47 protein-coding genes and 1 tRNA gene (2 of these 48 cut by a window edge) are annotated in these 57,671 nt (G+C 71.4%); 21 read left to right on the forward strand and 27 right to left on the reverse strand.

The features are described from left to right. The 12 genes from IE295_RS10305 to IE295_RS10360 all read right to left on the reverse strand — a co-directional run. Positions 1 to 283, reverse strand: the 5' portion of a protein-coding gene (locus IE295_RS10305; RefSeq protein WP_190063255.1) for an L-threonylcarbamoyladenylate synthase. Its footprint begins 365 nt before the window's first position; only the first 283 of its 648 coding nucleotides appear in the window; the start codon lies at positions 281 to 283; its stop codon lies off the left edge, out of view. A 59-nt stretch (positions 284 to 342) separates the two neighbouring features. Further along, positions 343 to 1,188 carry a peptide chain release factor N(5)-glutamine methyltransferase gene (prmC, locus tag IE295_RS10310; RefSeq protein WP_190063256.1) on the reverse strand — a complete coding sequence of 282 codons (846 nt, stop codon included), beginning with the start codon at positions 1,186 to 1,188 and terminating at the stop codon, positions 343 to 345. Between the two features lie 84 nt (positions 1,189 to 1,272). Next, positions 1,273 to 2,352 (reverse strand): peptide chain release factor 1, encoded by a 1,080-nt coding sequence (gene prfA / locus IE295_RS10315; protein ID WP_190063257.1) that lies wholly within the window; start codon positions 2,350 to 2,352, stop codon positions 1,273 to 1,275. A gap of 121 nt (positions 2,353 to 2,473) precedes the next feature. Next, the gene (rpmE, locus tag IE295_RS10320) at positions 2,474 to 2,698 is read right to left on the reverse strand and encodes a 50S ribosomal protein L31 (protein WP_086573283.1); all 225 of its coding nucleotides are present in this window, start codon (positions 2,696 to 2,698) and stop codon (positions 2,474 to 2,476) included. 136 nt (positions 2,699 to 2,834) lie between these two features. Further along, on the reverse strand, positions 2,835 to 3,977 hold the full coding sequence (locus tag IE295_RS10325; protein ID WP_190063258.1) for an LCP family protein: 1,143 nt from the start codon (positions 3,975 to 3,977) through the stop codon (positions 2,835 to 2,837). A 343-nt stretch (positions 3,978 to 4,320) separates the two neighbouring features. Next, positions 4,321 to 6,354, reverse strand: coding sequence for a transcription termination factor Rho (gene rho, locus IE295_RS10330; protein WP_190063259.1), 2,034 nt, complete (start codon positions 6,352 to 6,354; stop codon positions 4,321 to 4,323). Positions 6,355 to 6,771: 417 nt separating this feature from the next. Beyond that, positions 6,772 to 7,686: a homoserine kinase gene (gene thrB, locus IE295_RS10335; protein WP_190063260.1), complete on the reverse strand. Its 915-nt coding sequence runs from the start codon at positions 7,684 to 7,686 to the stop codon at positions 6,772 to 6,774. Between the two features lie 326 nt (positions 7,687 to 8,012). Beyond that, positions 8,013 to 9,083 (reverse strand): threonine synthase, encoded by a 1,071-nt coding sequence (thrC, locus tag IE295_RS10340; RefSeq protein WP_190063464.1) that lies wholly within the window; start codon positions 9,081 to 9,083, stop codon positions 8,013 to 8,015. Between the two features lie 37 nt (positions 9,084 to 9,120). Next, complete coding sequence (locus IE295_RS10345; protein ID WP_190063261.1) at positions 9,121 to 10,413, reverse strand: homoserine dehydrogenase; 1,293 nt, start codon at positions 10,411 to 10,413, stop codon at positions 9,121 to 9,123. A gap of 105 nt (positions 10,414 to 10,518) precedes the next feature. Continuing rightward, on the reverse strand, positions 10,519 to 11,910 hold the full coding sequence (gene lysA, locus IE295_RS10350) for a diaminopimelate decarboxylase (RefSeq protein WP_190063262.1): 1,392 nt from the start codon (positions 11,908 to 11,910) through the stop codon (positions 10,519 to 10,521). A 15-nt stretch (positions 11,911 to 11,925) separates the two neighbouring features. Further along, positions 11,926 to 12,744, reverse strand: a complete 819-nt coding sequence (nrtL, locus tag IE295_RS10355) for an ArgS-related anticodon-binding protein NrtL (RefSeq protein ID WP_190063263.1) — start codon at positions 12,742 to 12,744, stop codon at positions 11,926 to 11,928. A 44-nt stretch (positions 12,745 to 12,788) separates the two neighbouring features. Further along, positions 12,789 to 13,310 carry a response regulator gene (locus IE295_RS10360; RefSeq protein ID WP_372478819.1) on the reverse strand — a complete coding sequence of 174 codons (522 nt, stop codon included), beginning with the start codon at positions 13,308 to 13,310 and terminating at the stop codon, positions 12,789 to 12,791. A gap of 79 nt (positions 13,311 to 13,389) precedes the next feature. On the opposite strand from IE295_RS10360, the gene IE295_RS10365 reads away from it, so the two are divergent. Beyond that, positions 13,390 to 13,461 (forward strand) — tRNA-Arg (locus tag IE295_RS10365). A 105-nt stretch (positions 13,462 to 13,566) separates the two neighbouring features. Here the strand turns inward: IE295_RS10365 and IE295_RS10370 are convergent. Next, positions 13,567 to 14,169 carry a polysaccharide deacetylase family protein gene (locus IE295_RS10370; protein ID WP_372478812.1) on the reverse strand — a complete coding sequence of 201 codons (603 nt, stop codon included), beginning with the start codon at positions 14,167 to 14,169 and terminating at the stop codon, positions 13,567 to 13,569. Positions 14,170 to 14,540: 371 nt separating this feature from the next. Continuing rightward, positions 14,541 to 15,638, reverse strand: a complete 1,098-nt coding sequence (locus IE295_RS10375; RefSeq protein ID WP_190063265.1) for a ferritin-like domain-containing protein — start codon at positions 15,636 to 15,638, stop codon at positions 14,541 to 14,543. 101 nt (positions 15,639 to 15,739) lie between these two features. Here IE295_RS10375 and IE295_RS10380 point away from each other — a divergent pair, with 101 nt between their 5' ends. Both IE295_RS10380 and IE295_RS10385 read left to right on the forward strand, forming a co-directional pair. Further along, on the forward strand, positions 15,740 to 16,675 hold the full coding sequence (locus tag IE295_RS10380; protein ID WP_190063266.1) for an AurF N-oxygenase family protein: 936 nt from the start codon (positions 15,740 to 15,742) through the stop codon (positions 16,673 to 16,675). Positions 16,676 to 16,715: 40 nt separating this feature from the next. Next, positions 16,716 to 17,438: a TetR/AcrR family transcriptional regulator gene (locus IE295_RS10385; protein WP_190063267.1), complete on the forward strand. Its 723-nt coding sequence runs from the start codon at positions 16,716 to 16,718 to the stop codon at positions 17,436 to 17,438. Positions 17,439 to 17,482: 44 nt separating this feature from the next. Here IE295_RS10385 and IE295_RS10390 read toward each other — a convergent pair whose 3' ends face one another. Together IE295_RS10390 and IE295_RS10395 are read right to left on the reverse strand one after the other, a co-directional pair. Further along, entirely contained in the window at positions 17,483 to 18,133 is a 651-nt protein-coding gene (locus IE295_RS10390) for a hypothetical protein (protein ID WP_224323059.1), read from the reverse strand. 33 nt (positions 18,134 to 18,166) lie between these two features. Beyond that, the gene (locus IE295_RS10395; RefSeq protein ID WP_224323058.1) at positions 18,167 to 19,237 is read right to left on the reverse strand and encodes a lytic transglycosylase domain-containing protein; all 1,071 of its coding nucleotides are present in this window, start codon (positions 19,235 to 19,237) and stop codon (positions 18,167 to 18,169) included. A gap of 582 nt (positions 19,238 to 19,819) precedes the next feature. On the opposite strand from IE295_RS10395, the gene IE295_RS10400 reads away from it, so the two are divergent. The 12 genes from IE295_RS10400 to IE295_RS10455 all read left to right on the forward strand — a co-directional run bounded on the left by IE295_RS10400 (position 19,820) and on the right by IE295_RS10455 (position 32,491). Beyond that, complete coding sequence (locus IE295_RS10400) at positions 19,820 to 20,479, forward strand: hypothetical protein (RefSeq protein WP_224323057.1); 660 nt, start codon at positions 19,820 to 19,822, stop codon at positions 20,477 to 20,479. A 24-nt stretch (positions 20,480 to 20,503) separates the two neighbouring features. After that, entirely contained in the window at positions 20,504 to 20,815 is a 312-nt protein-coding gene (locus IE295_RS10405; RefSeq protein ID WP_190063269.1) for a hypothetical protein, read from the forward strand. Then, positions 20,812 to 21,585, forward strand: coding sequence for a hypothetical protein (locus IE295_RS10410; RefSeq protein ID WP_224323056.1), 774 nt, complete (start codon positions 20,812 to 20,814; stop codon positions 21,583 to 21,585). Before IE295_RS10405 ends, IE295_RS10410 begins: the two co-directional genes overlap by 4 nt. Next, positions 21,578 to 23,485: a hypothetical protein gene (locus IE295_RS10415; protein ID WP_190063270.1), complete on the forward strand. Its 1,908-nt coding sequence runs from the start codon at positions 21,578 to 21,580 to the stop codon at positions 23,483 to 23,485. The genes IE295_RS10410 and IE295_RS10415 overlap by 8 nt, the downstream gene beginning before the upstream one ends. 3 nt (positions 23,486 to 23,488) lie before the next feature. Then, positions 23,489 to 25,018, forward strand: a complete 1,530-nt coding sequence (locus IE295_RS10420; protein WP_224323055.1) for an SCO6880 family protein — start codon at positions 23,489 to 23,491, stop codon at positions 25,016 to 25,018. Further along, entirely contained in the window at positions 25,018 to 26,565 is a 1,548-nt protein-coding gene (locus IE295_RS10425; RefSeq protein WP_190063271.1) for a putative type IV secretion/conjugal transfer ATPase, read from the forward strand. The genes IE295_RS10420 and IE295_RS10425 overlap by 1 nt, the downstream gene beginning before the upstream one ends. 2 nt (positions 26,566 to 26,567) lie before the next feature. Then, positions 26,568 to 28,322 carry a type IV secretory system conjugative DNA transfer family protein gene (locus IE295_RS10430; protein WP_190063470.1) on the forward strand — a complete coding sequence of 585 codons (1,755 nt, stop codon included), beginning with the start codon at positions 26,568 to 26,570 and terminating at the stop codon, positions 28,320 to 28,322. Between the two features lie 77 nt (positions 28,323 to 28,399). After that, the gene (locus IE295_RS10435; RefSeq protein WP_190063272.1) at positions 28,400 to 28,711 is read left to right on the forward strand and encodes a DUF4913 domain-containing protein; all 312 of its coding nucleotides are present in this window, start codon (positions 28,400 to 28,402) and stop codon (positions 28,709 to 28,711) included. 69 nt (positions 28,712 to 28,780) lie between these two features. After that, positions 28,781 to 29,923: a hypothetical protein gene (locus tag IE295_RS10440; protein ID WP_190063273.1), complete on the forward strand. Its 1,143-nt coding sequence runs from the start codon at positions 28,781 to 28,783 to the stop codon at positions 29,921 to 29,923. 14 nt (positions 29,924 to 29,937) lie between these two features. Beyond that, the gene (locus tag IE295_RS10445; RefSeq protein ID WP_190063274.1) at positions 29,938 to 31,434 is read left to right on the forward strand and encodes a glycosyltransferase family 4 protein; all 1,497 of its coding nucleotides are present in this window, start codon (positions 29,938 to 29,940) and stop codon (positions 31,432 to 31,434) included. A gap of 66 nt (positions 31,435 to 31,500) precedes the next feature. Further along, positions 31,501 to 31,767, forward strand: a complete 267-nt coding sequence (locus IE295_RS10450) for a DUF8847 domain-containing protein (protein WP_190063275.1) — start codon at positions 31,501 to 31,503, stop codon at positions 31,765 to 31,767. 88 nt (positions 31,768 to 31,855) lie between these two features. Continuing rightward, positions 31,856 to 32,491 (forward strand): coiled-coil domain-containing protein, encoded by a 636-nt coding sequence (locus tag IE295_RS10455; RefSeq protein WP_190063276.1) that lies wholly within the window; start codon positions 31,856 to 31,858, stop codon positions 32,489 to 32,491. Between the two features lie 38 nt (positions 32,492 to 32,529). Here the strand turns inward: IE295_RS10455 and IE295_RS10460 are convergent, their stop codons facing one another. The 5 genes from IE295_RS10460 to IE295_RS10480 form a co-directional block, all read right to left on the reverse strand. Beyond that, the gene (locus IE295_RS10460) at positions 32,530 to 33,792 is read right to left on the reverse strand and encodes a styrene monooxygenase/indole monooxygenase family protein (protein ID WP_190063277.1); all 1,263 of its coding nucleotides are present in this window, start codon (positions 33,790 to 33,792) and stop codon (positions 32,530 to 32,532) included. 25 nt (positions 33,793 to 33,817) lie between these two features. Next, complete coding sequence (locus tag IE295_RS10465) at positions 33,818 to 34,498, reverse strand: GTP-binding protein (RefSeq protein WP_190063278.1); 681 nt, start codon at positions 34,496 to 34,498, stop codon at positions 33,818 to 33,820. Then, positions 34,479 to 34,946, reverse strand: a complete 468-nt coding sequence (locus IE295_RS10470) for a DUF742 domain-containing protein (protein WP_190063279.1) — start codon at positions 34,944 to 34,946, stop codon at positions 34,479 to 34,481. The genes IE295_RS10465 and IE295_RS10470 overlap by 20 nt, the downstream gene beginning before the upstream one ends. Then, complete coding sequence (locus IE295_RS10475) at positions 34,943 to 35,401, reverse strand: roadblock/LC7 domain-containing protein (protein ID WP_224323054.1); 459 nt, start codon at positions 35,399 to 35,401, stop codon at positions 34,943 to 34,945. Before IE295_RS10475 ends, IE295_RS10470 begins: the two co-directional genes overlap by 4 nt. Before the next feature lie 65 nt (positions 35,402 to 35,466). After that, positions 35,467 to 38,439, reverse strand: coding sequence for a nitrate- and nitrite sensing domain-containing protein (locus IE295_RS10480; RefSeq protein WP_224323053.1), 2,973 nt, complete (start codon positions 38,437 to 38,439; stop codon positions 35,467 to 35,469). 216 nt (positions 38,440 to 38,655) lie between these two features. Between IE295_RS10480 and IE295_RS10485 the strand changes: the two genes are divergently transcribed. Beyond that, positions 38,656 to 39,429 (forward strand): hypothetical protein, encoded by a 774-nt coding sequence (locus IE295_RS10485; RefSeq protein WP_190063281.1) that lies wholly within the window; start codon positions 38,656 to 38,658, stop codon positions 39,427 to 39,429. Between the two features lie 47 nt (positions 39,430 to 39,476). Here IE295_RS10485 and IE295_RS10490 read toward each other — a convergent pair whose 3' ends face one another. Beyond that, a complete protein-coding gene (locus IE295_RS10490; protein ID WP_190063282.1) occupies positions 39,477 to 39,971 on the reverse strand; it encodes a MarR family winged helix-turn-helix transcriptional regulator in 495 nt (164 codons plus the stop codon). Between the two features lie 112 nt (positions 39,972 to 40,083). Between IE295_RS10490 and IE295_RS10495 the strand changes: the two genes are divergently transcribed. Further along, positions 40,084 to 40,929 (forward strand): lysozyme, encoded by an 846-nt coding sequence (locus tag IE295_RS10495; RefSeq protein WP_190063283.1) that lies wholly within the window; start codon positions 40,084 to 40,086, stop codon positions 40,927 to 40,929. 109 nt (positions 40,930 to 41,038) lie between these two features. On the opposite strand, the gene IE295_RS10500 is transcribed toward IE295_RS10495, so the two are convergent. The 5 genes from IE295_RS10500 to IE295_RS10520 form a co-directional block, all read right to left on the reverse strand. After that, positions 41,039 to 43,885 carry a M4 family metallopeptidase gene (locus tag IE295_RS10500; RefSeq protein WP_190063284.1) on the reverse strand — a complete coding sequence of 949 codons (2,847 nt, stop codon included), beginning with the start codon at positions 43,883 to 43,885 and terminating at the stop codon, positions 41,039 to 41,041. Positions 43,886 to 44,053: 168 nt separating this feature from the next. Further along, on the reverse strand, positions 44,054 to 46,783 hold the full coding sequence (locus IE295_RS10505) for a M4 family metallopeptidase (protein ID WP_224323051.1): 2,730 nt from the start codon (positions 46,781 to 46,783) through the stop codon (positions 44,054 to 44,056). Between the two features lie 207 nt (positions 46,784 to 46,990). Continuing rightward, positions 46,991 to 47,548: a Uma2 family endonuclease gene (locus tag IE295_RS10510; protein ID WP_190063285.1), complete on the reverse strand. Its 558-nt coding sequence runs from the start codon at positions 47,546 to 47,548 to the stop codon at positions 46,991 to 46,993. Between the two features lie 114 nt (positions 47,549 to 47,662). After that, positions 47,663 to 50,062, reverse strand: coding sequence for an endopeptidase La (gene lon, locus IE295_RS10515; RefSeq protein ID WP_190063286.1), 2,400 nt, complete (start codon positions 50,060 to 50,062; stop codon positions 47,663 to 47,665). A gap of 163 nt (positions 50,063 to 50,225) precedes the next feature. Next, positions 50,226 to 51,023 (reverse strand): rhomboid-like protein, encoded by a 798-nt coding sequence (locus IE295_RS10520; protein ID WP_190063287.1) that lies wholly within the window; start codon positions 51,021 to 51,023, stop codon positions 50,226 to 50,228. A 186-nt stretch (positions 51,024 to 51,209) separates the two neighbouring features. On the opposite strand from IE295_RS10520, the gene IE295_RS10525 reads away from it, so the two are divergent. From IE295_RS10525 to IE295_RS10540, 4 genes are all read left to right on the forward strand, one after another. Next, entirely contained in the window at positions 51,210 to 51,956 is a 747-nt protein-coding gene (locus tag IE295_RS10525; RefSeq protein WP_190063288.1) for a spermidine synthase family protein, read from the forward strand. Between the two features lie 89 nt (positions 51,957 to 52,045). Continuing rightward, on the forward strand, positions 52,046 to 52,783 hold the full coding sequence (locus tag IE295_RS10530) for a response regulator transcription factor (RefSeq protein ID WP_086568410.1): 738 nt from the start codon (positions 52,046 to 52,048) through the stop codon (positions 52,781 to 52,783). After that, positions 52,780 to 53,880, forward strand: a complete 1,101-nt coding sequence (locus IE295_RS10535) for a HAMP domain-containing sensor histidine kinase (protein WP_190063289.1) — start codon at positions 52,780 to 52,782, stop codon at positions 53,878 to 53,880. The genes IE295_RS10530 and IE295_RS10535 overlap by 4 nt, the downstream gene beginning before the upstream one ends. A gap of 241 nt (positions 53,881 to 54,121) precedes the next feature. Continuing rightward, positions 54,122 to 57,671: the 5' portion of a multifunctional oxoglutarate decarboxylase/oxoglutarate dehydrogenase thiamine pyrophosphate-binding subunit/dihydrolipoyllysine-residue succinyltransferase subunit gene (locus tag IE295_RS10540; protein ID WP_190063290.1), read on the forward strand. 242 nt of this gene lie beyond the right edge of the window; 3,550 of the gene's 3,792 nt are visible here — the first part of the coding sequence; the start codon lies at positions 54,122 to 54,124; the stop codon falls past the right edge of the window.

The following is a 57,671-nucleotide window of genomic DNA, read 5'->3' on the forward strand; positions in this document are numbered from 1 at the left end:
GCCAGAAGGCGTCGACGAGCTCCCAGGCCTGCTCGGAGAAGTCCGTGACCAGCCCGTGCAGGGTGTTCGGGGAGCCGACGAGGACGGGCGAGGGCATGCCCCGCCCCCGGCCCTTGGCCTGCAGGAGGTCGCCGACGGCCTCGCGGCTGAAGGCGTCCGCGCCGATGCCGTACACGGTGTCGGTGGGCAGCACGACCAGCTCGCCGCGGCGCACCGCTGCGGCCGCCTCGCGCAGACCGGTCTTGCGGTCGGTCGCGTCGCTGCAGTCGTATCGCCGTGCCATTTAACGCGCCTCCTGGGTCGGTGTCTGGTGTCGTGCGACGGCCGGGGCTGCCGGGGCCGTCACGGCATCGCCTTGCGGGCGGTGGCGAAGCGGGGCCGGTTGTTCAGGTCGGGGTGGTCGGCCGCGTCGGCCCAACCCCGCTCCTCGGTGAAGATCCACGGCACCTGGCCGCCCTGGGTGTCGGCGTGCTCGATGACGACGACGCCGCCGGGGCGCAGCAGGCGGTGCGCGGTGCGCTCCAGGCCGCGGATGGTGTCGAGGCCGTCCTCGCCGGAGAACAGCGCGAGCTCCGGGTCGTGGTCGCGGGCCTCGGGGGCGACGTACTCCCACTCGGTGAGCGGGATGTACGGCGGGTTGGAGATGACCAGGTCGACCTGGCCGTCGAGCTCGGGCAGGGCCGCGAGCGCGTCGCCGTGGTGCAGCTGGACGCGGGAGCCCTCGACGTTCTTGCGGGCCCAGCTCAGGGCGGTCTCGTCGAGCTCGACGGCGTGCACCCGCGAGCGCGGCACCTCCTGGGCCAGGGCCAGGGCGATGGCGCCGGAGCCGGTGCACAGGTCCACGATGAGGGGCTCGACGACGTCCATGGCCCGGACGGCGTCTATGGCCCAGCCGACGACCGACTCGGTCTCCGGGCGGGGCACGAAGACGCCGGGGCCGACCTGGAGCTCGAGGTACCGGAAGAAGGCGCGGCCGGTGATGTGCTGGAGCGGCTCGCGCGCCTCGCGGCGGGCCACGGCCTCCCAGTAGCGGGCGTCGAAGTCGGCGTCCTTGACGTTGTGCAGCTCGCCGCGCTTGACGCCGTGCACGAAGGCGGCCAGCTCCTCCGCGTCGAAGCGCGGGGACGGTACGCCGGCGTCGGCCAGCCGCTGAGTGGCTTGCGCCACCTCTGCTAGCAGCAGGTTCACGTTGTTCCTCTCGCGTCGGCGCCCCGGTTGTCCGCGCTTGCCGGACGGGCTCGGTTCTTCAGCACCCGGTCGATCGCACTCGGGTCAGCCCGCGGCGGCGAGCTTGGCGGCCGAGTCGGCGTCGACGCACGCCTGGATCACGGGATCCAGCTCGCCGTCGAGCACCTGGTCCAAGTTGTACGCCTTGAACCCCACGCGGTGGTCCGAAATGCGGTTCTCGGGGAAGTTGTAGGTGCGGATCTTCTCGGAGCGGTCGACGGTGCGGACCTGGCTGCGGCGGGCGTCGGCGGCCTCGGCCTCGGCCTTCTCCTGGGCAGCGGCCAGCAGGCGCGAGCGCAGGATGCGCAGGGCCTGCTCCTTGTTCTGGAGCTGGCTCTTCTCGTTCTGGCAGGAGGCGACGACACCGGTGGGCAGGTGGGTGATGCGCACGGCCGAGTCGGTGGTGTTGACGGACTGGCCGCCGGGGCCCGAGGAGCGGTAGACGTCGATCCGCAGGTCGTTCATGTTGATCTCGACCTCGACCTCCTCCGCCTCGGGCGTGACGAGCACGCCCGCCGCGGAGGTGTGGATGCGGCCCTGGGACTCGGTGGCGGGCACGCGCTGGACGCGGTGGACGCCGCCCTCGTACTTCAGCCGGGCCCAGACGCCCTGGCCGGGCTCGGTGGCGCCGTTGCCGCCCTTGGTCTTCACCGCGACCTGGACGTCCTTGTAGCCGCCCAGCTCGGACTCGGTGGAGTCGATGATCTCGGTCTTCCAGCCGACGCGCTCGGCGTAGCGCAGGTACATGCGCAGCAGGTCGCCGGCGAACAGGGCCGACTCGTCGCCGCCCGCGCCCGCCTTGATCTCGAGGATGACGTCCTTGTCGTCGCTGGGGTCGCGCGGGACCAGCAGCAGCCGCAGCTTCTCGGTGAGCGCCTCGCGCTGCTTGTCCAGCTCCTTGACCTCGGCGGCGAAGTCGGGGTCGTCGGCGGCCAGCTCGCGCGCGGTCTCGATGTCGTCCCCGGCCTGCTTCCAGGAGCGGTACGTGCCGACGATCGGGGTCAGCTCGGCGTAGCGCTTGTTGAGCTTGCGTGCGTTGGCCTGGTCCGCGTGCACGGCGGGGTCGGCGAGCCGCTTCTCGAGGTCGGCGTGCTCACCGATCAGTTCCTCGACTGCCTCGAACATCGATTTTCCCTAGCTGCTGGAGGTGACGGGCCTGGCGGGCCTCGCGGCCTGCTGGACGACAAAGCGCCGGTCCGGTCGCCCAGCCGGGGCTGGGCGACCGAGGACCGGCGCCTGCGGGTCGCTACTTCTTGGCCGACCCGGCGGTCTTGCCGAAGCGGGCCTCGAACCGCGCCACACGGCCACCGGTGTCGAGGATCTTCTGCTTGCCCGTGTAGAACGGGTGGCACTCGGAGCACACGTCGGCACGGATGGTGCCGTCGGCGACGGTGCTACGGGTGGTGAACGAGGCGCCACAGGTGCAGCTGACCTGCGTCTCGACGTACTCCGGGTGGATGTCGCGCTTCAAGGGGTTCTCCTAGGTTCGGGAGGGCACCGGGTCGTAGAGGCGGGATTGCCTTACGTGAACCGGGGCCGACGTACCAGTCTGCCAGTACTGGCCGTATCCCCCAAAACGGGGGGCCGGGGCCGGGTATTCCCGGGGGTCACTTCACCACGCCGTCGGCTTCCGCCCCGGCCTCGCGGCTCTCCTTGAGGGCGGCCTCGGGGATCTCGTCGTCGTTCCGCAGGGCCCGCCAGACCTGGTCGGCCTGCTCGGTGACCGGCACCACGCGGTCGGCGTCGCGGGGGTCGGCGCCGACCGGGAGGGTCACCATGCTCATGTCGTCGGAGCCGATGCCCTTGAGGCCGCTGGCGAAGCCGTAGAGCTTGTTCACCGAGTTCAGGTCGCGGTCGGTGGTGAGGGCCTTGGTGGCGGTGTCGGCGATGCCGTAGAGCTTGGTGGGGCTGGTGAAGATCCCGACGGACTTCACCTGGTCCAGCAGCGCCTTGATGAAGGCCTGCTGGAGCTTGATCCGGCCGAGGTCGCTGCCGTCGCCGACGGCCTTGCGGGTGCGGACCAGGCCGAGGGACTGCTCGCCGTCGAGCTTGTGGGTGCCGGCCTCGAGATCGAGGTGGCTCGACTTGTCGTGGATCGCCTTGGTGGTGGTGACCTCGACCCCGCCCAGCTTGTCGATGAGCTTCTGGAAGCCGGCGAAGTCGACCTCCAGATAGTGGTCCATCCGGATGTCGGTCATGGCCTCGACGGTCTTGACCGTGCAGACGGCGCCGCCGATGGAGTACGCCTCGTTGAACTGCGCCCGCCGGACCGCCGGGCTGGTCTTGCCCCCGGTCGTGGTGCACTCGGGGCGGGGGACCATGGTGTCGCGCGGGATGGAGACGACGCTGGCCTTCTTGTGACCCGCGTAGACGTGGACGATCATCGCGGTGTCGGAGCGGGAGCTGCCCTCGTCCCGGCCGTACTTGCCGTTGGCGCCGGCGCGGGAGTCGGAGCCGAGGACGAGGATGTCCTGGGAGCCGTTGTCGACGTTGTCCGGGCGGTTCTTGCCCAGGGCGGCGTTGATGTCGACGCTGTGCAGGTTGCCGTTGAGCTTGAAGTAGACGAACCCGAGTCCGGCGCCGCCGGTGAGCACGACCGCGGCCGCGCTCCAGGCGGCTATTCGCCGGCCCTTGCGGCGCACGGGCGGCTTGCGGCGCCGCCCCCGGCCGCCGCCGGACCCGGCGCCTGCCCTGCCGCCGGCACGACGGCGGTGCGATCCGCCCCGCGGGCTCCTGCTGTCGTCGGCCATGCGCTCCTCAGTCCTTGTCGTCTGACGTGCCCCCTGCTGGTTGACGGGGAAGTCTGCGCCAGGGTTGCACAGCGGATTCTGAGGACGGTCTTAGGAAAGCCGCGCCCAGCCGACCGCCCATATCGCCGCGCCTACCCCCGCGACCTGCGATTTCGGCCATTGCGGGGGCATTCATTCCGGCCATTTGCGGACGGGTCGGCTGTGGCGGATGTCTCAAAAGGTCACGGAAAGATCACGATGTGGGGCGGGTGCGCGCACGATCGCGGACCGGGCCGGCGCCGAACGACGAACCCTCCCCGTCACGGGTGTGACGGGGAGGGTTCTCAGTGCCGTGGGATGCGGATCAGTCGTTGCCGTTGCCCGAGGAGGGCGTGGTCTTGGCGATCTGCATCAGGAACTCGGCGTTGGACTTCGTCTGCTTCATCTTGTCCAGAAGCAGCTCGATGGCCTGCTGCGAGTCGAGCGCGTGCAGCACCCGGCGGAGCTTCCAGACGATCGCCAGCTCGTCGGCGCCCAGGAGGATCTCCTCCTTGCGGGTGCCGGACGGGTCGACGTCCACGGCCGGGAAGATGCGCTTGTCGGCGAGCTTCCGGTCGAGCTTGAGCTCCATGTTGCCGGTGCCCTTGAACTCCTCGAAGATCACCTCGTCCATGCGCGAGCCGGTCTCGACCAGCGCGGTGGCCAGGATGGTCAGCGAGCCGCCGTCCTCGATGTTGCGCGCGGCACCGAAGAACTTCTTCGGCGGGTAGAGCGCGGTCGAGTCGACACCACCGGACAGGATGCGGCCCGAGGCAGGGGCGGCCAGGTTGTAGGCGCGGCCCAGACGGGTGATCGAGTCCAGCAGGACGACCACGTCGTGACCCAGCTCCACGAGGCGCTTGGCGCGCTCGATGGCCAGCTCGGCGACGGTGGTGTGGTCCTCGGCCGGGCGGTCGAAGGTCGAGGAGATGACCTCGCCCTTGACCGACCGCTGCATGTCGGTGACCTCTTCCGGACGCTCGTCGACCAGGACGACCATCAGGTGGCACTCGGGGTTGTTGGTGGTGATCGCGTTGGCGATCGCCTGCATGATCATGGTCTTACCGGTCTTCGGCGGGGCCACGATCAGACCGCGCTGGCCCTTGCCGATGGGGGCGACCAGATCGATGATCCGGGTCGTCAGCACGCCCGGGTCGGTCTCCAACCGCAGGCGGTCCTGCGGGTAGAGCGGGGTGAGCTTGTTGAACTCGGGGCGCCCGCGGCCGGATTCGGCCGACATGCCGTTGGCCGAGTCAAGACGGACAAGGGCGTTGAACTTCTCGCGCCGCTCGCCGTCCTTCGGCTGACGGACCGCACCGGTGACGTGGTCACCCTTGCGCAGGCCGTTCTTGCGGACCTGGGCCAGGGAGACGTAGACGTCGTTCGGGCCCGGCAGGTAGCCGGAGGTCCGGATGAAGGCGTAGTTGTCGAGGATGTCCAGGATGCCCGCGACCGGGATCAGGACGTCGTCCTCGGAGACCTGCGGCTCGCCCGCGAAGTCCTCGCGGCCACGACGGCCACGACGGTCGCGGTAGCGGCCACGACGGCCGCGACGGCCGCCCTCGAAGTCGTCCTCGTCCTGCGGGCCGCCCTGGGGGGCGCGGTCGCCGCGCTGCTGGCGGTCGCCCTTCTGCCCGGCGTCGCCGTCACGGCCGCCACGGCGGTCGCGGTCGCGGTCGCGCTGGCCGCGCTCGGCGCGCTCCCCGCGCTCCCGGCGCTCGCCCTTCTGGCCGCGCTCGGCGCGGTCCTGGCGCTCGCCGCCCTTGGCGGCCTTGCCCTCGGCGGTGTCCACGGCGGCCTCGGCCTTGGCCTCGGCGCGCTCCTCGGTGCGGACGTCGGTCCGCTCCTCGGCGCGGGCCTCGGCGGCGGCCGGCTCGGGGCTGCCCGCAGCCGCGGTGGCACGCCGGCGGCGGCGCTCGCCGGCCGGGGCCTCGTCGCTGCTCGGCTGGCCCGGGATCTCGATCTGCTGCTGGGCGGCGGCCTTCTCGGCCGGCTTCTCGGCAGCGCTCTCGCCCGTACGGGTCCTGGAGGTCGCACGGCGCTTGGGCTTGGTCTCGGCGGCCTCCGCGGCAGCCGGGGCCTCGGCCTTGGCGGGAGCGGCGCCGCCGCCGGCCTGCCTCTCCTTGATGACCTCGATCAGCTGGCCTTTACGCATCCGCGCGGTGCCCTTGATACCGAGGCCGGAAGCGAGCTGCTGGAGCTCTGCCAGGACCATGGCGTCGAGGCCCGTGCCCGAACGGCGCCGCTTGGGGGCGGTGGCAGCACCGGTGGCAGGCGCGGCGGGAGCGTCCGTGGCGGGCGCGGAGGCATTACCGGCGGCGCCGGCGTTCACGCCCATCAGATCGGTGGTGTCGCTCACGAAGGGGTCCTTCCCTGGAGCGGGCGTCGGCCTGTCTGGCTCGGCGACCGGTTGTGCTGTCCGGCTGCGGTCCTGATCTTTCGGACCGGGCCGGGGCGGTGGTCCGCCGGTTGTTGCGGCGGAGGAATCAGTGCATTGGTGCCGGCGTGAAGAATGAGGGAAGGGCACGACATAACGCTTCACTCATGTCGCCCACGCCGATTCCGGAGCGTGCTCGCAACTGCTCAGGCAGGCTGCTCAGGCAGTTGGGGAGGCTCCCGGAAGAAAAGCGGTCCCTGATCGGGACACGTAGCACCGAGCCGAAGTGGCTTCGAGTGCAGACTTGAGGTTAACACTACCGGATCCCACAAACATTCCCCCTCTCCAAGACCGGCAACCGCGTTTTTCGTGGGCCCGGGCTCCCCCGGACGCCACTGGTCAGGCGAGCGGCAGCACGCTCGTCCCCCCGGCGTCGAGAGTCAGCCGATTGGCCGCCCACCCCTCGCCCGCCAGCCGTGCGACCTTGTCGGCCGCACCGTTCTCGACCAGCGCGAGCACCGTGGGCCCCGCGCCGGAGATGACCGCGGGCACCCCGTCCGCCCGCAGTCGGTTGACCAGGGCCACGCTCTCCGGCATCGCCGGAGCGCGGTATTCCTGGTGGAGCCGGTCCTCGGTGGCCGGCAGCAGCAGCTCGGGGCGCCTGGTCAGGGCCTCGACGAGCAGCGCCGCGCGCCCCGCGTTGGCGGCCGCGTCCACATGGGGGACGCTGCGCGGCAGCAGTCCGCGCGCGGTTTCGGTCAGTACGGGTCTCGACGGCACGAAGACCACCGGAACGATGGAATCCGCAGGGTCCATCCGAATGGCCCGGGCGACCCCGGACTCCATCCAGGCGAGGGTGAATCCGCCGAGCAGGCAGGCGGCGACGTTGTCGGGGTGGCCCTCGATCTCGGTGGCCAGCTCCAGCATGGCCGCGTCGTCGAGCTTCTCGGCCCCGCCTATGGTCACCGCGCGGGCGGCGACGATGCCCGCGCAGATGGCCGCGGAGGAGGAGCCCAGGCCCCGCCCGTGCGGAATGCGGTTGGCGCAGACGACCTCGAGGCCGCGCGGCTGGCCGCCGAGCAGGTCGAAGGTGGTGCGCAGGGACCGTACGAGGAGGTGACTCTCATCGCGCGGGAGGGTGTCGGCGCCCTCCCCGGCGATGTCGATGTGCAGCCCGGATTCCGCCACCCGGACCACGACATCGTCGTATAGACCCAGGGACAGGCCGAGGGCGTCGAAGCCGGGACCGAGATTTGCGCTGGTGGCGGGGGTGCGCACTCGGACGGCGGCGGCGCGGAACGCGGGACCGGCCATCGCTCGATGACTCTCCTTGGTGTGGCCGTGGTTGATGGCGTGCAACATCCGCAAGGGCCGCGACGGCGATACCGCGTGGGGGCGGCACGGTCTGCGACGGGGCGGAGTGTGCACAGCCTATCGAAGGAAGGTTCAGTGGCGACATAGGGCGCACAGGAGGCGCACGATGCGTGTCGCACGGCTACCTGTGCATCTGTCGGGTTTGCGACGCCTTGCGGGCGGCGGCCCGCCGGGGTTGCGGGCCGGGCCGCCGCCCGGTCGTGGGCAATCGTTCCGCTGGGCGGAACGATTGCGCACAACCCCGACGACGGCCCGCACCCGGGCGGCTAGACCAGCCCCAGCTGCTGCGCAGCAACCCCGGCATCCACCGGCACGGTGAGCGGCTGCGGAGCCCCCGCCACCGCCCAGTCCGGGTCCTTGAGCCCGTTCCCGGTGACCGTGCAGACGATCCGCTGACCCGGATCCACCAGCCCGGCCTCCGCCGCCTTGAGCAGCCCGGCGACGCTCGCCGCCGACGCCGGCTCCACGAAGACGCCCTCCTGCGAGGCCAACAGCCGGTACGCGGCGAGGATCTGTCGGTCGGTCACCTCGTCGATGAGGCCGCCCGACTCGTCCCGCGCCTCCTCGGCGAACCGCCAGGAGGCGGGGTTGCCGATGCGGATGGCGGTGGCGATGGTGTGCGGGTCCTTCACGGGCTCGCCGCGCACGATCGGCGCCGAACCGGAGGCCTGGAAGCCCCACATGCGGGGGGTGCGGGCGGCGATGCCGTCCGCCGCGTATTCGCGGTAGCCCCGCCAGTAGGCGGTGATGTTGCCCGCGTTGCCCACCGGCAGGACGTGGATGTCCGGCGCGTCGCCCAGGGCGTCGACGATTTCGAAGGCGGCGGTCTTCTGCCCCTCGATACGTACCGGGTTGACCGAATTGACCAGCGCCACGGGGTAGTTCTCGGACAGCCCGCGGGCGAGCGTGAGGCAGTCGTCGAAGTTGCCGTCGACCTGGAGGATGCGCGCGCCGTGGACCAGGGCCTGGCCCATCTTGCCGAGCGCGATCTTGCCCTGCGGCACGAGAACGGCGCAGACCATTCCGGCGCGTACGGCGTAGGCCGCGGCGGAGGCGGACGTGTTGCCCGTGGAGGCGCAGATGACGGCGCGCGCTCCCTCTTCCTTCGCCCGGGTGATGGCCATGGTCATGCCGCGGTCCTTGAAGGACCCGGTGGGGTTGGCGCCCTCCACCTTGAGGTGGACCTCGCAGCCCGTGCGCTCGGAGAGCACCTGGGCGGGGACGAGCGGCGTGCCGCCCTCGCGCAGGGTGACGACCGGCGTGTCGGCGGTGACCGGAAGGCGGTCGCGGTATTCCTCGATGATGCCGCGCCACTGGTGGGTGCCGGGGCGGCTGATGTTGGCAGACATTGCTTTCGTAATCCCCTTACTCGCCTTACTCGCCCTCGACCCGCATGATGCTCGCGACGCCGCGGACCGTCTCCAGCCCGCGCAGCTTGTCGACCGTCGCCGAGAGGGCGGCGTCGGCCGCCCGGTGGGTGACCACGACGAGGGACGCCTCGCCGTCCTTGCCCGTCTGGCGGACCGTGTCGATGGAGACGCCGTGCTCGGCGAAGACCGTCGCGACCTGGGCCAGGACACCCGGCTTGTCGGCCACGTCGAGGCTGATGTGGTAGCGCGTGACCACGTCGCCCATCGGGCTCACCGGCAGCCGGGTGTAGGCGGATTCACCCGGTCCGGTCGCCTCGGCGAGCTTGTTGCGGCAGACGGCGACGAGGTCGCCGAGGACCGCGGAGGCGGTCGGCGAGCCGCCCGCCCCGGGGCCGTAGAACATCAGCTGACCCGCTGCCTCGGCCTCGATGAACACGGCGTTGTAGGCCTCGCGCACGGAAGCGAGCGGGTGGCTGAGCGGGATCATGGCCGGGTGCACGCGGGCGGTGACGGACTGCCCGTCCGCGGCACGCTCGCAGATGGCCAGCAGCTTGATGGTGCAGCCCATCTGCTTCGCGGAAGCGAAGTCCGCGGCGGTGACCTCGGTCATGCCCTCGCGATAGACGTCGTCGAGGCGTACCCGGGTGTGGAAGGCGATCCCGGCGAGGATCGCGGCCTTGGCGGCGGCGTCGAAGCCCTCGACGTCGGCGGTCGGGTCGGCCTCGGCGTAGCCGAGCGCGGTGGCCTCGTCGAGCGCCTCGGAGTAGCCGGCCCCGCTGGAGTCCATCTTGTCGAGGATGAAGTTCGTGGTGCCGTTGACGATGCCCAGCACCCGGTTGACCTTGTCGCCGGCGAGGGACTCGCGCAGCGGCCGGACCAGCGGGATGGCGCCGGCGACGGCGGCCTCGTAGTAGAGGTCCGCGCCGTGCTGCTCGGCGGCGGCGTGCAGCGCGGCGCCGTCCTGGGCGAGCAGCGCCTTGTTGGCCGAGACGACGCTGGCCCCGTGCTCGAAGGCGGTGGTGATCAGGTTGCGCGCGGGCTCGATGCCGCCGATGACCTCGATGACCACGTCGATGTCACCGCGTTTGACCAGCGCGGTGGCGTCGGTGGTGATCAGCTCGGCGGGCACGCCCTCACGCACCCGGTCGGGGCGGCGCACGGCGATCCCGGCGAGCTCGACCGGCGCTCCGACGCGCTGCGCGAGGTCATCCGCGTGCGTCGTCATGATGCGCGTCACCTCAGAGCCGACCACTCCACAGCCCAGCAGCGCCACCTTCAGCGGACGCGTACGCATCATCCGACCTCGTTTCTCATTACATCTACGGTGGTTAACAGTCTCACTCACTGGACGGGGGATTCCTCCCCCGGTCCAGCATTCGAGACTTGTTTTTTCTGTTTTCCGTCAGCCGACGTCGAGACGGAGAAGGTCTTCTTCCGTCTCCCGCCGGACGATCACTCGCGCCTCACCGTCGGTGACCGCGACCACCGGCGGGCGCAGCGCGTGGTTGTAGTTGCTCGCCATCGAGCGGCAGTACGCACCGGTGGCCGGCACGGCGAGCAGGTCGCCGGGCGCGACGTCGGCGGGCAGGAACGCGTCGCGCACGACGATGTCACCGGACTCGCAGTGCTTGCCCACGACGCGCGTGAGCATCGGCTCGGCGGTGGAGGTGCGGGAGGCCAGCGCGACGGAGTAGTCGGCGTCGTACAGCGCGGTACGGATGTTGTCGGACATGCCGCCGTCGACGCTGACGTACGTCCGCAGGCCCGGCAGTTCCTTGACCGTGCCGACCTCGTAGAGCGTGAAGGCGGTCGGGCCGACGATCGCGCGGCCCGGCTCGACGGAGATCCGCGGCACGGCCAGGCCCGAGGCCGCGCACTCGCGGGTGACGATGTCGCGCAGCGCGGCGGCGATCTCGCGCGGCTCGCGCGGGTCGTCGTCGGGGGTGTACGCGATGCCGAGGCCGCCGCCCAGGTCGATCTCGGGCAGCTCGATGCCGTGCTCGTCGCGGACCTCGGCGAGCAGTTGAACGACGCGGTGGGCCGCGACCTCGAAGCCGGACGTGTCGAAGATCTGCGAGCCGATGTGGGAGTGGATGCCGATGAGCTCCAGCCCGTCGAGCTTCAGCGCCCGGCGCACGGCCTCGGCCGCCTGCCCGCCGGCGAGCGGAAGGCCGAACTTCTGGTCCTCGTGGGCGGTGGCGATGAACTCGTGGGTGTGCGCCTCGACGCCGACCGTCACCCGGATCTGTACGCGCTGGCGCTTGCCGAGCCGCTCGGCGATGTGCGCGACGCGCACGATCTCCTGGAAGGAGTCGAGGACGATCCGCCCGACGCCCGCCTCGACGGCGCGGGTGATCTCCTCGGTGGACTTGTTGTTGCCGTGCAGGGCGATGCGCTCGGCGGGCATGCCGGCGTCGAGGGCGGTGGCCAGCTCGCCGCCCGAGCAGACGTCGAGGTTGAGGCCCTCCTCGTGCAGCCAGCGCACGATGGCGCGGGAGAGGAAGGCCTTGCCCGCGTAGAAGACGTCGGCGTCGGGCCCGAAGGCGTCGCGCCAGGCGCGGCAGCGCGCGCGGAAGTCGTCCTCGTCGAGGAAGTAGGCCGGCGTCCCGAACTCCTCGGCGAGCTGCTTGACGCCGATCCCGCCGACGGTGACGACGCCCTCGGCGTCGCGGTCGACGGTACGGGACCACACGCGCGCGTCGAGCGCGTTGAGGTCGGCGGGCGGCGCGGTGTAGTGACCTTCAGGAAGGACGTCGGCGTAACGGGGCCCGGCGGGGTGGGCGGAGCGGCTCATGGTGGCGATCCCCTTTTACAGATGTACGGGTGCGGTGATGCCGAGCTGGTTCAGGCCGTCGGCGAGCACCTTGCCCGTGGCCTCGGCGAGGGCCAGGCGGGCTCGGTGGACGACCGAGGGTTTCTCGTCCCCGCGCGGCAGCGTGGGACAGTCGGCCTGCCACCGCAGAAAGGCGTCGGCGACCCGCTCGAGATGCCGGGCGAGTCGCTCGGGGGCGCGCGTGGAGCTCACGCGGGAGTGGTCGCCGAGGGCGGCGAGCAGCGGCGCGGCGCTCGCGTCGGGAAGGTCGGCCGGTGCGGCGTCGAACCCGAGGCCGGCCGCGTTGCGTACGAGGGCGTGGGTACGGGCGTGGGCGTACCGGACCCGGAAGAGGGGGTTGGCCTCCCGCTGGACGAGCAGCAGGTCCCGGTCCAGCCCGGGCGGAGCGAGCAGGGCCCACCGCGCGGCGTCGGAGCCGAGCCGGGCGACGAGGGCGGGGCCGGGGCTGAGCGGAAGGGGCTCGCCGCGGAGTTCGCCGCCGAGCACGTCGCGGACGATCCCGGCACCCGCGTCCCCCGCGAGGGTGATGTTGAGGAAGCCGGGCCCGGCGATGTCGACGCGGGCGATGCCGGGCAGGCCGGCGAGCCGCCGCCGGAGCACCTCGGCGACCTCGCGGGCGGGCCGGCCGGTCTCCTGGGCGACGCGCAGGGCGACGTTGGTGGCGTAGTCGCCGCACCCCGGCCGCGGCGGAACCCGCACGCTGACCCGCTCCGGCACGACGGCGGGCAGCTCGTCCGCCTCGACGGCGCGGCGCACGGTGTGCAACACGGTGCGGGTGAGATCGGCGGGGGTCACAGGGCAAGCCTAGGGGAGAGGATGCCCCGGTCCGCGAACCGGTTTCACCCTGCGGGACGGACGACGGGCTCGGGATCCCCCGGAGCCCCCTCCCCCTCCGGCCGGCCCACCAGCCTCCGCACGAGCCGCACCATCTCCGCCGGCTCGAAGGGCTTCGCCAGGAACGCGTCCACGCCCGCGGACCGCCCGCTCTCCTCCTGGAACTGGGTGCAGGCACTGATGATCGCGACCGGGATGTCCCGCGTCCGCGCGTCGGCCCGCAGCCGCGCCGCCGTCCGCAGCCCGTCCAGCCGGGGCATCACCACGTCCAGGGTCACGACGTCGGGACGTACCCGGTGCACGATCTCCAGACACTCGGCACCATCGGCCGCGGTCACGACCTCGAAGCCTTCGAGCTCGAGGTTGACCCTGATCAACTGCCGGATGACCTTGTTGTCGTCCACAACAAGGACCCGGCCGGACAAGCCAGGCACACCCCGAGAGTAGGCGCGCCCCCGCCCCGCCGTCCGGCTTTTCCCCACTTCCACCCCGCCCGAGCGACCTCCCCGCCCCTCCCCGCCCCCGATTCGATCACCGTTGCCGTCCACCCGCCCGAAGCTGGTAGTGTTCTACCCGTCGCCGCGAGCGAAAGCCGCCGGACGATACGCCCCCGTAGCTCAGGGGATAGAGCAACGGCCTCCGGAGCCGTGTGCGCAGGTTCGAATCCTGCCGGGGGCACTTCGATTGAAGTGCCGGAAGACCCCGCCGCCAGCGATTTCGCTGGGAGCGGGGTCTTTTTGTTTCGCCGCGTTGTGTCGCCGTGCGCGTGTGTGCCGCGTGGGCTCAGATCTTCGGGAAGTCGAAGCCGTAGCCCTCCTCCTTCAGCCAGCCGATGCAGCGGGCCAGGGCCTCAACGCTCTGGCTGCGTTCTCCTCCGCCGTCGTGGAAGAGGATGATCGGGCCGTTGGCGATCTCGCGCTTGACCGTTTCGACGATGCGGTCGACGCCCGGGCGCTGCCAGTCGTGGGTGTCGACGCTCCAGCCCAGGGGGCGCATGCCGTTGGCGGCGGCGAGCTGACGGCTGTAGGGGGTGAAGGCGCCGCCGGGGGCGCGGTAGTAGCGGACCTTGGCGCCGGCCGCCACGTCTTCGATCATCTTCTTGGCGTCGAGGATCTGCTGCTTCTGGTAGTCCTCGGAGCGCTTGTCCATGGCGGTGTTGTGGTCGACCGAGTGGTCGCAGAGGCGGTGGCCGTCGGCCAGGACCTTCCTGACGAGGTCGGGGTGGGCCTTGGCGGACGGGCCGATCATGCAGAAGGTGGCCTTGATGCCGTTCTTCTTCAGGACTTCGAGCGTCTTCGGGGTCCACCTGGGGTCGGGGCCGTCGTCGATCGTCAGGGCCACGGACTTGCCGCCGCGCTCGGTCTCGTGGGCCATCTCCGACGACACGGGGCCGGAGGGGCCGGGGTCGGCGGGTGAGGCGGTGGGTGTGTGCCTGGTGGCGTCGGACGATGGCGGAAGCGTCAACTCCACTGAACTCGAAGCACTGGAGTCGCCGGAATCCTCTGTAGCGACGGCCACCGTTCCCGATATCACCCCCGCGAGAGCCACTACCCCTCCCGCCGCGATCGCGATGTGCCGACTTCGGGCAGTCAAGCGAGCCATGGACTTGTCCCCCCATCCCCCTCGCGCAACCTGAAAGGTTCCTGCCCGCGTAGACGGCCGTTTACCGCATTCCGTTCCGCAACACCGCATCCCTCACGGCATTCGGACACAACACGCACGGGGCCTTTGTAATGTCCTCGGCATGAACACGACCGTTACCCTTCCGCGATCGTCTCCGCGATCTCGGCGGTACGGGCCGCCTCCTCCGCCGCGAAGCGGCGGGCGTCGAGCTGTTCGGCGATCTCCTCGTCCTGGGCCATCAGCTGATCGAGGCTGGCATCGCCCATCTCGAATACCCCCATGTCGACATAGGCGCGCTGGAGCCTTTCACCCCACAGGCCGATGTCCTTCACACACGGCACGATGCGGCTGAACAGCAACTTCCGGAAGATTTGCAGGTATTCGGACCGCTCGCTGAGTTCGGCGGCGTCCGCGGCCGGGATGCCGAAATCGGCCAGCACCTCTTCGCCGCGCAGCCGGTCGCGCATCAGATAGCAGCCCTCGATCACGAACTCCTCGCGCTCGCGGAGTTCGGCGTCCGAAAGCTGCCGGTAGTAGTCCCGCAGGGCCATGCGGCCGAATGCGACATGGCGCGCCTCGTCCTGCATCACATAGGCCAGAATCTGGTGGGGCAGCGGCTTCTTGGTCACGTCGCGCAGCATGCCGAAGGCGGCGAGGGCGAGGCCCTCGATGAGGACCTGCATACCGAGGTACGGCATGTCCCAGCGGGAATCACGCAGGGTGTCGTCGAGCAGCGACTGAAGGCTGGAATTGACCGGATAGAGCATTCCGATCTTCTCGTGCAGGAACCGGCTGTAGATCTCCACGTGCCGGGCCTCGTCCATGGCCTGGGTGGCGGAGTAGAACTTCGCGTCCACGTCCGGTACGGATTCCACGATGCGGCTCGCGCACACCAGCGCGCCCTGTTCGCCGTGCAGGAACTGGCTGAACTGCCAGGAGGCGTAGTGGCGGCGCATGTCGCGCCGGTTGCGCTCGCTCATCCGGTCCCAGTAGGGGGTGCCGTAGACGGTCATGTTCTCGTCGGGCACGCCCAGCGGGTCGTACGGGTCGACCTCCAGGTCCCACTCGATGCGCTTGGCGGCGTCCCACTGCTTGTCCTTGCCCTTCCGGTAGAGGGCGAGGAGCCGTTCGCGGCCGTCGTCGTAGTCCCAGCCGAAGCGCGCGGCGCCGGTGGCCGGGATCTCCCAGACGGCGCTGCCGGGGTCGTGGACGTAGGGTTCGCGCGTCGCCATCGTCGCGCCTCCTGTCTCAGTGCGGGGCTTGACCCACCTTGCTGACACGCAGTCTCATAAGAACGTACCCCGGGTAACCCCGATCTGAGGTGGAATCGGCCATGACGACGGCGTCTGATCGGCACTCACTCCGGCCCCAGGACGCACTCGGCCCCCTCAAGGACCGTGAGCGCGTCGCCGAGCGACTGCTCGAATCCTCCGCCAGACACTCCTTCGACCCCGACACCGAACTCGACTGGGACGCCCCCCTCGAGCCCGGCAAGTGGCTCCTCCCCCCGGAGCTGATATCCCTCTACGGCACCCCGCTGTGGCGCAGAATGTCCGAGGAACAGCGCATGGAGCTCGCCCGGCACGAGCTGGCCTCGCTCGGGTCGCTGGGCATCTGGTTCGAGATCATCCTGATGCAGCTGCTGGTCCGTCACATCTACGACAAGCCGGTCACCAGCGCCCACGTGCGCTACGCCCTCACCGAGATCGCCGACGAGTGCCGGCACTCGAAGATGTTCGCCCGGATGATCCACAAGGTGGGCGGCCCCACCTACCCCGTCGGCCCCCTGCACCACAATCTCGCCCGGGTCCTCAAGACCGTCTCCACGACGCCCGGCTCCTTCACCTGCACGCTGCTCGGCGAGGAGATCCTCGACCACATGCAGCGCCTGACCTTCCCCGACGAGAGGGTCCAGCCGCTCATCCGCGGCGTCACCCGCATCCACGTCGTGGAGGAGGCCCGCCACGTCCGTTACGCGCGCGAGGAACTGCGCCGCCAGATGGTGACCGCCCCGCGCTGGGAAGCGGAGCTCACCCGCATCAGCGCGGGCGAGGCGGCCCGCGTCTTCTCCCTCGCCTTCGTCAACCCTGCCGTCTACACCAACGCCGGCCTCGACCGCCGCGAGGCCCTGGCCCAGGTCCGCGCCAGCGGCCACCGGCGCGAGGTGATGCAGGCGGGCGCCAAGCGGCTGACCGACTTCCTCGACGACATCGGCCTGATGAGGGGCGTCGGACGACGGCTGTGGAAGAGCTCTGGCCTGCTGGCCTGAGCCTGCCGCCCCTCTCCCCCGGCCGGTTACCCTGCCAGGCATGACCGGCAGCGGAACCACCTCGTACCGCAGGCTCAGCGTCACCGAGCGTCGCACCCAGCTGATCGGCGCCGCGCTCGGCCTGTTCGCCCACCGGGCCCCGGAGGACGTCTCGCTGGACGACGTCGCGGCCGCAGCCGAGGTCTCCCGGCCGCTGGTCTACCGGTACTTCCCCGGCGGCAAGCCACAGTTGTACGAGGCCGCCCTGCGCAGCGCCGCCGACGACCTCGAGCTGTGCTTCGCCGAGCCCCAGACCGGCCCCCTGACGGGCCGGCTCGCCGCGGCCCTCGACCGCTACCTCGCCTTCGTCGACCAGCACGACGCCGGCTACAGCGCACTGCTCCAGGGCGGCAGCGTCGCCGAGACCTCGCGCACGGGCGCCATAGTCGACGAGGTCCGCCGGACCGCCGCCGCCCAGATCCTCACCCATCTGTCCGTCCCCGACCCCGGGGTGCGGCTGCGACTGATGGTGCGTACGTGGATATCGGCCGTCGAGGCGGCCTCTCTGATCTGGCTGGACGAGGAGAAGCAACCGCCCCTGCCCGAGCTGCGCGACTGGCTCGTCGACCACTTCGTGGCCCTGCTGACGGCCACCGCCGCGAGCGACCCCCAGACCGCCCACGTCGCCCGCACGGCCCTCGCCCTCGAACCCCCCGACGGCCCGGTCGCCGACCTGGCCCGCCGGGTGGGCCCGGTGGTGGAGGGCGTGCCGCACCTGTTCTGATCTGCCCTTTCTGCCCTTACCAGCGAGCACCCTGACCGGCGCCGCTACTCCTCGCCCTCCTGCAGCTTCTTCATGCCGGCCCGTACCTTGCGGGCCGCCTTGCTGTCGTGGCCGGTGACGGCGACCAGCATCGCCATCAGCTCCGAGCCCACCGCGAGGGCCTCCACCGGGTCCGTGATGCCCATCCAGATGTGAGCGGCCCGCTGCGCCGACCCTTGCGTGAGCTCGTGCCCGGGCCCCCAGGCCGCCATCTGGAGACCGGTGGTGTGCAGGTACCAGCGCACCGCGACGCCGGATTCCCCCGACAGATGCGCGAGCCAGCCCCGCAGTTCCCGGACGTTGACGGTGTGCGTGTGCGCGGGGCCGTACTGGGCCGTGATCTCCTCGTCGAGCCTCTCGGCCTCAACGCCGGCCTCGGCGAGCCGTGCCTGATCACCAGGGGTGGCGAAGGCGGCGACGACCTTGTCGATGCGCTCGCGGTAGGCCTCCGGGGGCGGCGGGGGTGCTGCTGGATTCTCCTCCGGCTGGGCTGTGGGCCCGGGGGTCGGTGCCGCCGGTGCCGCCGTGGCCGAGGCGGGCTCTTGGGCGGGCTCTTGGGCCTGTTCGCGCGCGGGATCGACCCAGAAGTCGGGGGTGACGATGCCCCAGGGGGCCATCACCTGGTCGTCATCGGGGGCGAAGTGCATGGAGTGCATGGAGTGCCTTACGTGTCGGTACGAAGAAACGTTTCATCCGGCATGTGGGAAAACGGGAGGCGTCCAGCCGACATACTTGGCGCCCCACTTCTTCTCGATCTGGTCGGCGTCCACGATGTCGATGTAGCCCTTGCGCTCGATGTCGTTCGAGACGATCTTGCCGTTGCCGATGTAGACGGCTATGTGCCCGGCGCGACTGCCGGTGTCCCAGTACATGAGGGCGCCGGGAGGGGGATTGCGGTCCCCGGGGTGTTGCATGGACTTGGGCACGACGTCGTAGTGGTCGATGGCGTAGTTCACGCCGGAGACGTTCCAGCCGTAGACGACGGCGGTGAACGCGAGGCACATGTTGTACCACTCGCCGGACGACCCGTCGCCGGAATGGGCCTTGGCCCATGCGATGGCCTGGTCGACGCTCCGGGGGTTGTTCAGCGTCCAGGTCTGCTGTCCGTCGGTGAACGAGCCGCCCCCGCCTCCGGAAGAGCCGGAGAACTTCTCTACGCTCGCCATGATGGACTTCACGTAGTCGTAGGTCTGCCCCCCGGCGAACGACTTCGGCGGGACACCTCGGTACTCAATGACGCGTTGGAATCCGGCGTTGTAGCCGGCCAGGGCCAGCTCGATGGGGCTGCCGTTGTAATCGGGATGCTTCTTCGCATCCTTCAGCAATTCGCACATCATCTTGCCCTGCGTCGGTATCGCGTCCGCAGGATCCCACACGTCCTTCTTGCCGTCGCCGTTCCCGTCGACGGCCATCTCCGCCCAGGTCTCGGGTATGAACTGAGCGATTCCCGAGGCAATCGGGTTGCCGTTGTCGTCCTTGGACTGCGCCGTCGGGTCGAAATTGCTCTCCGCCTCCAACTGAGCGGCCAGGACGGCAGGCGGAAGTCCCTCGTCACAGGAATTGGCTGCAGCCTGGATCATTCCGGCGTATTGAGGGGGTACGCCACCCTTTCCGACGTTCAGTCCTCCCGACGCGTAGTTTCCGCTGCCCTTTCCGTCGCCGCCGAGTGACGCGATGAGCAGAATGATCGCGAGCCCCAGCACAAGAGGAATCAACGCGATGGCGGCAATAACGAAGAGCAGCCCCCGCTTGAGATCCACCTACCCCCCCTACTTTCGTGACGCACCGCGTCGGCCCGGCGCCACTCCACCCAGGACTGATGGAGGATCACAATCCCTTGATCCGGGCCCCATTGGCGCGCGCCCAACATTTACACACACAAAGGCCCAGCCCAAACGCCGGGTGAATATCGCCCATGTAGCACCAATCCACCCACATCCGGCATCAAGCGATGTGAAGTGTCTCTAACCCCTCGTTCTGTGCGACTCAAAGGCCAGGTCACACACCAGCCGCCTCACCAGTCACAGGTGGCGCGACATTAGACTGCCCGTCAGAACGAACGCTCGGGGGATTAGCAATACATGCAGTTGCAATTCGGGGGGTCGTCGGCCAGGAAGTCTCAGCCGGCCACGACGCTGCCCGCACAAGCGCGACTCGCCATAGCCGTCATGGGATCCACGGGCGGCAGCGGTCGCTCAACTACCGCTGCGCTGCTTGCTGGTTCACTGGCGGGATACGCGCCGACCGTCGTCCTGGACACTGGTCGACGGCTGTCCTCTCCATGGCCCTCCTGGCCGTCCGAACCCGGTGCCGGACTGGTATCCCTGCCGGCCGACCGTGAAATGACGCGTCGCCAGGTACTCGCGGCCGCATCGACCTGCCGCGCCCCGCAGGGTGGTGGCTGGCATGTGCTGACCGACCACCAGGAGTGGAACGAGTCACCACTCACGCTGCCGGAAGCCCCTGCGGCCTGGTACCAGCTGGCCGCAGCCGGCGGCTGGCAGGCGGTGGTCGCCGACACGACGCACTTGGTCGCGGACGACATCGTGTCGGCGCGGCACACGGGAAGCCCGAGCCTGAGCGCCGCCTGGTGCGCGCTCCCCTTCTCCGTACCCGTGTTGTGCGCCGCCGCCACCGGCCCGGGCGTTCATGCCCTGCAGACCGCGGTCCAGGCCGCCATTGCCGAGGGGCTACCGCTGCACCGCGCGATCGTCGCGCTGGTGGCGACCGCGGACGGCCGGCTCCCCGCCCCGGTACGGGCCGCGGCGACGATGCTCCAGTCGCGGGTCGCGGCCGTCATCAACGTTCCGCACGACCCGCACATCCGAAGCCACGGGATGCGCGACGCCGCCCGGCTCAAGCCCCGCATGTCCGAAGTGGGCGCCGAGCTGGCACGTGCCGTACTCGCGTCCGCTCACATCACCTGGGGAGAGCCCCTCCCGCCGGCCCCGGTCCCGGCCACAGTCGCCGCGCCCACCGCGGCCGACCTCCCCTCCACCTGATCCGATTGCCAAGGAGTCACCCCCATGAGCCAGCTGCTGCACCAGACCATGGTCGTCCTGGCCGACGACGTCATCCCCAACTACAAGCCCGAGGTGCCCGGCACCCTGAAGACGCCGACCGGGAAGATCCTCGGCTGGACCGCCGGCGTCGGCCTCGCCCTCGCCGTCCTCGGCGGCCTGGCCGGCTGGGCCTGTGTCGCCATCGGCCACAACAGCGAGCGGGCCCAGCTCGCGGCACGCGGCAAGCAGGCGATCCTCTGGAGCCTGGTGTCCGGCATGGGCATCGGCGTCACGAGCGGCCTGGTCCTCGCCTTCTACAACATGACGCAGGGGTGAAGGACGCCTTGGACCACAAGGACAAGGCCCGCCGGGCCCGGCTGAGGCTGATCGGTATCGGGGCGGCGGTAGCCGCTCTCATCGCGGGTGGCGGAGTTCTGGCGGTCACCACGCTGGGCGGGGGCGACCGCGACAAGGGCTCGGTGGCGAGCCCGGGAGCCAGTTCGGCAGCCCCGGCGCCGTCGATGTCCCCTGGCAAGCGACGGACTCCCGCGAACGAATACAAGCTGCGCGTTGTCAAGTCCGACAAGGTGAAGGACGCCATCAGCGTCGGTTTCCCGCAATCGGACCGCGGCGCTGTCTCGGCGGCCGTCCGGCACCTGCAGGAGCTCGACCTCCTGGACGACACGGTCGCCGAGAAGCAGTTGAAGGCCATCGTGTCCAAGGACTCCCCGGGCACCGTCGACAAGCGCGTCTCGGACGTCCGGAAGCTCCGCGAGCGCGCGGGACTGCCGCCCTCCGGGAGCACGCCCCCTGGGCTGTCCATCTCCACCCAAGTCAACGCCGTCCGTGTCACCAGTGCCGACAACACCGGTCAGGTCCTCATCATCTGGATGAACTACGACCGCTTCGCCAGCCTGCCGGGTAAGGCGGCGGACAACAACCCGCTGAAGGGCGAGACCGACTACGCCATCTACAAGTGGGAGGACGGTGACTGGAAGCTCACGGAAGAGCCCCGGTACACCAAGAGTGTCCACGGCCCCAGGGCGTACGACCCTGACAGCCCGTACGCCTACCAGGACATGTGGCGGCAGGTGACCCTTGGCTAGATTCCTTGCCCGTCTCGGCACTCTGACGGGCGTCCTCGCCATCGTCCTGGCGATCGCCACACCGATGGCTCTGGCCGGCACCAAGCCTCCGGACCCCTACCCGAAGGACTTCGTTGACAGGCAGGTCAGCATTGTTGGCATCAACGTCAACACGGGGGAGTACTGCGACTACGACGAAGTTCAGAGGCAGCAGGACCGGGACAAGGACTTCAAGAGTCCCTGCCGCGCGCCCAGGGACTGCGAGGACTACCCCGCCGGCATGACCGTGTGCGTCGGCGAAGGCTCCAGCGACCCCAAGGAAGCGCACGAGTACGAGCTCAAGGAGCTCAAGCGCTGGCAGGAGAAGGCCGACACGAAGGACCCGTTCTACGAGAAGTACAACAAGTACCTCACGGAGTGCGTGAAGGAGAAGAAGAAGGCCTTCGCGGTCTGCAGGGAAGAAGCCGTCGGCAAGTTCGGCGTCTACACCAAGGGCCCCATCGACTGGGTCGCCGGAAAAATTTCCGAGATGGCCGCCAACGCCCTGAAGGCAGCAGCGGGCGCCATCGGTGAATCCGTCGTCTGGCTGCTGAAAGAGTTCGCCGAAGCGTTCAACGACATCTCCACCATCAAGCTCGCGAAGACCGGCATCGGCCCGATCATGGGCATCGCCACAGGCCTCTCGGTGCTGGTGGCCACGTTCCTGCTGCTCATGCAGTTCGGCAAACTCGCCGTCTCCCAGCAGGGTGCGCCGCTCGCCACGGCGATCACCGGCCTGGCCAAGTGGGCCGCCGTCCTGTCCGTCTACATCTTCGCCACGCAGACCGCCCTGGACTGGTCAGACACCCTCAGCACCGCGTTGATCAACGAGACCTTCGAGGGCGGCGGCGGGTCCGAGGACGACGCGAAGAACGCGATGAAAAAGCAGCTGACCATGCTCTTCGGCGGCCTCGTCACCGGAGGCGGCGGAGCCGCGACCGCGACCACCGCGCTCGTCACCGGGGAGAGCGTGCTCGCGAGTGCCGTGGGCGTCATCATCGTCGTCGGCATCCTGTGCATCATCGCCGTCGGAGCCCTCTGGGTCGAAATGCTCGTCCGCCAGGCGGGCATCATGATCCTCATCACGATGATGCCGCTCGCCCTGGCCGGGCAGATGTCCGATGCGACCAGCGAATGGTGGCCCAAGGCGCGCAATGCCTTGATCTCCCTCATCCTGATGAAGCCGGTCATCGTCATCTGTTTCTCGATCGGATTCAGTGCGATGAAGGGCGGCGAGGGAATCCGCAATGTCCTCGTCGGCCTGATCATCTTCATCATTTCCGCATTCGCCTGGCCGGTGATCGCCAAGTTCATGACGTTCACCACGGTCGGCGCCGGCGGCGCGGCCGCCGGCGGAATGCTGGGCTCGGTGAGCTCCAGCGTCTCGTCGATGTTCGGCGGAAACCAGCCCGCACCCAGCGGCGCCGGTACGGCCGGTGGCGGCAGTAATTACACCAAGGCCGTCGAGGAGGACAACGCCAGCGCCATGGGCGGTTCGGGCTCCGGAGGCGGCGGCTTCTGGTCCAAGGCCATGAACGGCAGCACGAGCGGCGGCTTCGGCGCCAAGGTGGGCGGCGCCGTCAGTTTCGGCCTGGGCGTCGCGCTCGCGGGCAAGGACATGCTCGCGGACACCGGTGCCAACGTCGCGGCCCACGCCGGCCTCGACCAGGGCGCCCAGAGCAGCCCGACCACCGTCACCCGGCGGCCGCAGAACGGCGAGCAGGAACCACCCGGCCCCGGGCCGGCACCCGCACCCGCACCCGCACCGGCACCGGCACCGGCACCGGCATCCTCGGGGTCCCCGACCTCCGAGAGCACCCCGCCCCCGCAGGCTCAGCCCAGCAGCCCGGCCCCCGACAGCCCCACCTCCGAAGGGAGTTGATCCGTGTCCACTTCCGTGGAACCCAACGCCTACAGCGGCTGGCAGTCGGAGCGCTCCGGGTTCATGGGCAACCTGAGCGGCGCCGGCTTCACCCTCATGGCGCTCGCGGCCGTGATCTCGGTCATGCCCATCTACCAGCGCAGCTGGGGCGCCGCCCTCATCTGTCTCCCGCTCGCGGCGCTGCTGCTCCTCCTCGCCTACGGGCGGGTGCTGGGGCTCAGCGCGGACGAGTGGATCGTCCTCGCAGTTAGGCACCAGATCGCAGTGGCAAGCAGTAAGAACCTCTTCTTCTCCGGTGTGTTCGCCCCCCGGACCAAGGACGGGCAGCAGCCGATGGACCTGCCCGGGGTGCTGGCCCGGCTGCACATCCTGGAGGCGCCCGACGGCCTCGGCGGCACGCTGGGCATCATGCACAACCCCGTCGACGGTACGTACACGGCGATCTGCCGGGTGACGTTCCCCGGCCTCGCGCTCGTCGACACCGAGAAGCAGAACCACCGGGTCAAGGCCTGGGCGGCCTACCTGCGCTCGCAGTGCAAGGAAGGGGGCGCGATCACCCGCATCTCCGTGCACCAGCGTTCCCTGCCGGACGACGGTGCGGCCCTGCGGTCGTGGACGGAGCGGCACACCGCTCCCGACGCCCCGGCCGCCGCCGTGCAGGCGCTGGACGAGCTGATGGCGGGGGCGGGGCCGACGGCCACGATCCGTGAGACCTATCTGGCCGTCACCCTTTCCTCCTCCCGGGCCCGCCTGGCCGTCAAGGGCGCCGGCGGTGGCCAGGTCGGTGCGGCGGCCGTCCTGGTGCGTGAGATCCACGCCATGCACGGTTCGCTCTCCAGCGCGGGCCTGCAGATCCTGGAATGGCTCACCCCTCGCGGTGTGGCCCAGGCCATTCGTACCGCCTACGACCCCGAGGCCCAGCTCGCGCTGTCCGCCCGCAACACCGCCGCCGAGGACCCGCAGTGGAAGGGCGCCGAACGGGGCGTCGACCCCGCCCTCGCGGGGCCGGCGGCGGCCGAGACCGGCTGGGGCGTCTACCGCCACGACGGTGCGTGGACCGTCAGCTACCAGGTCCGCGGGTTCCCCCGGAGCGATGTGTACGCGACGTTCCTCCAGCCCCTGCTGCGCCCGCGGCAGAACGCCCGCCGTTCGCTGTCCCTCGTGTACGAGCCGATCGGACCGGCCAAGGCCCGCCAGGAGCTGGCGCGCGAGAAGACCAAGCGTGACACCGCGCGGAGGCTGCGGGCCAAGACGGGCCGCGTGGAGTCCGAGGACGAGCGCCGTGAGGCGATGATGGCCCGCGCCCAGGACGTGGCGCGCGCCTCGGGTCACGGCGTGGTGCGGCTGACCGCCCTCCTCGCCGTCACGGTGACCGACTTCGACCAGCTGGAGACGGCGTGCGCCGAGCTGCAGGCCGACGCGTCCGACGCGGGTCTGGAGCTCCGGCGCGTGTGGGGTGCGCAGGACTCGGCGTTCGCCGTGGCCGCGCTCCCGCTCGGCCAGGGCCTCCCCGACCGGAGGGTGGGCATCTGATGGGCCTCTTCGGCCGTCGTTCCGAGGGCGACAACGCCCTCAAGGCCGCCCCGCTGTCCGACCTGCTGAATCCCGGAAGCGAGCCCCGGCCCGCGCCCCGCAAGCTCAGCGCCCGCGAACTGCGGCGCTCCCAGCTGCTGGAGGACCCGGCCACGGCCATGCGCATCGCTCCGAGGAAGGGCTGGTCCCAGCCCTTCGCCGGGCGGGCAGCCTCGGTCGCCAAGGCCGAGGTGTTCCGGGCGGACACCGACCGCGCCAGCGGCATCTACCCCTTCCTGCACGCCGCGAGCCTGCCGCCGATCGGGGTGTACATCGGCTGGAACACCCTGACCATGCAGGCGTTCTCGGCCCATCCGGCCGCCTGGGTGAAGGAAGGCCTCGCGACCAACCCGAACGTCATGGTGACCGGCATCCCGGGATCGGGTAAGTCCGCCCACATCAAGGCGCTGTGCTTCCGCCTGATGGCACTGGGCCACCGCACGCTCATCGCCGGGGACGTCAAGGGCGAGTACCAGGCCATCTGCCAGCACCTCGGGGTCGAGCCGGTCCGGCTCGGCCCCGGCCTGCCCGGTCGTCTCAACCCGCTCGACGCGGGACCCCTGGGCTACGACCTGGACCGGATCAGCGGAGAGGAGCTCCAGTCCCGGCTCAAGGAGATCCACCGGCGCCGGCTGACCCTGCTCAAGGCGCTGCTGGAGCTCCAGCTGAAGCGCAACCTCAAGCCGCAGGAAGAAGAGTGCCTGGACATCGCCGTCCGCGAGGTCACCGGTGAGCTCTACGGCCAGACGCGACTGAGCGTGCCGACGCTGCCCCTGGTCTACGAGCGGCTCAAGGACCCCACCGAAGCCATGGCCCGCGAGCTCCGCATCCGTGGCGACGACGTGCAGACCGCGCGTGAGCAGATGACTTCCCTGCGGTCCGCGCTCGGCGGCATGATCACCGGCCACCTGGGCGGTCTGTTCGACAAGGAGACGTCGATCGGGCTGGACTGGGACGCGCCCATCCAGTCCGTCGACATCTCCGCTCTCGAGCAGTACGGCGACGAGACGGTGGCGATGGTGCTCACCTGTGTATCCTCCTGGGCCCAGTCCGCGATCGACCGGCCGGGAGGACGGCCGTGGATCGTCGTACGGGACGAACTGTGGCGCCAGATGCGGTCCGGTGGCGCCGCCATGGTCCGCAAGATCGATGCGGACCTCCGGCTGTCCCGCGCCACCGGCACCATCCAGCTGCTGGCCACCCACCGCCTCAGCGACTTCGAAGCGGTCGGCGCCTCCGGCTCCGAGGCGGTCGCCATCGCCAAGGACCTGATCGCCAGCTGCGAGACGCGCGTGCAGCTCGCCCAGGACACCAAGCCGCTGAACCTGACCCGTGAGGCGATCGGCCTCACGGACGCCGAGTGCGACCTGATCAGTTCCTGGGGCGCAGGCCAGCGAGGCCGTGCCCTGTGGAAGGTCGGCCGGGGCGGCGGGTCCCACGCCGTGCAGCTGATGCTCTCCCATACCGAGAAGCGGCTGTTCGAGACGGACGAGCGGATGGTGGTGTGACCGTGCCTTCCGGCGGCAAGCCCTCTTCCTCCCGTGCGGGCGGCGACTCGCTCCTGGTACCCGTGCTCGTGCTCACCGGCGCCGCGGCGCTGGCGTGCACGTTGTTCACGGCACCGCTCGCGGCGGTCCTCTCCGGGCGCGGCTGGCCCGAGTGGGTGTACGACGATCCGGCCACCACGGCCGTGATGGCCATCGTCCGCGGCCCGGCATCGGCCTACGAGCCGGCGCCGCCCGCATGGCTCTTCTGGGCCCTGACGGTCCTGCTCTTCGCGGGGATCGGAGCCGGCGCCCTGCGCGTGTTCAGTCGGCGCGGCAAGAAGCCCACCGGGCTGGCGGGCCGGCGGGAGCTGGCCGGCATGCTGCCCAAGGGGGCCGCCGAGCGCGCCCGCCAGCTGCGGCCGGCGCTGTCCAAGATGAAGACGCTGGAGCCGGACGACACCGGCAACCTCCTGGGAAACCTCGAGCCGAACGGCCCCGAGCTGCGGTCCTCGTTCGAGGACGTGGAGCTCGACCTGATGGCTCCCCGAGCCGGCAAGTCCACCGGCATCGCCGTCCCGCGCGTACTGCGAGCGCGCGGGTCCGTGCTGCTCACCTCGAACAAGGCCGACGTCTACAGCGTCACCAAGGCCGAGCGGACCGCGGTCGGCACGGTGTGGACGTTCGACCCCCAGGGCATCGCCCACACCCACCGCGCGATGTGGTGGGACATGCTCGCCGACGCCTCCACCATCGAGGGTGCACGGCGTCTGGCCGGCCACTTCGTCGGGGCCGTCAACGACGACGCGTCCAAGCGTGACTTCTGGATCTCGGCCGCGCAGAACACGCTCACCGCGCTCTTCCACGCGGCGAACCGGGGGCAGCGCCCGGTCACGGACGTGCTGTCCTGGCTCGCCGATCCCGCGGACGACACACCTGTGTACCTGCTGCGCGACGCCGGAATGGCTGCCCTTGCCGAACAGCTCCAGGGCACCATCAGGGGCGCGGTCCAGACACGTGACGGCATTTACGAAACCGCGCGCCAATGTGTCGCATGCCTCCTCGATCCCAAGATCGTCGCTTGGGTGAGCCCTGATCCCGGAGTCGCGCAGTTCCGGCCCGAGATACACGCCACGAGCCGGGACACGCTCTATCTCTTGTCGAAGGACGGCGGCGGTTCGGCCGCCGGCGTGATCGCCGCCGCGGCCGACTCCGTACTGCGCGCCGGGGTCACGGCCGCCGAGCGGATGGGCGGACGCCTCGAACCGCCCATGACGGCCGTACTCGACGAGGCCGCGAACGTCTGCCGGATCTCCGATCTGCCCGACCTCTACTCCCATTTCGGCTCGCGCGGCATCAACGTCGTGACACTGCTGCAGAGCTATCGGCAGGGCAGCCGCGTATGGGGCGAGGCCGGAATGGACGCACTGTGGGGTGCCGCCACCATCAAGCTCCTCGGCGCGGGGCTCGACGACGCCGACTTCATCGAGAAGATCTCCCGGCTCGTCGGCGAGCACGACGTCAGCACGGTGAGCTATTCCAAGAGCGGTGACACGCACTCCCGTTCCACCTCGTACCGGCTCGAGCGCGTCATGCCCGCGGACCGCATTCGCGCTCTGCCCAAGGGAACGGCTCTTCTCCTCGCCACGGGCGTGAAGCCGGCCCTCATCCGGCTGCGCCCCTGGTACAAGGAGCCGGGAGCCGACCGCATTCAGGCGGCCGCCCAGGCCGAAGTCAAGGCGATCACCGTACGTGCCACAGAGGGGATCTCCCGGATCTGAGCGACTTCGGCGCGGAGGCGGAGCAGGCGCGCTCGCCCTTCATTCTCTACCTGGAGGGCGAGGAACAGCAGGCGGCGATGGAAGGGCTGTCCTTCTGGGTGAGCGGGCTGCTGCTCCCGGTGTACGGCAGGGAGGTCACTTCCCGGTCGCCCTGGTGTTCACAGTGGTGGGAGCACCTGGAGGCCGTCGCCCAGTTGCATGCGTTGTGGCTCGCCTGGCAGGAGCTCACGGGCCCCAACGGGGGCCTGACCGGGCCGGCGATGTGGCACCGCGACTATCTGGGGCCGGTGATGCAGGCCCTGCGCGACCCCGACGGGCCTTTCTCGGGGTGCCGGGCCGGCGGGCACCGGGCGAAGGAAGCGCCCACGGCCGAGGCGTATCCGGCGTGACGGGACCCGATCGGCCCGACGTAATAGCCTGACGACCGGTCACTTTTTGATCATTTTGGAGAAGAACGCGTGAGCGAACAAACGGCTTTGGCGGATGCGTACGAGCGGCTCTACTCGGCATCGGCTCGGATGCTCTGGGCGCAGGAATACCCGGCGTGGCGCCAGGAGGATTCGCAGTGGCCGGCGGCCCGGCGAGAGGCATGGCAGGCCCTCGAGCAGGTTCTGCTCGAGGCCGACGCAAGCCTGGGCGCACCCGGGCAGGGTGAGGTTTCCGACCCCTCGAGGCACTTGATCTCGCGGCGCGCACCGGGGGCCGTGGACCGGCCGCTCCCCTTTCACGAGGCCGTACAGGACTGGCGACAGCGGCTCGCGGCAGACCCCGGCTTTCTCGTCGAGCGCATGACGCCGTCCCCCGACTTCTACATGGAACCGGGCGCGTGTGTCGTGGTGCCCCGAGCGCGCCATTTCCTGATGACCGGCATTTTCCACGAACTCTTCTTCCGGGTGGCTCCCGGACGGCCGGGAATCTCCCTGGGGCCGGAGGCCGCCGAGCTGAGCGCGGTGGCCCATGAGGCCGCAGACGCTCTGCGCGCGCCACTGGGCCTCACGGTCCCGACACCCATTCCTGGTGCTGCCCCGTGGATTACGCCGGTTCCTCACCGATTCACGGATCTGCCCGGTCTCGAGACCAGGCTCGAGGCACTACGCCGCGCGGCGTGGCCGGCGGCGGAGACGGTGCCGACCGTGGAGGAGAAAAAGGCCTCGGCCGATTTCTCGCTCAGGATCTCGGTCTGCAAGGCGGCCGCTGACGTCCGAGAGCTGCTGGCCGGCCGACCCGCACCGGCCTGGCGGGAGCAGTACGAACAGATCGACCCGGCCCGTCATGGTGTTGTGGGGCTCGATGCCGACGCATCCGGTCCACGCCCGACGTCCTTCGCCGAGGAGGCTGCGGCCTGGCGCAGGGCGTTCGCCAAGGGGCCCTCTCCGTGGACGCCCGAGGAGTACCAGCGGCAGTTCTATCCGGACCGTGGCGAGAAGGACGTGGCACTGTCGGCCACCAGGGCTCTCGTCTTCGCCGAGCTCCTGGATGAGTTCGCAGCCCGGCACTACCCGGGCCGGCAGTCGGGCCTCATTCACTACAGCGCATACGAGTTCGGCCAGTTCGTCCGCGAAGAATTCGGCCGCGAAATGCGCGACCACGTCGGCTTCTGACGGGAAGACAGGCTGTGGAGAACAATCGCTACCGCATACTCGTCGTCTCCGACATCAGCGGTATGGGCGGGGGCGGAATCCCCGTTTTCAATCAGCACCTCACCGAGGCTCTCGCCAAGCAGCATGACGTGACGCTGTTTACCGCGAAGCCCGATACCATGCCGCACGAGGGCGCTCGGATCGTCACAACGCCCGAGCGTCCCGGCAAGGATGTGGAATTTCGGGACTGGCTTGCTCAGCATGCCGCCCAGGATCCCCGGAGCCTCGGGCTGCCGGATCCCCAGCAGCGTCCGTTCGATCTGATCATCGGCCACTCCCGATTCTCCGGCCCGGCCGCGACCGAATTGCGGGATCGCTGGTATCCGGACGCACGGGTCGCGCATTTTCTGCACACCAGCCCGGAGCGGCTCCCGGAGGTCAAGCTCCCGAACGAACCGGAGAAGGCCAAGGAAAAGGCATTGCGGGATGCCACGGCCGAGCGCCAGGTGATGGAGCGGTCCGACGTGGTGGTCGGCGTCGGGCCGCTGCTGACCACAGAGGCCGAGCGGCTGGCATCGACCGGGCGGCATGTGCCGAGTTCACATCAGTTGATACCAGGTGCGAAGATCGAGGATCTCGTGCGGCACCGGCCCGAGGGCGGAAGACTCAACCTCCTCGTCATGGGCCGCACGGATGACGCGCTGAAGGGCGTCGACGACGCGCTGCGAGCGGTGAAACTGCTGAACGAGGAAGGCGTCGAGGTACACCTCACGATCCGTGGCGCGGACCCCGAGACCCTCGCCGATGCCGTGCGGGATGCGCACAGGTTGGGCGGTGCTCAAAACGTCACGGTCAAGCCCTTCACCGACAACGGCGACGAGCTGAAAAAGGACGTCATCGCCGCCGACGCCGTCATCATGCCGTCCAAGCACGAGGGCTTCGGCCTGGTTGCCACGGAGGCGGCAGGCCACGGCATTCCCATCCTCGTCAACCAGGAGAGCGGTGCGGCCGAGTTCCTCGGGGACAAGAGCCGAATCGACCCCAAGATCGGCAAGCCGTGCATCGTCCCCGAGCCGACCGGCCCCGGTCAACGGCCCGGCGCATGGGCCAAGGCCATCAACGACCTGAAGGCCGACCTCCCCCAGCGTCGCGAGAACGCCAAGGAGCTCCGCGAGGCGCTGAAGGCCTACTCGTGGGACAACGCGGGGCAGTGCCTCGTCGAGGCTGCCATGAAGACGACGCCGAAGACCCGGCTGGGGCAGGGCGGTCCCGTGGCGCAGCAGCGGCTCGCCACCGTTCAGGGGCCGGACGGAAAGCTGCTCGGCGGCGAGAACCGGGCCGGTGCGACACGGGCCGCGCCGCCCGGTCCTCAAACGGCCCTCGCCAGGGCGGCCAGTCTGACCTCTCCGGGTGTTCGTCCTCCGGCCCAGGCGGACGCGGCACGGCCCACCCGGCCTGGGCCCGCCCCCGCTCCCCGCCCGTTCCATCTGCCTCCGACCCAGCCGGGCCCGGGCAGGGGCCCCAGCCGCTGACGTCCTGTCCCCGTCCATGCCCCGCCCCGCGAGCGTCCGTGGGCGGGGCTGGCGGAGACTGGTGGGGTGAGAAGTGAGAACACGCCCTTCGAGGGCGGGCCCATGGACGGGCGCGTGCTGCCCGTGCTGCTCGGGCATACGGGGTTGCCGCCGAAGGTCTACCGGATTCCCGTGCCGGCGGCGGAGGGCGGGGTGGCGCCCACCGTGCTCGTCTACCGGCGGGTGCAGGCGGGGGTCACGCGCCGGCTGGGGCTGCCCAGGGGGTGGAAGTACGTCTACGACCCGGAGGGGGAGCCGGAGCCGCGGATCAGGTGGCCGTGGTCGTCCCGCTGACTCCACGCGGGTGACGCGCGGGGCCGACGGGGCGGCTCCGGGGCTTATCGGGCCTATTAGTCATACCGGGCGTGGCACGATCGGCCTCATGCCGTGCATCAGTCGTCTCGGTCGTGCCGTCTGCGCCGCCGCGCTCGCGGCGAGCACCGTGCTCGCCGTGCCCGCGCCGACGGCCGGCGCGGCGCCCGCCGCGCCGCCCGAGCAGCCGGTCAGCGCGCTGCTGACGCGCCTGCGGGCGCTGTACCGGCAGGCCGAGGAGGCCACCGACAGCTACACGGCCACCGGGAAGAAGCTCAGGAAGCAGCGGGCCGAGGCCGAGCGGCTGACCAGGGAACTGGCCGACACGCGGCTGGCGCTGCAGGCCGGGCGGGACGCCGCGGGGCGGATCGCCCGTGAGCAGTACCGGGGCGCCCGCGGCTTCTCCCCCTATCTGGAGTTCCTGCTCGGCGCCGACCCGCGGCAGGCCGCGGAGCGCGGCCACGCGATCGCGCTCGCGGCCGAGCGCAGGGCGGGCACCGTCGAGCGGCTGCGGTCCGGCGAGCGGCGCGCCGCCGCCCTCGCCTCCCGGGCGCGCGACGCCCTCAACTCCCAGCAGACGCTCGCCACCGCGCACAAGCGGCAGCGCGACCGGGCGCGGCAGCAGCTCGGCGAGGTCGAGCGGCTGCTGGCCTCGGTGACCAGCGAGCAGCTCGCCGAGCTGCGCCGGCTCGAGCGGCGCGCGTAGCCCACCCCGCCGCCCCCGACCCTCAGCCGCCCCGGCCCTCAGCCCGCTGCCGCCACCGCCGTCGCCTCCGCCACGAACGCCTCCGCCTTCGCCGCGTCGAAGAAGTAGTCCTCGAAGTCCGCGGGGTCGTCGTAGCCGTTGGCGAAGCGGTCCGCCACGTGCTGCAGGCCGCCCGCCGCCGCGATCAGGCTGCGGACGTGCCGGGCCGGCGAGCCGAGCATGGCGTTGGTCCATCGTGTGACGTGCCGGGCCGAGGCCCAGTACCGCTCGAAGGCCATCCGCATCCAGTCGGCGTCGAAGGGCTCGTCGCCGCGCTCGATGATCGAGGCGAGGTACGAGGCCGCGCACTTTGCGGCGGAGTTGGAGCCCTGGCCGGTGAGCGGGTCGTTGACGACGACGGCGTCGCCGACGCCCAGGGCCAGGCCGCCGGAGGGCAGCCGTCCGACGGGGTCGCGGACGGTCGGGGTGTAGCGCCCGGCCAGGGTGGCGTGGGCGTCGGTGAGCTCGACGGCGGTGGCGCGGCCGTACTCCCAGGGGGCGTACCGCTCGAGCAGCTCCAGCGTGCGGGCCAGGTGCTCGCCGGGGCCGTCGACGTGCCGGAAGACGTCGAGGGGGCCGCCGGGCATCCCCTCCCAGAAGAGGATGTCGGCGCGACCGGAGGTGGTGAGCGTGGGGATGACCCACAGCTCGCCGGCGCCGGGGACGAGGTTGCAGCGGGCCGCGTCGTACTCCGGGTGTTCGGCGCGGGGGCCCAGGCCGTGGACGTAGGCGAGCGCGAGGGAGCGCTGCGGGGTGTCGTACGGGGAACGGGCGGTGTCGCGGGGGAAGAGGGACACCAGCTCGCCCTTGCCCGCCGCGACCAGCACGAGGTCGTAGCGGTGCGCGAGGAAGTCCAGGTCCGAGACGGTCGCGCAGTGGATGACGAGCCGGCCGCCGCGTTCGGCGAAGGTGTCCAGCCAGCCGGCCATCTTCACTCGCTGGTCGACGGACTGGGCGGGCCCCTCGAGCCGGCCCACCCAGTCGATCAGCCGCTGCACGCCGGGCACCCCGGGCAGGGTCCCGGCGACGGACAGGCCGAGGCCCTCGACGCGCGGGGCGAGCGCCTCCCAGAAGTTGAGGCCCAGCTCGCGCTCGTAGCGCAGCGCCGTGCGGAACATGATCTGGGTGGACATCACGCGCCCGGTGCGGATCTCCTCCGGCGTGCGGTTCGACATCACGGTGACGTCGTAGCCCTTGGCCTGCAGGCCGAGGGCCAGCTGGAGCCCGGACTGGCCGGCTCCGACTATGAGGATCCGTCGCACGGTGGGTTCCCCTCCGATCGGGTGACTACGCCGGGTTGACGCCGTGGCCGGCACGTACGGACGGGGCTCCCGGAAGGCCCGGTGAGACCTCGAGGGCCCGCCCGACGAGGGTCAGCAGCGTCTCGACGACGCTGATCCGCTGCCGGGCGTCCATGATCAGGACGGGGACGTCCGGGGCCAGCGCCAGCGCCTCGCGGACCGCCTCCGCCTCGTGGCGGGGCGTGCCCTCGAAGTGGTTGACGGCGACGACGTACGGCAGGCCGCCGCTCTCGAAGTAGTCGAGGGCGGGGAAGCAGTCGGTCAGGCGGCGGGTGTCGACCATCACGACCGCGCCGATGGCCCCGCGCACCAGGTCGTCCCACATGAACCAGAACCGCTTCTGGCCGGGCGTGCCGAAGAGGTAGAGCACCAGGTCGGCCTCGAGGGTGATCCGCCCGAAGTCCATGGCGACCGTGGTCGTGGACTTGCCCGGGACCTCGGCCGGGTCGTCGACGCCCTCGCCGGCCGACGTCATGACGGCTTCGGTCCGCAGCGGGGTGATCTCGGAGACCGATCCGACGAAGGTGGTCTTGCCGACGCCGAAGCCGCCCGCGATGACGATCTTCGTGGCGGCGGGGGCGCGGGAGAGGTCCGTCTGCCAGCTCGCGGCCCCCTCCTCCTCCCCCGCCGACGCGTGGGGGGACGTGTCAGAGTCTGCGTAGTCCACTGAGCACCCTTTCCAGCAGCGCGCGGTCCGGCCGGCCGGGGGTGTGGCCGGAGCCGTAGACGCGGATCCTTCCCTGGTCGGCCAGGTCGCCGATCAGCACCCGTACGACGCCCAGCGGCATCTTCAGCAGCGCGGCCACCTCGGCGACCGAGCGCAGCCGTCGGCACAGCCCGACGATGGCGCGGGCCTCGGGCAGGACCCGGGAGGCCAGCCCGCCGGGCCCCGGCGCGTCCGGCCCGGGCTCCGCGCCCGGCGACGCGGCCGGGGCGCCCACGAAGGTCTCGACGAGCAGCACGTGGCCGAAGCGGGTCCGCCCGCCGGTGAGCGAGTACGGGCGGACGCGCGCGCTCCTGCGGATCGCCGGCCCGCCGCCCTGCCGCGGGACGGCGGCCCTGGCCCGCGCGGGCACGCGCCGGGGCGCGGGCGGGGCGGCCGCGGCCGTGGTCATCCGACGGCCTCCACCGACTGCCGCAGCTCCCGGCGGAGTTCGGGGGTCAGGACGTGTCCGGCCCGGCCCACGAAGAGCGCCATGTGGTAGGCGACGACGCCCATGTCGCAGTCGGGGGCCGTGCGGACGCCGAGCAGCGAGCCGTCGCTGATCGTCATGACGAACAGTCCGCCGCCGTCCATCGCGACCATGGTCTGCTTGACGGCTCCGCCGTCCATCAGGGACGCCGCGCCCGTGGTCAGGCTGCCCAGGCCGGCGACGATGGTGGCGAGGTCGGCCGTGGAACCGCGCGGGCCGGCCGGGGCCCCGGGGGGCGGTGGCGGGGCCGGGTGTTCCGCGGTGGAGGAGAGCAGCAGCAGGCCGTCGGAGGAGACCACGGCGACGGACAGCACGCCCGGCACCTCCTCGACCAGGTCCGACAGCAGCCAGCGCAGATTGCGCGCCTCGTCGCTCAACCCGAAGACAGTGACGCCAGTGGTGCGCGTGGGGGTTACTGGCGTCGCCCCCTGGGAATATGCAGTCAACCGCGTGCCTCCTCGACAGTGCCGCCCTCGTCCGGCGCCCCCGCTCGGTTTCGATCAGTACCACGATCACGCTCCGCCAGCTCCGCCAACTCCGCCTCGGAGTCCCGGCGTCCGTCCCGCGCGCCCTGCTGGAAGCCGGCGAGCTTGCGCCGCAGCGCCTCGGCGTCCACGCCCTGCCGCACGCTCAGCGGCACGGGCGTGCGAGCCACGACCCTGGGCGTGCGCTTGGGCAGCGCCGGGCCCGTGCCGTGGCCGGGCCCCGCCTCGCCGGCCCCGTCCGGGGCGGGCTCGGGGCGGGGCTGGGGGCGCAGCGGCTCGGGGCGCGGGGCCTGGGCGTACGACGGCTGCGCGTAGGGCGTCTGGGCGTGGGAGCCCGGCGCGTGCCTGGGCTGCGCACGCGGGGTGCGCGCCGGTGCCTGCGCCGGTGCCTGCGCCGACGTCCGCTCCGGCTGCGGCGCCCGGGCGTACGGGGACGGCTGGGGCGTCCGGGCGTACGACGCCGGGTGCGTCCCCTGCCCGTGCGTCCCCCCGGCTGCCCCGGCCGCCCCGGCCTCCACGGGTCCCGGGGCGTACTGCCCGAACTCCCCGTAGGACTCGTAGGAGTCGTAGGAGTCGTACGACTCGTAGGGTTCGTGCGGCTCGTGCGGCTCGTGCGGCTTGTTCGGCTCGTGCGTCACATGCGATGCGCGCGACGCGTGCGGCCGGGGCGTGGCCTGGGGTGGCACCCCCGGGCGGGCGTGGCGCCCGGGGGCGGGGCCGTCGTCCGTCAGGGGCTGCCCGGCCGCCGGGCCCGGCATCTGCCAGGCCGGGCCGGGGATTCGCCGCACGGTGGTGAGCTGGATGGTCTGTTCGTCCTGCTCGACCCAGGGCCCGGAGCGCCGCTGGCCCGGCAGGACGGGGTGCTGCGGGCGGCCGGGGAGCGCATGGGAGTTGGCCTCGGCGACCGCGCCCGGCAGGTCGGCGTGCGGCATGGTCCGCGCGCTGCCCGGTACCGGCGGTGCGGTGGCCGGGTCGCTGACGGCCGGGGGCTCGGCGGGCAGCAGGTGGCCGGGCAGGACGACGACGGCTGTGATGCCGCCGGGCCGCTGCTCCCGCAGCTGCACCCGGACGCCGTGCCGGGCGGCGAGCCGCGCGACCATGTACAGGCCGAGCCCCATGACGGGCTCCTCCTGCTCGCCGTGGCCGGGCCGCCTCAGGTCCGGGTCGGCCTCCGCCAGCAGGGCGTTGAGCTCGCCCAGCCGCTCGGGGGCCATGCCGATGCCCTCGTCCTGGACGGAGAGCATGACCTCGCCGTTCTCCAGCAGCCAGCCGCAGACCTGCACCTGTACGTCCGGCGGGGAGAAGGCCGTGGCGTTCTCCAGCAGCTCGGCCACCAGGTGGCTGACGTCGTCGGCGGCGAAGCCGGCGACCTGCGCCCGGGCCGGGAGGGAGTGGATGCGCACGCGTTCGTAGCGCTCGATCTCGCTGACGCCGGCCCGCAGGACGTCCAGCAGCGGGACGGCCCCGGCGTGCCCGCAGCTCTGCTCGGCGCCGGCGAGGACGAGGAGGTTCTCGTTGAAGCGACGCATCCGGGTGGCGAGGTGGTCGAGCTTGAAGAGGACCTCCAGGCGGTCGGGGTCCGCCTCGTGGGCCTCCATGGACTCGATGACGGTCAGCTGCCGCTCGACGAGGCCCAGCGTGCGCCGCGAGAGGCTGACGAAGGTGGAGTGCACCCGGCCGGACAGCCCGGCCATCCGCTCGTCGAGCTCCTGGAACCGGCCGCGCAGCGCGTCGCGTTCGTCCGCGAGGTCCTGCCGGGCCACGTCCAGGCGGTTGCGCTCGCCCTCGAGGAGGGCGATGCGCTCGCGCATGCGCACGACCGTGCCGTGCAGGACGTTGACGGAGCGGGCGATCTCGGCGAATTCGTCGTCGCGGCCCCGGAAGGCGACCGGTTCCTTGGTGACGGGGTCGGCGCACACCCGCCGGGCGCCGGCCCGCAGGGCGGCGAGCGGGCGGGTGACGGAGCGGGCGGACTGGACGCAGGTGCCGAGCACGAGGAGGAAGCAGAGCGCGGCGAGGGTGCCGCGCACCTCCAGGGCCGTCGCGTCGTGGTCGCGCAGGGCGGCCAGGCGGGCCATCTGCTCCGTGGCGAGGCCGGATTCGAGGTCGCGCAGGTGGTCGAGGCGGGTGGTGAGCGCGGCCCGCACGGGACCGGGCCGCTCGATCTCCGCGGCGGCGACCTGCGGCTTGGCGGCGAGCCGGTCCAGCCGGGCCTGGGCGTCGGCGACCTGCGCCCCGGTGACCGTACGGGCGTACTCGGCGCGCAGCGCGGCGGGGGCGAGCAGGCGGAACTCCTCGAGCGCGGCCCGCTCCCGCAGGGCCGCCCCCTGGGCGAGGGCGGTCAGCTGCGGCTGCGTGCTGCGGGCGGCGAGCGCGGCCAGGAGCAGGCCGCGGCCGGCCGAGGCCTCCTCGACGGCGCGGCCGAGCGCGGGCAGGGCCGTCGCCTCGTCGGACCGGGCGCGCGAGGGCAGCCGGTGGGCGAGGGAGGCGGCCGTGGCGTGGAGGGCCTGGACGGTGGCGGTGTAGGCGGTGAAGACCGTCCGGGCGTCGGCGGTGCCGGCCAGGGCGCGGCGGCGCACCTCGGGCAGCGTGTCGAGCCGGCGCTGCAGGGAGAGCGGCGCGGTGGTGCGGAGCTCCTCGATCTGGCGGTCGACGCGGGCGCGCCGGTCCTCGGACACGCCGACGGGCTCGGGCACGCCGCCGCGCCCGGCGGCCGCGTACTCGGTCATGGCGTCGCGCTCGTCGGCCAGGGAGTGGGCGAGCGCGACGGCACCGCTGCCGGTCGTGGCGAGGGCGGCCAGGCGGCGGGAGTCGCCGAGGTCGCGTATGGCGTCGGAGATGCCGAACGCGCCCGCGCCCAGGGCCGTCAGGGAGACGACGGCGACGGAGGCGATGAGTCGGTTGCGTACGCGGGCGGTGCGCTCCGGCACTCCCGATGTCTGCTGTTCGCGCTGGCCGCCGCGAAGTCGCTTCTTCCGCACCGGTGCTCGCAATCTGCTGTCGTCCGTGTCCCACCCCTGGTGGCCCCTGGCTGGTGGCACCGACCGCATCCCCCCGGCAAGTGCCCACTCAGGTAAACAGCCCGGCGCGCCGGAAGGATGCGCGTCAACGGGTGGGGAAATTCGGGCATCCTGCACACTGGTCGCATGCGCATCGAACTGGCCACTCAGCCCGGGGATTCGCTTCGCCCGAACGAGGATTTCGTGTCGGTCGCCCTGCCCGCCTCGGGCCACGGCGGGGCCCTCGTCCTGCTCGACGGGGTGACGCCGCCGCCGGACGGCGCGACGGGGTGCGCGCACGGCGTTCCGTGGTTCACGGCGCGGCTCGGCGGCGCGCTGCTCGAACTGGCCGCCTCACGACCCGACATGACGCTGCGGGAGTGCCTGTCGGCCGGCATCTCCCGTACCGCCGACGCCCATCGGGACGTCTGCGACCTGTCCCACCGGCGCACCCCGCAGGCCACCGTCGTCCTCGCGCGCTGGGACGCGGGAGCGGTGGAGCACCTGGTCCTGTCGGACTCCGCGCTGCTGATCGAGGGGCCGGGCGGCGCGGTGCGGGCCGTGCTCGACGACCGGATCGCCCGCCTGGCGGCCCTGGGCCCGGTGACGGACGGCCAGCGCAACGCCGAGGGCGGCTTCTTCACGGCGGCCGCGGACCCGGCCGTGGCCGGCCGGGCGGTCACCGGCACCACTCCTCGTACGGACGTACGAGCGCTGGGCGCGCTCAGCGACGGCGCCGCCCGCTGGGTGGAGGTGTTCCGGGAGGGCGGCTGGCGGGAGTGCTTCTCGGTGCTGGCGAAGGAGGGGCCGGGGGCGCTGATCGAGCGGGTGCGCGAGGCGGAGCTGGCCGACCCGGACGGACGGTCCTTCCGGCGCGGCAAGCCCCATGACGATGCGGCAGCCCTTTACGCTGAATTGTAATGAGATGCGCTCTTTGTCCGAATGCCGGACCCGTCACCGCGCCGCGGCTACGCCTCCGCCCGCTCGTTCAGCTGGTGGAGCAGCCGGGCCAGCTCGGCGATCTCGGCGCGGTCCCAGTCGGCGAGCTTGCTCATGTAGAGCGTGCGCCGGGCGTCGCGCACCCGGGTGAAGCGGGCCCGGCCCTCGTCGGTGATCTGGACGAGGGAGGCCCGGCCGTCGGCCGGGTCGGGCTCGCGGTCGACGAGGCCGAGGTCGTACAGGGCGCGCAGCTGACGGCTCATCGTGGCCTTGCCGACGCCGAAGTACGCGGCGAGGTCGGTGGCCCGCTGCTGGCCGGCCTCCTCCAGCCGGACGAGCAGGCCGTACGCCGCCGGCTCGAGGTCCGGGTGGACCTGGCGCGCGAGCTCGCCGGAGGAGGCACGGGCACGGCGGAGGAAGACCGACAGCTCCCGCTCCAGGGCGAGGAAGGCCCGGTCCACTCCCGTGCACTCGCCCGGGCCCGGCCCGCCTCCCTCGCCGGACGGCGTACTGGTCTCGTGCACGTGAGGCCCTCTCCTGCGTTCTCAGCCACTGAAAAATGTCCGCGGCCGCGGCACGTCGCCGCGGCCCCGCCAGTATCGCCCACTCCCCCCACCCTGGTCTCGGAGGCAGCTCATGCCCGTGTACCGCTCCGGTCCGGGCCGCCGGACACCCCCCACCACGGCGGCCTACCTCGTCTCCCTGCTGACCGCGCTCGCCCTGGTCGTCACCCTCCCGTCCGCCACGGCGGCGTCCGGGAGCGAAGGACGCCCCGGCCACCCCGACCGGGACTGGATGGGCTCCACCATCCGTGCCCACGAGACGGCGCGCGCACTCCCCGGCAACTCCGCGCTCGCCCACGTCGAGGGCGTCGACGTCAGCAGCCACAACGGCAACGTCTCCTGGTCGAAGCTCTGGAACAGCGGCGCCCGGTTCGCCTACGTCAAGGCCAGTGAGGGCACCACCTACACCAACCCCCACTTCTCGCAGCAGTACAACGGCGCATACCGGGAGGGCATGATCCGCGGCGCGTACCACTTCGCGCTCCCGGACAGCTCCAGCGGCGCCGCGCAGGCCGACTACTTCACCGACCACGGCGGCGGCTGGTCGAGCGACGGCAGGACGCTGCCCGGCGTGCTCGACATGGAGTACAACCCCTACGGCAACCAGTGCTACGGCATGTCCGCCGGCCGCCTGATCGACTGGATCGAGGACTTCTTCGACACCTACCGCGAGCGCACCGGGCGCGACGCGGTGCTGTACACCTCCACCACGTGGTGGAAGAAGTGCACCGGCAACCACAGCGGATTCGGCAACTGGAACCCGCTGTGGATGCCGCGCTACGGCTCCGCCTCCGGCGAGCTCCCGGCCGGCTGGGGCTTCTACACCTTCTGGCAGTACACCGACTCGGGCCCGACCGTCGGTGACCACAACCGCTTCAACGGCACGTACAACCGCCTGAAGTCCCTCGCCTACGGCTGACGCCCGCACGGGTGCCGCCGGCAGGACGGCGCGCACGAGCAGGGCCCCCGGCGCCATCGGCGCCGGGGGCCCTGTCGCGTTCACCGGTACGGACCGCTACCGGCGCAGGTCAGCCGCAGGTGCCCGCCGGGCGGGTGCGGGTGACCAGGTCGGTGTAGCCGGTGGTGCCGTCGAGCCACACCACCTGCTTGCCGCCCGCCGCCGCGGCCGAGACCTGCTCGCCGCGGTTGCAGGAGACCCGCGCCCGGGCCCCGCCGTCCACGCCGAACTGCCACAGCTTGGCCATCGACTCGTTGCGGTAGCGGACGTCGGGCAGCTGGGCGGTCACGGTCACCGCGGCCTCGGAGGCGGTCAGGTCGGACGCGTACAGCGCGTCGTCCCCCGTCTCCTTGCTGAGGTCCACCGTGCCCGTGCCGTCGACGTTCGCCCGCCGCACCGCGGTCTGGCCCTGGTCGACGACCTCGTCGGCCAGCCAGTAGACGTGCTTGCCGGTGACGGCCGTCTGGCCGACGCTCTGCGGGGTGCCCAGCTGCGGCATCAGCGTGCGCGCGCCGCTCGCCAGGTCCAGCACCTCGACGCCCATCCGGTACGTGTCGCCCTCGGGGTAGACCTTGGCGTACGCGATGCGCCCGCCGCCGATGGACGGCACGGCCGAGCCCAGCTCGGCCTTGCGCCCGTCCACCCAGGTGGGCTCCTTGTCACCCGTGCGCAGGTACCCCGCGTGCCGGGCGCCGAAGGAGTCCATGGTCTCGAAGGTCACCACGGCGCCCTCGACCCGCACGCCGCGCACGAGGTCGGTGGTGGCGTACAGCTTCTTGACGGGACCGCCCGCGAGCGGCCGGGACAGGACCTCCACGCCCGCCGGCCCGTACGCCTCCCACACCACGCTCTTGCCGTCGGTCGCCGGGTTCACGTGGAAGCGGCCGTCGTTGGGGCTCAGCAGCTTCGGGGATCCCTTGCCGTCCGTACGGCCGGCCCAGACCGAGTAGGCCTCGGTGCCGTCGTCGTTGGACTTGGACGCGGCCCACCAGCCGCCGCCCGCACCGACGGAGGTGTCGGCGGTGTTGAGCCTGCCGAAGAGGCGGTCGGTGTCGACGCCGAGGGCCTCCTCCCAGTTCGGGACGATGCCGTGGGCGTTGAACGACCGCTTGACGACGTTCATGTCCTTGGCCGACACCTTGAGGGCCTTGGCGGCGGCGATGACCGCGTTGCGGCCCTCGGTGAAGCCGTCGAGCGGCGTCATGTACTCGCTGAGCGCCTTGTAGGCGATCTTGTCGGCGAGGGTGCGGCCCAGGTCCTCGCGGATGTCCCACAGGGCGCCCGAGAAGATCGTGGAGTTGAGGTGCACGCCGCCGTTGTCGTTGGCGAAGCCGACGCCCAGGAAGTTCTTGGACGTCGTCGCGCCGTCGTTGAGGTCGCGCAGCGCGCACTGGCGCGGGGACTTGGTGCGGCACAGGTCGCCGCCGAGCAGGCCCGCGTCGGGGTGGTCCATGGCCATGCCGGCCGCGTCCACGGCGATGGCGTTGCCGAAGTAGTCGGCGACCGCCTCGTTCAGCGCGCCGGACTGACCGGCGTAGACCAGGCCCGCGGTGTTCTCCACCACGCCGTGCGTCATCTCGTGACCGACCACGTCCAGGTCGGCCGAGAGCGTCTTGTACTCCTTGTCGCCCGAGCCGTACACCATCTTGGTGCCGTCCCAGAAGGCGTTGACGTACGGCATGCCGAAGAAGGTCACGCCGACGAGGGAGTTGATCGTCCCGCCCCGGCCGTCGAGGCTGTCGCGGCCGTGGACCTTCTTGTAGTAGTCGTAGACCTTGCCCGCGGCCCAGTGCGCGTCGACCGCGCCCGCGTCGGTGGCCTCCTTGGGGAACTGCGGGCTCTTCGACCCGAACTCCTTGATGCCCTCCGGCCAGCGGCCGGAGGCCTCGTTGGCGTCCTTCTCGCGCGCGTCCCAGGTGGCGATCAGGTTCTTGCTGGAGTCCCACATGCGCGCGTGGTCGCGCATGATGAACTCGCCGCGCTCGGTGTCGAAGTACAGGCCCAGCTCGACGGTCGTGCCGTCGAGCTTGACGCCGGAGCCCGCGACGCCCGGGTGGCGCCCGGCCTCCTCGGGGGCCTTGCCCGCACCGGCCTTGCCCCCGGCCTCGCCCTCCGCGGGGGCCGTCTTCGCAGCGCCGAAGGTCTTGATGGCGCTGTACTGCAGCACCGGATAGCCGGCCTTGGCGTCGATGTACACCTCGCGCAGCACCGGCTCGCCCGAGGCCGGGTCGGTGCCCCGTACGGTGACGTGGTGGGCCAGCACGCCGGCGCCCTTGGGCAGGACGACCAGGCCGCGTGCCGTGCCGGTCAGCGTCCGGCCGGCCGCCAGGCCCTTGCCGTCGCGCGCCGCGGCGACGGCGGACTTGTCGGTCTTCTTGCCGCCGAGCCGGGCGAGGGTCGCGCCCACGGCCCGCCGGACGGCGAGCTCCTCACCGATCTCGGCCTTCGTCCCGGCCTTGAGCCCGGTGAAGTACTTGCCGGAGGTGCCGGTGACGACGCGCTTGCCGTCCTTCTTCTCCATCCGTACGACGTACTGGCCGCCCAGGACGTCCACGCCCCGGTGCTTCTGCTGCAGCCGCACCGTCTCCGACGCCCCGGTCGTGAGCGTCTGGACGGGCTTGAGGTCGCGCGCCGGATCGGCGATGCGGTACCGGCTCTGCTTGTCGGCCAGGTGGCCGCGGGCGGCGTCGGCGGCGCTGCCGCCGGCCTTCACCTTCTCCCGGATGCCGTCCACCAGGGACGGGGTGGAGGTGCCCGTCCCCGGGATCACCTCGGCGGGGTCCTGGCCGGCCGGGGCCGCGAGGGCCTGGCCGGGCACCGCCGAGACGACGAGGGCGGCAGCGCCCAACAGCGCCGCCGCCCCTGCTATTCCGCTTTTCGTAGCCGGTCTTCCTGAACGTGCTCTGGGCTTACGCAAGGATTCCCCCTCCGTACGTGCCGGAACGCCGGAACATCTGTGTGGTCGGGGGACATGCAATCGGTGTGGCGCAAGGAGATCAATGGGGTGTCAGAGCCGAGGGGCAACTTTCGGCCGTGCCCGCGCGGCGGCGTTCCGCCGCGCGGGCACAAACCGTTTCCCCTTACGTCAGCCGCAGTTGCCGGCCGGGCGGGTGCGGGTCACCAGGTCGGTGTAGCCGGTGGTGCCGTCGATCCACACCACCTGCCGGCCGCCGGCGGCCACCGCGCCGCTCTGCTCGCCGCGGTTGCAGGAGACGCGGCCCGAGCGCGTGCCGTCCGCCGAGAACTGCCACAGCTTGGGCAGCGTCTCGTTGCGGTACTGCGTGTCCGGCGTGCGCGAGGTGACCGTCACCGCCTCCTCCGAGACGGTCAGGGTGGAGGCGAAGAGCGCGTCGGCGCCCTGCTCCTTGCTGACGTCCACCGTGCCCGTACCGTCGGTGTTCGCCCGCCTGACCCCCCGCTGGCCCTGGTCGTCGACCTCGTCGACCAGCCAGAAGACGTGCTTGCCGGTGATGCCGGTCTGCCCCACCGCGTGCTTGCCGGGCGCCTGGATCACGGTGGTCTTCCCGGAGGCGATGTCGAGGACCTCGATGGAGTACGTGTAGCCCCTGGTCGGGCGCGCCTGGTACGTGCGCTGGGCGTACGCGATCCTCCCACCGCTGATCGACTGCAGCGAGGTCGCGTCCCGGGTGCTGCGGTGGCCCACCGGCGTCGGCTCCTTGTCACCGGGGCGCAGGTACATCACCTGCAGTCCGACGCTCGCGCGCGGCGACTCCGACCAGACCACGACCTGGCCCTCGACCTTCAGCCCGCGCATGCCCCGCCGGTTGTCCCACAGCTTCTTGACCGGCCCGCCCGCCAGCGGCCGCGACAGCAGCTCCACGTTCGTCGGTCCGTACGCCTCCCACACCACGGTCTTGCCGTCGGTGGCCGGGTTGAGGTGGTAGCGACCGTCGTTGGGGCTGATCAGCTTCTGGGCGCCGCCGCCTGCGATCTTGCCGGCCCACACGGAGTACGCCTCGCTGCCGCTGTCGTTCGACCTGGACGCCACCCACCAGCCGCCGCCGGCCCCGGGCGCCGAGCCGGCCGTGTTGAGCCGGCCCAGCAGCTGGTCGGAGTCCACGCCCATGGCCTTCTCCCAGTTGGGGACGATGCCGTGGGCGTTGAAGGCACGGGTGACGGCGTTGCGGTCCTTGGCCGGGACCTTGAGGGCCTTGGCGGCGGCGATGACCGCGTTGCGGCCCTCGGTGAACCCGTCGAGCGGCGTCATGTACTCGGTGAGCGCCTTGTAGACGATCCTGTCGGCCAGCGACCGGTTGACGTCCTTGCGGATGTCCCACAGCGCGCCCGAGAAGATCGTGGAGTTGAGGTGGACGCCGCCGTTGTCGTTGGCGAAGCTCACGCCGAGGAAGCCCTTGGAGGTCGTCCGGCCGTCGTTGAGGTCACGGATGGCGCATTCGCGCGGGGTCTTGGTGCGGCACAGCCGCTCGCCGAGGAGCCCGGAGTCGGGGCTGTCCATGGGGGTGCCGTACGCGTCCGTCTTGATGGCGTTGCCGAAGTAGTCGGCGATCGCCTCGTTCAGCGCGCCGGACTGGCCCGCGTAGACGAGGTTCGCGGTGTTCTCCACGACCCCGTGCGTCATCTCGTGACCGACCACGTCCAGGCCGGCCGAGAGGGTGCGGTACTCCTTGTCGCCCGAGCCGTAGACCATCTTGGTCCCGTCCCAGAAGGCGTTGACGTACGGCATGCCGAAGTAGGTCACGCCGACCAGGGAGTTGACCGTCATGCCCCGGCCGTCGAGGCTGTCGCGGCCGTGCGCCTGCTTGTAGTAGTCGTACACCTTGCCCGCGGCCCAGTGCGCGTCGACCGCGCCCGCCTCGGTGAACTCCGGCGAGAACTGCGGGCTCTTCGAGGCGAACTCCTTGATGCCCTCGGGCCAGGTGCCGGACGTCTCGCTGACGTCCTTGCCGCGCGCGTCCCAGGTCGAGAGAACGTTTTTGCTGCTGGCCCGCATGCGGGAGTGGTCCCGCATGAGGTAGTCCTTGCTCGCCTCGTCCTGCGCGAGCTGCAGCTCGACCGTGGTGCCGTCGTACGTGACGCCCGAGCCCCTGACCCCCGGCTCGTCGGCGGCGACGCCCTTGGCGCGGAGGGCCGGCGCCGCCCCGCCGCCCGCGGCGGCCGGGGTGCCGAATGTCTTGATGCCGCTGTACTGCAGCACCGGATAGCCGGCCTTGGCGTCGACGTACACCTCGCGCAGCACCGGCTGCCCGCCGGCCCGGTCCTTGCCGCGCACGGTGACGTGATGGGCCAGCACGCCGGCCCCCTTGGGCACGATGACGAGGCCACGCGCGGTGCCGGTCAGCGACGGCGCGCCCTCGTCACCCTCGCCCCCGCCGAAGCCGTCGTCGCGCCCCAGCTGCGCGAGCGTCGCGTCGACCGCCCGCTCGACGGCAATCTCCTCGCTCACCTCGGCCGTGGTGTCCGCCTTCAGAGCGGTGAAGTACTTTCCGGAGGTGCCGGTGACGACGCGCTTGCCGTCCTTCTTCTCCATCCGCACCACGTACTGCCCGCCCAGGACGTCGATGCCCCGGTGCTTCTGCTGCAGCCGCACCGTCTCCGACGCCCCGGCCGTCACCGTCTGCACGGGCTTGAGGTCCCGCCCCGGATCGGCGATGCGGTACCGGCTCTGCTTGTCGGCCAGGTGGCCACGGGCCGCGTCGGCCGCACTGCCGCCGGCCTTCACCCCCTCCCGGATGCCGTCCACCAGCGACGGCGTGGCCGTGCCCGTCCCCGGGATCACCTCGGCGGGATCGGCCGCCGGCGACGCCGCGAGCGCCTGCCCGGGCAGACCGGTCACGACAAGGGCGGCAGCGCCGATCAGCGCTGCCGCCCCTGCCTGTCTTCTCGAACGTGCCCTGTTTCCGCGCAAGTTGCCCCCTCCGTACGAACCGGCCGACGCCGGAACGAACCATGACAGGGGAACATGCAACCGGTGCGGCGGGGGCGGTTCAATGGGCGAGAGGGAACTGCAAGGGCGGCTTCCGGCCGGGGTGGTCGCCGGAGCTCAGTCCCGGGGGAATTCGTCCGTGGTGATCGTCAGGCCGACGACTGTGTTGGTGAGGTCGATCGGGTCGCCGAAGTCGAGGGTGCGACGGTATCGGTACTCGCCGTTCTTCGGCAGGGTGTGCAGGTGGCACAGAGCGGTGTACGGGTCCGCGATCAGGTACACGGGGATGCCGCCGGCGGCGTACGCGTCCTTCTTCTTGCCGTAGTCGTTGTCGGCGGTCCCCCGTGAGATCACCTCGAGGACGAACTCGACGTCCTGGTAGCGCCAGTTCCCCTGCGCGTCGGGCTCGGCGTCGGCCGTCAGCTTGTACAGGTCGGGGGAGAAGGCGTTGGCGAAACCCGGGAGGTCGAGGCGGACGTCGTGCGAAATCCTGGTGCTGCGCCCGAACCGTTCCCTCAACTGCTCGAGCACGTTCGCGATGATGTCCCAGTGCTCGTCCCGCTGCCGCACCATGTGGATGGCGCCGTCGACGATCTCGGATTTATAGCCCTCAGGTGTGATCCTGCAGAGAAGCTCGAACATCTCGTCCACGTCCAGGTAGCCGTCATCGGCCATCGCGCACCCCTCCCCGCCCCTCAACGATGCGCACAACGGTCGGGGCACGCCTGTGGCCCGGCTCCCGCCCAAGGGACACCGGGCCACAGGCGCGAACCCCCGGCCGTCAGGCCGTCACGCCGCCACCGCGACCTCCGCCGTCGCCGCCGTCAGCGCCAGCTCGAGGACCTGCCGTACGTCCGAGACCGGGTGCACCTCAAGCTTCTCCAGCACCTCCGACGGGACGTCGTCCAGGTCGGGCTCGTTGCGCTTGGGGATGATCACGGTGGTGATGCCCGCCTGGTGGGCGGCCAGCAGCTTCTGCTTGACGCCGCCGATGGGCAGGACGCGGCCGGTCAGGGAGACCTCGCCCGTCATCGCCACGTCCGGGCGGACCTGGCGGCCGGAGAGCAGTGAGGCCAGGGCGGTCGTCATGGTGATGCCCGCGCTCGGGCCGTCCTTGGGCACCGCGCCCGCCGGTACGTGCAGGTGGACGCCGCGCTCCTTGAAGTCGCCGACCGGCAGCTCCAGCTCGGCGCCGTGGGAGCGGAGGAAGGAGAGGGCGATCTGCGCCGACTCCTTCATCACGTCGCCCAGCTGGCCGGTCAGGGTCAGGCCCGCCCCGCCGGTCTCCGGGTCGGCCAGCGAGGCCTCGACGAAGAGGACGTCGCCGCCCGCGCCCGTCACCGCCAGGCCCGTGGCCACGCCGGGCACGGACGTGCGGCGCTCGGCCGGGTCCTGGGCGGACTCCGGGGTGTGGTGCGGCCGCCCGATCAGCGGGCGCAGTTGTTCCGCGCCGATGGTGAAGGGCAGCTCCTGCTCGCCCAGCTCGTGCTTCGCCGCGACCTTGCGCAGCAGCCGGGCCACCGCGCGCTCCAGGTTCCGTACGCCGGCCTCGCGGGTGTACTCGCCGGCGAGCTTGCGCAGGGCCTCGTCCTCCAGGACGACCTCGCCCGGTTCCATGCCGGCCCGCTCCAGCTGTCGCGGCAGCAGGTGGTCGCGGGCGATGACGACCTTCTCGTCCTCGGTGTAGCCGTCGAGGCGGACCAGTTCCATGCGGTCGAGGAGCGCCTCGGGGATGGCCTCGAGGACGTTGGCGGTGGCGAGGAAGACCACGTCGGACAGGTCGAGCTCGACCTCCAGGTAGTGGTCCCGGAAGGTGTGGTTCTGGGCCGGGTCGAGGACCTCGAGCAGGGCGGCGGCCGGGTCGCCCCGGAAGTCGGAGCCGACCTTGTCGATCTCGTCGAGCAGGACGACCGGGTTCATCGAGCCCGCCTCCTTGACCGCCCGGACGATGCGGCCGGGCAGCGCGCCGACGTACGTACGCCGGTGGCCGCGGATCTCCGCCTCGTCGCGGACGCCGCCGAGCGCGACGCGGACGAACTTCCGGCCCATGGCGTGGGCGACGCTCTCGCCCAGCGAGGTCTTGCCGACGCCGGGCGGGCCGACGAGCGCGAGCACCGCGCCCCCGCGCCGCCCGCCGACCACGCCCAGCCCCCGGTCGGCGCGCCGCTTGCGCACCGCCAGGTATTCGGTGATCCGTTCCTTGACGTCCTCCAGGCCCGCGTGCTCACGGTCGAGCACGGCCTTGGCGCCGGTGATGTCGTAGGCGTCCTCGGTGCGCTCGTTCCACGGCATCTCCAGGACCGTGTCGAGCCAGGTGCGGATCCAGCCGCTCTCGGGGCTCTGGTCGGAGGCGCGCTCGAGCTTGCCGACCTCCTTCAGCGCCGCCTCGCGGACGTTTTCGGGCAGGTCGGCGGCCTCGACGCGGGCGCGGTAGTCCTCGGACTCGTTCTCCGGGTCGCCGTTGAGGTCGGCGAGCTCCTTGCGGACGGCCTCCAGCTGGCGGCGCAGGAGGAACTCGCGCTGCTGCTTGTCGACGCCTTCCTGTACGTCCTTGGCGATGGACTCGGCGACGTCCTGCTCGGCGAGGTGGTCGCCGAGCCACTTCACGGCGAGCCGGAGCCGGGCCACCGGGTCGGTGGTCTCCAGCAGCTCGACGCGCTGGGCGACGGTGAGGAAGGGGGAGTAGCCGGAGTTGTCGGCGAGCTGGCCGACGTCGTCGATCTGCTGAACGCGGTCCACGACCTGCCAGGCGCCGCGCTTGCGCAGCCAGCTGGTGGCGAGGGCCTTGTACTCCTTCATCAGCTCGGTGACCGCGCCGGGGAGGGGGTCCGGGGTGATCTCCTCCATCGCGGTGCCCTCGACCCACAGCGCGGCGCCCGGGCCGGTGGTGCCGGCGCCGATCCGGACGCGGCGGACGCCGCGGATCAGGGCGCCGGGGTCGCCGTCGGACAGGCGCCCCACCTGCTCGACGCTGCCGAGCGTGCCGACGCCGGCGTACGTGCCGTCGACGCGCGGCACAAGAAGGACCTGGGGCTTGTTGCCCGAGGTGGCGGCCGCCGCCTGGGCCGCCTCGACGGACGCCCGGGCCTCGGGGTCCGAGAGGTCCAGCGGGACGACCATCCCGGGCAGCACCACCTCGTCGTCGAGCGGCAGCACGGGCAGGGTGAGCGGTGTGGACGTCGAAGCCATGATCTCCCCTTCGGCAGGCAAGTTGAGCTATGTCGACTCAATGTCTGCGGCGCTGCGCTTGTTCCCGGGTCTTTGTTCGCTGTGAGCGATCAACGGAGATCGGCGGAGAGCGCGGAAGGACGAGGGCGCCGGAGGACGACACCGAAGGACGAGGAGGAGAGATTCAGCCGCGCCGCAGCGCGTCCTCGCGCTCCGGCTCCGCCGCGCGCTGCCGCGGCACCGGCACCGTCACCGGCAGCGACCGGCCCGGCACCGCATCGGTGGGACGGTCCCCGCCCACGAGCGCACCGCGCGAGCGGGCCTCGTCGCGGATCAGCGCGTGGCAGGCGATCCCCGTCAGCAGCGCGATGGGGTGGCCCCAGCTGGCGAGCGGGTCGGCGAGCTCGATCAGGTCCTGGGCGCACATCGCCCCGGCCACGCCCAGCAGCGTCCACTTCCAGCGGCCCGGCAGCAGGCCCGCGAGGGCTCCGACGCACGACATCAGCCCGAAGCTGATGCCGTAGTCGAGGCGGTGCAGCGAGGCCTCGGGCAGCCGGCCGGCCGCGACCGCGCCCGCCACGGGGAGCTCGGTGGCCAGCGTGGCCAGTACATGGCCGACGAGGAAGACCCCGGCCGTACGGGCGGTGCCGACGCGGCGCTCGAGCGCCGTCGCGACGAGGGCGAAGGCGGGTCCGTACGCGGACCGGACGCCGCCGGCCACCCACAGGGCGCTGGCCAGGAGGACGACCAGCGGCTGATCGGCCAGGTGCGCGGCGTCCGTGCTGGAGTCGCGCAGCAGCTGATTGACGGTGGCCTCGTCGCCGACGTCGGAGTAGACGGCGGTGGCCAGCAGGATCAGGCCATAGAAGAAGGTGAACGGCGTGCCCGTGGGCGTGGGCAACAGGCGGCCGAGGCGTCCCAGCGCGCGGCGGCGGCGCGAGGGCGCCGCGCCGGAGTTCGCGCCGGCGTCAACCGCAGTCACTCGGTTCAGGCCCCTTTCCGCGCACCGCTCCGGGCCGCGGGAAAAATCGTCCGCCCGCCCTCACAAGAACATTAAGGTGCACAGGCGTCCGCCGAATCAACTCCGGCCGTGACTCCGGTCACCCTTGTCAACCTCTTGACGCGCGGTTGCGTCGGCGGAGCCCGTCGACCCCCAGGAGGCACGCGAATGACCGTCCCGGATCCCCGGCAGTTCGCCGACGAGACGCCCGTCACGATCGAGCGGCGCGAGGGCCCCCACGGCGAGGTCGTGCTGCGGCGCAGAGGGCCGCACTACGAGATCATCGCCAACGGCTGCTTCCTGATGGACACCGCCGACGGCCGCTCCGAGCGCCTCCTGGTCGACGCGGCCCTCGCCGCGCTGCCCGCCGGCCGGCCGTCCCCGTCCGTGCTGATCGGCGGCCTCGGCGTCGGCTTCTCCCTGGCCAGGGCGGCCGCCGAGCCGCGCTGGGGGCGGATCACGGTCGTCGAACGCGAGGCGGCGGTCATCGACTGGCACCGCTCCGGCCCGCTGGCCGCCGTCTCCGGCGAGGCGCTGGCCGACCCGCGCACCCGGATCGTCCACGACGACCTCCTCGCCCACCTGCGCGGCGCCGACGGTGCTGATCCCGCCGACGGCGCCGACGGCACCGATCGCGCCGCGGAAGCCCGCTACGACGCCCTCTGCCTCGACATCGACAACGGCCCCGACTGGACCGTCACCGAGGACAACGGCAGCCTCTACTCACCCGCCGGACTCGCCGCCTGCCGGGCCCGCCTGACCCCCGGCGGCGTGCTCGCCGTATGGTCCGCACAACCCTCCCCGGCATTCGAACAAGCCCTCCGGAATGCCGGATTCGCCGGGGTAATTACTAGAGAGATCGCCGTTGCCCGAGGCGTCCCCGACGTGGTCCACCTCGGCATCGGCGCCGCGTAGCCGAGCTGCGCCGGGTGCCCGTAACCTGCCTTCCACAACTGCAGGACTGCCAGCGAAAACGCTACGGGAAGACGCTAGGGGCGGGGCGCATGGAGCAGACACACATCGGCCCGAGCGGCGCCGCAGCCTCTGCCGGGGCACAGCGCCGGGTACTGATCGTCGAGGACGACAGGACGATCACCGACGCCATCGCGGCCCGGCTGCGGGCCGAGGGATTTCAAGTACGTACGGCGGGCGACGGGCCCGCGGCGGTGGACACCGCCGAGGCGTGGCAGCCGGACCTGCTGGTCCTGGACGTCATGCTGCCGGGCTTCGACGGGCTGGAGGTGTGCCGCAGAGTGCAGGCCCAGCGGCCCGTGCCCGTCCTCATGCTCACCGCGCGCGACGACGAGACCGACATGCTCGTCGGCCTCGGCGTGGGCGCCGACGACTACATGACCAAGCCGTTCTCGATGCGCGAGCTGGCGGCCAGAGTGCACGTGCTGCTGCGCCGCGTGGAGCGCGCGACGCTGGCCGCGCACACGCCGCGCAGCGGCATCCTGCGGCTGGGCGAGCTGGAGATCGACCACGCCCAGCGCAGGGTGCGGGTGCGCGGCGCGGACGTCCATCTGACGCCGACCGAGTTCGACCTGCTGGTGTGCCTGGCCAACACGCCTCGCGCGGTGCTCTCCCGCGAGCAGCTGCTGGCGGAGGTGTGGGACTGGGCCGACGCCTCCGGCACCCGGACGGTGGACAGCCACATCAAGGCGCTGCGCCGGAAGATCGGGGCGGAGCGGATCCGTACGGTCCACGGGGTGGGCTACGCGCTGGAGACCCCGGCCGCATGACGCGCGTGGGCGGGCCGGCGGCGAGGGCGTGGAGCCGGGTCTGGGAGGCGCTGCGCCCCCTGGACCCGTACCGGTCGGTGAAGGCGGCGCTGGGCGCGCTGGTCATCGGCTCGGTGGTGATCACGACGTTCCTGGTGTTCGTCGCGATCCACTCGAAGACCGAGCTCCGCGTGATCACCATCTTCTCGATCATCGCCTCGCTGCTGATCACCCAGTTCGTGGCGCACGGCCTGACCGCGCCGCTGGACGAGATGACCGAGGTCACCCGGGCCATGGCGCAGGGCGACTACACCCGCCGGGCGGGCGTGGGCCGGCGGGACGAGTTCGGGGACCTGGCCGCCGCCTTCAACCGCATGGCGGCCGACCTGGAGGCGGTGGACACCCACCGCAAGGAGCTGGTCGCCAACGTCTCGCACGAGCTGCGCACGCCCATCGCGGGCCTGCGGGCCGTCCTGGAGAACGTGGTGGACGGCGTCTCGGCCGCCGACCCCGAGACGATGCGCACGGCGCTGAAGCAGACCGAGCGGCTGGGCCGGCTGGTGGAACAGCTGCTGGACCTGTCCCGGCTGGACAACGGCGTGGTGCCGCTGCGCGCCCGGCGCTTCGAGGTGTGGCCGTACCTGGCGGGGGTGCTGAAGGAGGCCAGCATGGCCTGCGGCAGCGGCTCCTCGCCCCGCGCCCGCAAGGACGTGCACCTGCACCTGGACGTCTCGCCGCCGGAGCTGACGGCGCACGCCGACGCCGAACGGCTGCACCAGGTGGTGGCCAATCTGGTGGACAACGCCGTCAAGCACAGTCCCCCGCACGGCCGCGTCACCGTGCGCGCCCGGCGCGGGGAGGGCGCGGAGTCGCTGGCCCTGGAGGTGCTGGACGAGGGCCCCGGGATCCCCGAGTCCGAGCGGCACCGGGTCTTCGAGCGCTTCAACCGGGGCTCCTCCGCCACGCAGGGGCCGGGCGTCGACGGCGGTACGGGCCTGGGCCTGGCGATCGCGCGCTGGGCCGTCGATCTGCACGGCGGGCACATAGGAGTGGCCGAGTCACCGCGCGGCTGCCGCATCAGGGTCACTCTTCCGGGCGGACCTCGGGAACAGTCTTGACGTAGGGTCGGTGGTGGGAGCACACGTCCGCACCGGGCGTGGGGCAGGCTCCGGCGAACCCAGGAAGCCCCGGGACGAGCGGAACCACCGGGTTTTCCCGCCATGTCATGCCCTGAAACCCGGGTCCGAGTGTGACTTAGGCGACGACTGGCCCGGGTGGCCTGCATCTAAGGTCCCGACAGGCGTAGCCTTTATTCCCGCTGTCCACCACCTTAGGAAGCGGAAGAGGGCGGTTGCCGCCGTGTCGCCACAGTCCCCCAACACCTCGAGCGTCTCGACCGACCAAACGGGGCAGGCCAAGAGTCCTGCCGACGTGTTCGGTCCCAATGAGTGGCTCGTCGACGAGATCTACCAGCAGTACCTCCAGGACCCGAACTCGGTCGACCGAGCCTGGTGGGACTTCTTCGCCGACTACAAGCCGGGCCAGGCGGCGGCTGCGCCGCCGACCGAGGCCGGGGCCCCGCTGACGCCGGCCGCGGCCGCGCCGGCGCAGACCCCTGCCGCCCCGGCCCAGCCGGCCCCCGCTGCCCAGGCCCCCTCGGCCCCGGCCGCTGTGGCCCCGGCCGCTCCGGCCCCGGCCGCCGCGCCCGCGAAGCCCGCCCCCGTGGCGAAGCCCGCTGCCGCCAAGCCGGCCGCCGCCGCGAAGCCGGCCGCCGAGCCGGGTGCCGGCCCGGAGTTCGTCACCCTGCGCGGTCCGTCCGCCGCGGTCGCCAAGAACATGAACCTCTCCCTGGAGCTGCCGACGGCCACGTCCGTCCGCGCGGTCCCGGTGAAGCTGCTGTTCGACAACCGCATCGTCATCAACAACCACCTGCAGCGCGCCCGCGGTGGCAAGGTCTCCTTCACGCACCTCATCGGCTTCGCCATGGTGCAGGCGCTGAAGCTGATGCCGTCGATGAACTACTCCTTCACGGAGAAGGACGGCAAGCCCACCCTCGTCAAGCCCGAGCACGTCAACCTCGGTCTGGCGATCGACCTGGTCAAGCCCAACGGCGACCGCCAGCTCGTGGTCGCGGCCATCAAGAAGGCCGAGACGCTCAACTTCTTCGAGTTCTGGCAGGCGTACGAGGACATCGTCCGCCGCGCCCGGGTCGGCAAGCTGACGATGGACGACTTCTCCGGAGTCACCGCGTCGCTGACCAACCCCGGCGGCATCGGCACCGTGCACTCCGTGCCGCGCCTGATGCCCGGCCAGGGCCTGATCATCGGCGTGGGCGCCATGGACTACCCGGCCGAGTTCCAGGGCACCTCGCAGGACGCCCTGAACAAGCTGGGCATCTCCAAGGTCATGACCCTGACCTCGACGTACGACCACCGCGTGATCCAGGGCGCCGCCTCCGGCGAGTTCCTGCGGGTCATGAACCAGCTGCTGCTGGGCGAGAACGGCTTCTACGACGAGATCTTCGAGGCGCTGCGCATCCCCTACGAGCCGGTCCGCTGGCTCAAGGACATCGACGCCTCGCACGACGACGACGTCACCAAGGCCGCCCGCGTCTTCGAGCTGATCCACTCCTACCGGGTCCGCGGCCACGTCATGGCCGACACCGACCCGCTGGAGTACAAGCAGCGCAAGCACCCCGACCTCGACATCACCGAGCACGGCCTCACCCTGTGGGACCTCGAGCGCGAGTTCGCGGTCGGCGGCTTCGCCGGCAAGTCGATGATGAAGCTGCGCGACATCCTGGGCGTGCTGCGCGACTCGTACTGCCGCACCACCGGCATCGAGTTCATGCACATCCAGGACCCCAAGCAGCGCAAGTGGATCCAGGACCGCGTCGAGCGCCCGCACTCCAAGCCGGAGCGCGAGGAGCAGCTGCGCATCCTGCGCCGCCTGAACGCCGCCGAGGCGTTCGAGACGTTCCTGCAGACGAAGTACGTCGGCCAGAAGCGCTTCTCGCTGGAGGGCGGCGAGTCCGTCATCCCGCTGCTGGACGCCGTGCTGGACGCGGCCGCCGAGGCCCGCCTGGACGAGGCCGTCATCGGCATGGCCCACCGCGGCCGCCTCAACGTCCTCGCCAACATCGTCGGCAAGTCCTACGCGCAGATCTTCCGCGAGTTCGAGGGCAACCTCGACCCGAAGTCGATGCACGGCTCCGGCGACGTGAAGTACCACCTGGGTGCCGAGGGCGTCTTCACCGGCCTGGACGGCGAGCAGATCAACGTCTCGCTGGCCGCCAACCCCTCCCACCTGGAGACGGTCGACCCGGTCGTCGAGGGCATCGCCCGCGCCAAGCAGGACATCATCGGCAAGGCCGGCACGGACTTCACCGTCCTGCCGATCCAGCTGCACGGCGACGCGGCCTTCGCGGGCCAGGGCGTCGTGGCCGAGACCCTGAACATGTCGCAGCTGCGCGGCTACCGCACCGGCGGCACCGTGCACATCGTCATCAACAACCAGGTCGGCTTCACCGCGCCGCCGGAGTCCTCGCGCTCGTCGATGTACTGCACCGACGTCGCCCGGATGATCGAGGCGCCGATCTTCCACGTGAACGGTGACGACCCGGAGGCCGTGGTCCGCGTCGCGCGGCTGGCCTTCGAGTTCCGCCAGGCGTTCAACAAGGACGTCGTCATCGACCTGATCTGCTACCGCCGCCGCGGCCACAACGAGTCCGACAACCCGGGCTTCACCCAGCCGCTGATGTACGACCTGATCGACAAGAAGCGCTCGGTGCGCAAGCTGTACACCGAGTCCCTCATCGGTCGCGGCGACATCACCCTCGAAGAGGCCGAGCAGGCGCTGCAGGACTACCAGGGCCAGCTCGAGAAGGTCTTCATCGAGGTCCGCGAGGCCGACACGGCCCCGGCCGAGGCCCCGGCCCCGGCCCCGCTGGACGGCTTCCCGGTCGCGGTGGACACCGCGGTCTCCCAGGAGGTCGTCAAGCGGATCGCCGAGTCCCAGGTCACCCTGCCGGAGGGCGTCACCGTCCACCCGCGTCTGCTGCCGCAGCTGCAGCGCCGCGCCTCCAGCATCGAGGACGGCACGATCGACTGGGGCACGGGCGAGACCCTCGCCTTCGGCTCGCTGCTGATGGAGGGCACCCCGGTCCGGCTCGCCGGCCAGGACTCCCGCCGCGGCACCTTCGGCCAGCGCCACGCGGTGCTCGTCGACCGCGAGACCGGCGAGGACTTCACCCCGCTGCTCTACCTCTCCGAGGACCAGGCCCGCTTCAACGTCTACGACTCGCTGCTCAGCGAGTACGCGGCGATGGGCTTCGAGTACGGCTACTCGCTCGCCCGCCCCGAGGCGCTGGTGATGTGGGAGGCCCAGTTCGGTGACTTCGTCAACGGCGCCCAGAGCATCGTCGACGAGTTCATCTCCTCCTCCGAGCAGAAGTGGGGCCAGACCTCCGGCGTCACCCTGCTGCTGCCGCACGGCTACGAGGGCCAGGGCCCGGACCACTCCTCGGCCCGCGTCGAGCGCTTCCTCCAGCTGTGCGCGCAGAACAACATGACGGTCGCCATGCCGACGCTGCCGTCGAACTACTTCCACCTGCTGCGCTGGCAGGTCCACAACCCGCACCACAAGCCGCTCATCGTCTTCACCCCGAAGTCGATGCTGCGTCTGAAGGCCGCGGCGTCGAAGGTGGAGGAGTTCACCACCGGCGGCTTCCGCCCGGTGATCGGCGACGACACGGTCAAGGCGGAGGACGTCCGCAAGGTCGTGTTCTGCGCCGGCAAGGTCTACTACGACCTGGAGGCCGAGCGGCAGAAGCGCGGCATCACGGACACCGCGATCATCCGCCTCGAGCGCCTCTACCCGCTGCCGGGTGCAGAGCTCCAGGCCGAGATCG

The sequence above is a fragment of the Streptomyces griseocarneus genome (genome assembly GCF_014655595.1).
Taxonomy (GTDB): domain Bacteria; phylum Actinomycetota; class Actinomycetes; order Streptomycetales; family Streptomycetaceae; genus Streptomyces; species Streptomyces griseocarneus.

What these genes read in the sequence shown, in the direction of transcription:
- prfA (WP_190063257.1), bottom strand. Translation starts at nt 2,352, where the DNA reads ATGTTCGAGGCAGTCGAGGAACTGATCGGTGAGCACGCCGACCTCGAG.
- IE295_RS10325 (WP_190063258.1), bottom strand. Translation starts at nt 3,977, where the DNA reads ATGGCCGACGACAGCAGGAGCCCGCGGGGCGGATCGCACCGCCGTCGT.
- thrB (WP_190063260.1), bottom strand. Translation starts at nt 7,686, where the DNA reads ATGGCCGGTCCCGCGTTCCGCGCCGCCGCCGTCCGAGTGCGCACCCCC.
- IE295_RS10345 (WP_190063261.1), bottom strand. Translation starts at nt 10,413, where the DNA reads ATGATGCGTACGCGTCCGCTGAAGGTGGCGCTGCTGGGCTGTGGAGTG.
- lysA (WP_190063262.1), bottom strand. Translation starts at nt 11,910, where the DNA reads ATGAGCCGCTCCGCCCACCCCGCCGGGCCCCGTTACGCCGACGTCCTT.
- IE295_RS10375 (WP_190063265.1), bottom strand. Translation starts at nt 15,638, where the DNA reads ATGGCGACGCGCGAACCCTACGTCCACGACCCCGGCAGCGCCGTCTGG.
- IE295_RS10380 (WP_190063266.1), top strand. Translation starts at nt 15,740, where the DNA reads ATGACGACGGCGTCTGATCGGCACTCACTCCGGCCCCAGGACGCACTC.
- IE295_RS10385 (WP_190063267.1), top strand. Translation starts at nt 16,716, where the DNA reads ATGACCGGCAGCGGAACCACCTCGTACCGCAGGCTCAGCGTCACCGAG.
- IE295_RS10390 (WP_224323059.1), bottom strand. Translation starts at nt 18,133, where the DNA reads ATGCACTCCATGCACTTCGCCCCCGATGACGACCAGGTGATGGCCCCC.
- IE295_RS10400 (WP_224323057.1), top strand. Translation starts at nt 19,820, where the DNA reads ATGACGCGTCGCCAGGTACTCGCGGCCGCATCGACCTGCCGCGCCCCG.
- IE295_RS10405 (WP_190063269.1), top strand. Translation starts at nt 20,504, where the DNA reads ATGAGCCAGCTGCTGCACCAGACCATGGTCGTCCTGGCCGACGACGTC.
- IE295_RS10425 (WP_190063271.1), top strand. Translation starts at nt 25,018, where the DNA reads ATGGGCCTCTTCGGCCGTCGTTCCGAGGGCGACAACGCCCTCAAGGCC.
- IE295_RS10435 (WP_190063272.1), top strand. Translation starts at nt 28,400, where the DNA reads ATGGAAGGGCTGTCCTTCTGGGTGAGCGGGCTGCTGCTCCCGGTGTAC.
- IE295_RS10455 (WP_190063276.1), top strand. Translation starts at nt 31,856, where the DNA reads ATGCCGTGCATCAGTCGTCTCGGTCGTGCCGTCTGCGCCGCCGCGCTC.
- IE295_RS10470 (WP_190063279.1), bottom strand. Translation starts at nt 34,946, where the DNA reads ATGACCACGGCCGCGGCCGCCCCGCCCGCGCCCCGGCGCGTGCCCGCG.
- IE295_RS10485 (WP_190063281.1), top strand. Translation starts at nt 38,656, where the DNA reads ATGCGCATCGAACTGGCCACTCAGCCCGGGGATTCGCTTCGCCCGAAC.
- IE295_RS10495 (WP_190063283.1), top strand. Translation starts at nt 40,084, where the DNA reads ATGCCCGTGTACCGCTCCGGTCCGGGCCGCCGGACACCCCCCACCACG.
- IE295_RS10510 (WP_190063285.1), bottom strand. Translation starts at nt 47,548, where the DNA reads ATGGCCGATGACGGCTACCTGGACGTGGACGAGATGTTCGAGCTTCTC.
- lon (WP_190063286.1), bottom strand. Translation starts at nt 50,062, where the DNA reads ATGGCTTCGACGTCCACACCGCTCACCCTGCCCGTGCTGCCGCTCGAC.
- IE295_RS10525 (WP_190063288.1), top strand. Translation starts at nt 51,210, where the DNA reads ATGACCGTCCCGGATCCCCGGCAGTTCGCCGACGAGACGCCCGTCACG.
- IE295_RS10530 (WP_086568410.1), top strand. Translation starts at nt 52,046, where the DNA reads ATGGAGCAGACACACATCGGCCCGAGCGGCGCCGCAGCCTCTGCCGGG.
- IE295_RS10535 (WP_190063289.1), top strand. Translation starts at nt 52,780, where the DNA reads ATGACGCGCGTGGGCGGGCCGGCGGCGAGGGCGTGGAGCCGGGTCTGG.